Annotated in this window: 52 protein-coding genes and 1 pseudogene (2 of these 53 only partly in view); 34 read left to right on the top strand and 19 right to left on the bottom strand. The window is 68.3% G+C overall.

Features of this window, described 5'->3' with window-relative positions:
* Together K4G53_RS13410 and K4G53_RS13405 are read right to left on the bottom strand one after the other, a co-directional pair.
* Window positions 1–295 carry the 5' end (the start) of a phenylacetate--CoA ligase family protein gene (locus K4G53_RS13410; RefSeq protein WP_221386189.1) on the bottom strand. Its footprint begins 1,088 nt before the window's first position, so 295 of the gene's 1,383 nt are visible here — the first part of the coding sequence; the start codon lies at window positions 293–295; the stop codon falls past the left edge of the window.
* 10 nt (window positions 296–305) lie between these two features.
* The gene (locus tag K4G53_RS13405; protein WP_308287883.1) at window positions 306–2,741 is read right to left on the bottom strand and encodes a heavy metal translocating P-type ATPase; all 2,436 of its coding nucleotides are present in this window, start codon (window positions 2,739–2,741) and stop codon (window positions 306–308) included.
* A gap of 150 nt (window positions 2,742–2,891) precedes the next feature.
* Between K4G53_RS13405 and K4G53_RS13400 the strand changes: the two genes are divergently transcribed.
* The 4 genes from K4G53_RS13400 (at window position 2,892) to K4G53_RS13385 (ending at window position 5,897) form a co-directional block, all read left to right on the top strand.
* Window positions 2,892–3,347, top strand: a complete 456-nt coding sequence (locus K4G53_RS13400) for a hypothetical protein (protein WP_221386188.1) — start codon at window positions 2,892–2,894, stop codon at window positions 3,345–3,347.
* Window positions 3,348–3,479: 132 nt separating this feature from the next.
* Window positions 3,480–4,148 carry a DUF305 domain-containing protein gene (locus K4G53_RS13395; RefSeq protein ID WP_221386187.1) on the top strand — a complete coding sequence of 223 codons (669 nt, stop codon included), beginning with the start codon at window positions 3,480–3,482 and terminating at the stop codon, window positions 4,146–4,148.
* 83 nt (window positions 4,149–4,231) lie between these two features.
* Entirely contained in the window at window positions 4,232–5,104 is an 873-nt protein-coding gene (locus K4G53_RS13390) for a F510_1955 family glycosylhydrolase (protein WP_221386186.1), read from the top strand.
* Between the two features lie 70 nt (window positions 5,105–5,174).
* Window positions 5,175–5,897 carry a VIT family protein gene (locus tag K4G53_RS13385; protein WP_221386185.1) on the top strand — a complete coding sequence of 241 codons (723 nt, stop codon included), beginning with the start codon at window positions 5,175–5,177 and terminating at the stop codon, window positions 5,895–5,897.
* A 46-nt stretch (window positions 5,898–5,943) separates the two neighbouring features.
* Here the strand turns inward: K4G53_RS13385 and K4G53_RS13380 are convergent, their stop codons facing one another.
* On the bottom strand, window positions 5,944–6,774 hold the full coding sequence (locus K4G53_RS13380; RefSeq protein ID WP_260323596.1) for a carbon-nitrogen hydrolase family protein: 831 nt from the start codon (window positions 6,772–6,774) through the stop codon (window positions 5,944–5,946).
* 183 nt (window positions 6,775–6,957) lie between these two features.
* On the opposite strand from K4G53_RS13380, the gene K4G53_RS13375 reads away from it, so the two are divergent.
* The 6 genes from K4G53_RS13375 to K4G53_RS13350 all read left to right on the top strand — a co-directional run bounded on the left by K4G53_RS13375 (window position 6,958) and on the right by K4G53_RS13350 (window position 14,095).
* Window positions 6,958–7,872 (top strand): cytochrome c oxidase subunit II, encoded by a 915-nt coding sequence (locus K4G53_RS13375; RefSeq protein ID WP_374226167.1) that lies wholly within the window; start codon window positions 6,958–6,960, stop codon window positions 7,870–7,872.
* Window positions 7,872–9,626 carry a cytochrome c oxidase subunit I gene (gene ctaD, locus K4G53_RS13370; RefSeq protein ID WP_221386184.1) on the top strand — a complete coding sequence of 585 codons (1,755 nt, stop codon included), beginning with the start codon at window positions 7,872–7,874 and terminating at the stop codon, window positions 9,624–9,626. The genes K4G53_RS13375 and ctaD overlap by 1 nt, the downstream gene beginning before the upstream one ends.
* A gap of 239 nt (window positions 9,627–9,865) precedes the next feature.
* Window positions 9,866–10,921 carry an iron ABC transporter substrate-binding protein gene (locus K4G53_RS13365; RefSeq protein ID WP_221386183.1) on the top strand — a complete coding sequence of 352 codons (1,056 nt, stop codon included), beginning with the start codon at window positions 9,866–9,868 and terminating at the stop codon, window positions 10,919–10,921.
* Between the two features lie 4 nt (window positions 10,922–10,925).
* Window positions 10,926–12,515 carry an iron ABC transporter permease gene (locus tag K4G53_RS13360; protein WP_221386182.1) on the top strand — a complete coding sequence of 530 codons (1,590 nt, stop codon included), beginning with the start codon at window positions 10,926–10,928 and terminating at the stop codon, window positions 12,513–12,515.
* Entirely contained in the window at window positions 12,512–13,669 is a 1,158-nt protein-coding gene (locus K4G53_RS13355; RefSeq protein ID WP_221386181.1) for an ABC transporter ATP-binding protein, read from the top strand. Before K4G53_RS13360 ends, K4G53_RS13355 begins: the two co-directional genes overlap by 4 nt.
* Window positions 13,670–13,867: 198 nt before the next feature.
* Window positions 13,868–14,095: a hypothetical protein gene (locus tag K4G53_RS13350; protein ID WP_221386180.1), complete on the top strand. Its 228-nt coding sequence runs from the start codon at window positions 13,868–13,870 to the stop codon at window positions 14,093–14,095.
* 28 nt (window positions 14,096–14,123) lie between these two features.
* On the opposite strand, the gene nhaA is transcribed toward K4G53_RS13350, so the two are convergent.
* On the bottom strand, window positions 14,124–15,476 hold the full coding sequence (nhaA, locus tag K4G53_RS13345; protein WP_221386179.1) for a Na+/H+ antiporter NhaA: 1,353 nt from the start codon (window positions 15,474–15,476) through the stop codon (window positions 14,124–14,126).
* A 232-nt stretch (window positions 15,477–15,708) separates the two neighbouring features.
* Between nhaA and K4G53_RS13340 the strand changes: the two genes are divergently transcribed.
* The 3 genes from K4G53_RS13340 to K4G53_RS13330 are packed head-to-tail and all read left to right on the top strand — an operon-like array spanning window position 15,709 to window position 17,878.
* Window positions 15,709–16,482 (top strand): CHRD domain-containing protein, encoded by a 774-nt coding sequence (locus tag K4G53_RS13340; protein ID WP_221386178.1) that lies wholly within the window; start codon window positions 15,709–15,711, stop codon window positions 16,480–16,482.
* Window positions 16,483–16,499: 17 nt separating this feature from the next.
* Entirely contained in the window at window positions 16,500–17,204 is a 705-nt protein-coding gene (locus tag K4G53_RS13335; RefSeq protein ID WP_221386177.1) for a class F sortase, read from the top strand.
* A 50-nt stretch (window positions 17,205–17,254) separates the two neighbouring features.
* Entirely contained in the window at window positions 17,255–17,878 is a 624-nt protein-coding gene (locus K4G53_RS13330; protein ID WP_221386176.1) for a hypothetical protein, read from the top strand.
* Here K4G53_RS13330 and K4G53_RS13325 read toward each other — a convergent pair.
* Entirely contained in the window at window positions 17,875–18,549 is a 675-nt protein-coding gene (locus K4G53_RS13325) for a PAS and ANTAR domain-containing protein (protein ID WP_308287882.1), read from the bottom strand. The genes K4G53_RS13330 and K4G53_RS13325 overlap by 4 nt on opposite strands.
* Window positions 18,550–18,819: 270 nt before the next feature.
* On the opposite strand from K4G53_RS13325, the gene K4G53_RS13320 reads away from it, so the two are divergent.
* From K4G53_RS13320 to K4G53_RS13275, 10 genes and pseudogenes are all read left to right on the top strand, one after another.
* Entirely contained in the window at window positions 18,820–19,176 is a 357-nt protein-coding gene (locus tag K4G53_RS13320; protein ID WP_221386175.1) for a heavy-metal-associated domain-containing protein, read from the top strand.
* A gap of 86 nt (window positions 19,177–19,262) precedes the next feature.
* Window positions 19,263–21,405, top strand: a pseudogene (locus K4G53_RS13315) (heavy metal translocating P-type ATPase).
* A 49-nt stretch (window positions 21,406–21,454) separates the two neighbouring features.
* Complete coding sequence (locus K4G53_RS13310; RefSeq protein ID WP_221386174.1) at window positions 21,455–21,940, top strand: hypothetical protein; 486 nt, start codon at window positions 21,455–21,457, stop codon at window positions 21,938–21,940.
* Window positions 21,941–21,996: 56 nt separating this feature from the next.
* Entirely contained in the window at window positions 21,997–22,614 is a 618-nt protein-coding gene (locus K4G53_RS13305) for a DUF305 domain-containing protein (RefSeq protein WP_221386173.1), read from the top strand.
* A 114-nt stretch (window positions 22,615–22,728) separates the two neighbouring features.
* Window positions 22,729–23,388, top strand: a complete 660-nt coding sequence (locus tag K4G53_RS13300; protein ID WP_221386172.1) for a low molecular weight phosphatase family protein — start codon at window positions 22,729–22,731, stop codon at window positions 23,386–23,388.
* Window positions 23,389–23,522: 134 nt separating this feature from the next.
* Window positions 23,523–24,680 (top strand): LCP family protein, encoded by a 1,158-nt coding sequence (locus K4G53_RS13295; protein WP_221386171.1) that lies wholly within the window; start codon window positions 23,523–23,525, stop codon window positions 24,678–24,680.
* 31 nt (window positions 24,681–24,711) lie between these two features.
* Window positions 24,712–25,857 carry an LCP family protein gene (locus K4G53_RS13290; RefSeq protein ID WP_221386170.1) on the top strand — a complete coding sequence of 382 codons (1,146 nt, stop codon included), beginning with the start codon at window positions 24,712–24,714 and terminating at the stop codon, window positions 25,855–25,857.
* A gap of 98 nt (window positions 25,858–25,955) precedes the next feature.
* Entirely contained in the window at window positions 25,956–27,644 is a 1,689-nt protein-coding gene (locus K4G53_RS13285; RefSeq protein ID WP_221386169.1) for an alkaline phosphatase, read from the top strand.
* A gap of 84 nt (window positions 27,645–27,728) precedes the next feature.
* Window positions 27,729–28,535, top strand: a complete 807-nt coding sequence (locus K4G53_RS13280; RefSeq protein ID WP_221386168.1) for a histidine phosphatase family protein — start codon at window positions 27,729–27,731, stop codon at window positions 28,533–28,535.
* Complete coding sequence (locus tag K4G53_RS13275; RefSeq protein WP_308287881.1) at window positions 28,519–29,448, top strand: NAD(P)H-hydrate dehydratase; 930 nt, start codon at window positions 28,519–28,521, stop codon at window positions 29,446–29,448. The genes K4G53_RS13280 and K4G53_RS13275 overlap by 17 nt, the downstream gene beginning before the upstream one ends.
* Before the next feature lie 179 nt (window positions 29,449–29,627).
* On the opposite strand, the gene K4G53_RS13270 is transcribed toward K4G53_RS13275, so the two are convergent.
* The 4 genes from K4G53_RS13270 to K4G53_RS13255 all read right to left on the bottom strand — a co-directional run bounded on the left by K4G53_RS13270 (window position 29,628) and on the right by K4G53_RS13255 (window position 32,772).
* Window positions 29,628–30,050 carry an Hsp20/alpha crystallin family protein gene (locus tag K4G53_RS13270; protein WP_221386166.1) on the bottom strand — a complete coding sequence of 141 codons (423 nt, stop codon included), beginning with the start codon at window positions 30,048–30,050 and terminating at the stop codon, window positions 29,628–29,630.
* Between the two features lie 221 nt (window positions 30,051–30,271).
* Window positions 30,272–30,460 carry a hypothetical protein gene (locus tag K4G53_RS13265; protein ID WP_221386165.1) on the bottom strand — a complete coding sequence of 63 codons (189 nt, stop codon included), beginning with the start codon at window positions 30,458–30,460 and terminating at the stop codon, window positions 30,272–30,274.
* Between the two features lie 148 nt (window positions 30,461–30,608).
* Entirely contained in the window at window positions 30,609–32,222 is a 1,614-nt protein-coding gene (locus tag K4G53_RS13260; protein ID WP_221386164.1) for an FAD-dependent monooxygenase, read from the bottom strand.
* Window positions 32,223–32,265: 43 nt separating this feature from the next.
* Window positions 32,266–32,772, bottom strand: coding sequence for a hypothetical protein (locus tag K4G53_RS13255; RefSeq protein ID WP_260323595.1), 507 nt, complete (start codon window positions 32,770–32,772; stop codon window positions 32,266–32,268).
* Window positions 32,773–32,984: 212 nt separating this feature from the next.
* On the opposite strand from K4G53_RS13255, the gene K4G53_RS13250 reads away from it, so the two are divergent.
* Together K4G53_RS13250 and K4G53_RS13245 are read left to right on the top strand one after the other, a co-directional pair.
* Window positions 32,985–35,216: a S9 family peptidase gene (locus K4G53_RS13250; protein WP_221386163.1), complete on the top strand. Its 2,232-nt coding sequence runs from the start codon at window positions 32,985–32,987 to the stop codon at window positions 35,214–35,216.
* Between the two features lie 74 nt (window positions 35,217–35,290).
* Complete coding sequence (locus tag K4G53_RS13245) at window positions 35,291–37,843, top strand: AMP-binding protein (protein ID WP_221386162.1); 2,553 nt, start codon at window positions 35,291–35,293, stop codon at window positions 37,841–37,843.
* 14 nt (window positions 37,844–37,857) lie between these two features.
* Here the strand turns inward: K4G53_RS13245 and K4G53_RS13240 are convergent, their stop codons facing one another.
* On the bottom strand, window positions 37,858–38,310 hold the full coding sequence (locus tag K4G53_RS13240; RefSeq protein WP_308287880.1) for an SRPBCC family protein: 453 nt from the start codon (window positions 38,308–38,310) through the stop codon (window positions 37,858–37,860).
* 238 nt (window positions 38,311–38,548) lie between these two features.
* Here K4G53_RS13240 and K4G53_RS13235 point away from each other — a divergent pair, with 238 nt between their 5' ends.
* Both K4G53_RS13235 and K4G53_RS13230 read left to right on the top strand, forming a co-directional pair.
* The gene (locus tag K4G53_RS13235) at window positions 38,549–38,755 is read left to right on the top strand and encodes a DUF2945 domain-containing protein (protein WP_221386161.1); all 207 of its coding nucleotides are present in this window, start codon (window positions 38,549–38,551) and stop codon (window positions 38,753–38,755) included.
* A gap of 4 nt (window positions 38,756–38,759) precedes the next feature.
* A complete protein-coding gene (locus tag K4G53_RS13230) occupies window positions 38,760–39,956 on the top strand; it encodes an NAD(P)/FAD-dependent oxidoreductase (protein WP_221386160.1) in 1,197 nt (398 codons plus the stop codon).
* Window positions 39,957–39,968: 12 nt separating this feature from the next.
* Here the strand turns inward: K4G53_RS13230 and K4G53_RS13225 are convergent, their stop codons facing one another.
* Both K4G53_RS13225 and K4G53_RS13220 read right to left on the bottom strand, forming a co-directional pair.
* Window positions 39,969–41,123 (bottom strand): acetate kinase, encoded by a 1,155-nt coding sequence (locus K4G53_RS13225; protein ID WP_221386159.1) that lies wholly within the window; start codon window positions 41,121–41,123, stop codon window positions 39,969–39,971.
* Window positions 41,124–41,179: 56 nt separating this feature from the next.
* Window positions 41,180–41,536 (bottom strand): VOC family protein, encoded by a 357-nt coding sequence (locus K4G53_RS13220; protein WP_221386158.1) that lies wholly within the window; start codon window positions 41,534–41,536, stop codon window positions 41,180–41,182.
* A 95-nt stretch (window positions 41,537–41,631) separates the two neighbouring features.
* Here K4G53_RS13220 and K4G53_RS13215 point away from each other — a divergent pair, with 95 nt between their 5' ends.
* The gene (locus K4G53_RS13215; protein ID WP_221386157.1) at window positions 41,632–41,925 is read left to right on the top strand and encodes a hypothetical protein; all 294 of its coding nucleotides are present in this window, start codon (window positions 41,632–41,634) and stop codon (window positions 41,923–41,925) included.
* An 80-nt stretch (window positions 41,926–42,005) separates the two neighbouring features.
* Here K4G53_RS13215 and K4G53_RS13210 read toward each other — a convergent pair whose 3' ends face one another.
* The 4 genes from K4G53_RS13210 to K4G53_RS13195 form a co-directional block, all read right to left on the bottom strand.
* Window positions 42,006–43,193, bottom strand: a complete 1,188-nt coding sequence (locus K4G53_RS13210) for a fumarylacetoacetate hydrolase family protein (RefSeq protein ID WP_221386908.1) — start codon at window positions 43,191–43,193, stop codon at window positions 42,006–42,008.
* A 2-nt stretch (window positions 43,194–43,195) separates the two neighbouring features.
* Window positions 43,196–44,701: an aldehyde dehydrogenase (NADP(+)) gene (locus K4G53_RS13205; RefSeq protein WP_221386156.1), complete on the bottom strand. Its 1,506-nt coding sequence runs from the start codon at window positions 44,699–44,701 to the stop codon at window positions 43,196–43,198.
* On the bottom strand, window positions 44,698–46,044 hold the full coding sequence (locus K4G53_RS13200) for an L-fuconate dehydratase (RefSeq protein WP_221386155.1): 1,347 nt from the start codon (window positions 46,042–46,044) through the stop codon (window positions 44,698–44,700). The genes K4G53_RS13205 and K4G53_RS13200 overlap by 4 nt, the downstream gene beginning before the upstream one ends.
* A gap of 195 nt (window positions 46,045–46,239) precedes the next feature.
* Window positions 46,240–46,962: a GntR family transcriptional regulator gene (locus K4G53_RS13195; RefSeq protein ID WP_221386154.1), complete on the bottom strand. Its 723-nt coding sequence runs from the start codon at window positions 46,960–46,962 to the stop codon at window positions 46,240–46,242.
* A gap of 232 nt (window positions 46,963–47,194) precedes the next feature.
* Here K4G53_RS13195 and K4G53_RS13190 point away from each other — a divergent pair, with 232 nt between their 5' ends.
* Entirely contained in the window at window positions 47,195–48,526 is a 1,332-nt protein-coding gene (locus tag K4G53_RS13190; RefSeq protein ID WP_221386153.1) for an MFS transporter, read from the top strand.
* A 76-nt stretch (window positions 48,527–48,602) separates the two neighbouring features.
* Here the strand turns inward: K4G53_RS13190 and pta are convergent, their stop codons facing one another.
* The gene (gene pta / locus K4G53_RS13185; RefSeq protein ID WP_221386152.1) at window positions 48,603–50,717 is read right to left on the bottom strand and encodes a phosphate acetyltransferase; all 2,115 of its coding nucleotides are present in this window, start codon (window positions 50,715–50,717) and stop codon (window positions 48,603–48,605) included.
* 351 nt (window positions 50,718–51,068) lie between these two features.
* On the opposite strand from pta, the gene K4G53_RS13180 reads away from it, so the two are divergent.
* From K4G53_RS13180 to K4G53_RS13160, 5 genes are all read left to right on the top strand, one after another.
* Complete coding sequence (locus K4G53_RS13180) at window positions 51,069–51,527, top strand: hotdog fold thioesterase (RefSeq protein WP_221386151.1); 459 nt, start codon at window positions 51,069–51,071, stop codon at window positions 51,525–51,527.
* A 6-nt stretch (window positions 51,528–51,533) separates the two neighbouring features.
* Window positions 51,534–52,910: a phenylacetate--CoA ligase PaaK gene (paaK, locus tag K4G53_RS13175; RefSeq protein WP_221386150.1), complete on the top strand. Its 1,377-nt coding sequence runs from the start codon at window positions 51,534–51,536 to the stop codon at window positions 52,908–52,910.
* 58 nt (window positions 52,911–52,968) lie between these two features.
* Window positions 52,969–53,607, top strand: coding sequence for a TetR/AcrR family transcriptional regulator (locus tag K4G53_RS13170; RefSeq protein WP_221386149.1), 639 nt, complete (start codon window positions 52,969–52,971; stop codon window positions 53,605–53,607).
* A gap of 101 nt (window positions 53,608–53,708) precedes the next feature.
* Window positions 53,709–54,848, top strand: coding sequence for a S1C family serine protease (locus tag K4G53_RS13165; protein WP_221386148.1), 1,140 nt, complete (start codon window positions 53,709–53,711; stop codon window positions 54,846–54,848).
* 31 nt (window positions 54,849–54,879) lie between these two features.
* Window positions 54,880–55,182: a hypothetical protein gene (locus tag K4G53_RS13160; protein ID WP_221386147.1), complete on the top strand. Its 303-nt coding sequence runs from the start codon at window positions 54,880–54,882 to the stop codon at window positions 55,180–55,182.
* A 72-nt stretch (window positions 55,183–55,254) separates the two neighbouring features.
* Here the strand turns inward: K4G53_RS13160 and K4G53_RS13155 are convergent, their stop codons facing one another.
* Both K4G53_RS13155 and paaZ read right to left on the bottom strand, forming a co-directional pair.
* Window positions 55,255–55,662, bottom strand: coding sequence for a VOC family protein (locus K4G53_RS13155; protein WP_221386146.1), 408 nt, complete (start codon window positions 55,660–55,662; stop codon window positions 55,255–55,257).
* 138 nt (window positions 55,663–55,800) lie between these two features.
* Window positions 55,801–56,782, bottom strand: partial view of a phenylacetic acid degradation bifunctional protein PaaZ gene (paaZ, locus tag K4G53_RS13150; protein ID WP_221386145.1) — the 3' end only. Its footprint extends 1,130 nt past the window's final position; 982 of the gene's 2,112 nt are visible here — the last part of the coding sequence; its start codon lies beyond the right edge, outside the window; the stop codon is at window positions 55,801–55,803.

Here is a 56,782-nt window from a genome sequence, read left to right as displayed (position 1 = left end):
CGGTGAGGACGCGCAGGTGGTTTTCCAGCCCGGCGAGGTCCAGGTCCGGCGTCGTGATGGCTTCGTCGAAGTGCTCCATCAGGTCCGCCTTGGTTACGGGCGGCAGCTCGCGCAAGGGGGCATCGTGCAGGCCCGCGTGGTGGCGCCGGTAGAACTCCGAGCCGGCGTAGGCCGCCGCCCGCAGCCGGAGCAGGGCGCGCTCCTGGTGGGCGGCGATGCGGGCGGTGTCCCACCGGTCCCGCCGCCGCCACTGCGCCCGCAGGAACAGTACCTGCGGGATGAGGCGCGCGTCCATGGCGGGTGCCTCAGTGGTGACCGGCCGGCGCAGGCGAGAGCGGCCGGGCAGGGCGGGTTGTGGTGGCTTCGGGCGTGTCCGGACGGGGAAGCCGGAGGCGCTTGAGGAGCAGGGCGTTCACTGCCACCAGGAAGCTGGAGCCGGACATGGACAGGGCGGCGATCTCCGGGCTGAGGACCACTCCGGCGAAGGCGAAGACGCCGGCAGCGATGGGGAGGGCGATCGCGTTGTATCCCACGGCCCAGCCCAGGTTCTGCCGCATCTTGCGCAGGGTGCCTTTGCCGATCCGCAGCGCTGTGGGAACGTCCAGGGGATCCGAGCGCATCAGGACGACGTCGGCTGTTTCGATCGCGACGTCGGTCCCCGCGCCGATGGCAATGCCGAGATCGGCCTGGGCCAGGGCCGGGGCGTCATTGACACCGTCGCCCACCATCGCCACTTTCCTGCCGGTGTGTTGCAACTCGGCGATCTTCGCTGATTTGTCCCCGGGCAGGACCTCGGCGATGACGGTATCGATCCCGAGCTGCCCGGCGATGCGCCGGGCAGTGGCCTCATTGTCCCCGGTGAGCATGACAACCTCAATACCGCCCTCGTGCAGCGCAGCGACGGCCGGCGCGGCCGTGGGCCGGGCGGCATCGGCCAGGGCAATGACGCCGGCAGCCAGGCCGTCGACGGCGACGAGCACCGCCGTGCGGCCGGTGCCCGCCAGTTCGTCCCGCACAGCCGCGAGGCGGCCCAAATCGACTCCTTCGTTGGCCAGGAGCTTACGGTTGCCCACCAGCACCCGGTGCCCGTCCACCGTGGCGCCGGCCCCGTGCCCGGGAACGTTGCGGAAACCCTCGGCCGCCAGAACAGCGGCATCCCGTTCGCGGGCATGCTGGACGACGGCGGCGGCGAGCGGGTGCTCGGATTCCTGCTCCACTGCTGCAGCCAGCGCCAGCAGCCTGCCGCGGTCGATGCCTTCCTCGACGACGTCTGTCACCTCCGGCTCGCCCTTGGTCAGGGTGCCGGTCTTGTCCATCACCACGGTATCGATCCGTGCCGAGACTTCCAGGGCTGTGGCGTTCTTGAACAGAACTCCCCGTTTGGCCCCGAGGCCGGTGCCCACCATGATGGCCGTCGGCGTGGCCAGGCCAAGGGCGTCGGGGCAGGTGATCACCACGACGGTGATGGCGAACAGCAGTGCGGCCTGGACCCCCGCCCCCACCGCCAGCCACGCGGCGAATGTCACGGTGCCGCCAGCCAGGGCCACCATGACCAGCCAGAACGCTGCCCTGTCGGCCAGCCGCTGGCCCGGGGCCTTGGAATTCTGTGCTTCCTGGACGAGGGCCACGATCTGGGCGAGGGCCGTGTCGGCCCCGACCTTCGTGGCACGGACCCGCATGGTGCCGGTGGTGTTGATGGATGCCCCGATCACCTCCGAACCGGCGCTCTTGGTGACGGGGAGGCTTTCGCCTGTGACCATGGACTCGTCCACTTCGGACTGTCCGTCTTCGACCTGGCCGTCGACGGGGATTTTCGATCCGGGCCGGATGAGCAGGAGGTCCCCTGCCTGGACTTCGGAGGTGGGGACCTCCACAGTCTCCCCGTCACGGATGACCACGGCCACCGGCGGGGCGAGTTCAAGCAGGGTGCGGATGGCTTCGTTTGCGCCGCCGCGCGCACGCATCTCGAACCAGTGCCCCAGCAGCACGAAGGAAGCCAGGACGGTGGCGGCTTCGTAGAACACCTCGCCGCCGCCGGTGAGGGTGATCCAGACGCTGTAGAGCCAGCCGGTGCCGATGGCGATCGCCACCAGGACCATCATGTCCAGGGTGCGGGCGCGCAGTGCCCGGTAGGCGCCGTCGAAGAAGATCCATGCTGAGTAGAAGATGACCGGCAGGGACAGGATCAAGGCCATCACGTCGTCGCGCAGGCCGAACGGTGTGGGGGCCGTGAAGCCCAGCATGCTCCTGCCCATGGGCGACCAGAGCGTCACCCCGATGGACAGGACCGCTGCCACGATGAAGCGGTTGCGCATGTCCTTGACCATGCTGTCCATCGACATTCCGGCGTGGCCGCCGTGCCCCATCATGTCCTGTGCGCTGGGAGCCATCTGCTCGTGGGGGACGTGCGCCATCTGCTCGTGGCCAGCGTGGGCCATCTGCCCGTGCCGTACGGGGTGGTGTTCCGCCGGGTGCACGGGCATGTCCTGCATCGGGTAGCAGATGTGGTCCGGTACTGCTTCGCCCCGGCAGTGGTAGCCGCAGTCGCGTACCCACCCGGCGATTTCTTCGATGGACGTGACGGCGGGGTCGAAGCTAACTGTTGCGGTCTGGGCGACAGGATTTGCCTCGACGCCCTCGACTCCGGCCCGGCGCATCAGGACCTGTTCCACAACCGCTTTCGACGTGGCCCAGTGCAGGCCGCCAACCTCCACGACGGTGCGCCTTAACGTTGGTGGCACGGTTCCTCCTTCCGAGGTGTATTTTCGCTGCTCCCCGCCTGAAGCGTCAGGGTCTTTGGTCCGGCGGGCACAGGCAAAGCCCACCCGCGCCAAGGTGACCGATAGTCTTGGGACAGTGAAACAGCCGGCTTGCAGGAAAGGAGCGTGGTCATGGCCTTAGGTTCGCTGCCGTCGTCGTTCCTTCGCCGGCTCAGCCTGGTTCCGCTGCTCCTGGCCATCATCGGTGGCATCTTCGGAATGCATGTCCTGGCCGGGCACCACATCCAGCACGGATCGCTGGCGGCCGGTCCTGCCATCGAGGCAGCCCCGGCGCCCGCGGCAGCGTTGGATGCCCACGGAACCCACGCGCAGTCCGCCGCAGCCACGTCCGATAGCGCCGCACAACTGCCGGCCGGCGCCGCTTGCGTTTCCGGCGACTGCGCCACCATGGACGCAGCACCGGCCCTTTGCATACTCTCTGCCGCGGCCGGTTCGCTGGCCGCGCCGCCCCCGGGGACGTCCCCGCAGCCGCACTCTTTCCCCGCCGCAGCCGCGGCCACGGCGGGCGGCTACTCATATCTTCCCGGCACGCCAACGCCTGCCGAGCTGTGCATCAGCAGAACGTAAAACCTGCCCGGCCGTCCCTTCCCGCGGCACGAACCCACCCGGCGGACCATGCCGCCCCGCGCAGCACCCTGCCCTGACCAGTACAGACTCCCGCGGCGCACGCGCGCCCATCACGAAGAGGACACGTTTCCCATGAACAAGACCGCCCTCACGCTCTCCGCAGCCGCAGTGGCAGCAACCCTCGCCCTGGCCGGATGCAGTTCCCCGTCCGGCAACTCGTCCGGAGGCAACTCCATGTCCGGCATGGACCACAGCGGCACTGCCATGGCCACGGCCACCGCCTCCCCGACTGCCCCTGCCTCTGCCTCTGCCTCTGCCTCTGCCTCTGCCGACGTCAGCGCCCACAACGCGGCGGACACGATGTTCGCGCAGATGATGATCCCGCACCACCGCCAGGCCATCCAGATGAGCGACATCATGCTGAAGAAACAGGACCTGCCTGCCGACGTCGCTGAACTGGCCGGCGAGATCAAAGCCGCCCAAGGACCCGAGATCGAGACCATGGCCTCCTGGCTGAAGGGGTGGGGCGAGCCTACTGAAGCAGCCGCCGGCCACGACATGGCGTCCATGGAGGGCATGATGAGCGACGCCGACCTGGCAAAGCTCGACGCCGCCCAGGGCACCGAAGCGGCAAAGCTCTTCCTCGAGCAGATGATCGCCCACCACGAGGGCGCCGTGAAGATGGCCAGGGCCGAAAGCACCGACGGCAAGAACGCCTCCGCTGTAGCCCTCAGCCAGAAGATCGTGGAAGACCAGGAAGCTGAAATCAGCAAGATGAAGGCCTTGCTGCAGAACCTCTAGCCCGCAGCACACAAAGAGGTGCCGGCCCAGCCAGGGCCGGCTCCTGCCCTCCTCGTTTGTCCCACCGCCCCTGGAGCCCAGCCATGCCTTTCCCCTTCCCTCCCCGCAGGCCGCTGCCCGCCCTCGCCGCAGCGGCCGCCGTCATCCTCGCACTGGCCGGCTGCACCACCGCCGGCACGGGCGCCCCCGGGACCGCAACCGCCGCGCCCGGGCTGCCCAGCAGCCATGTCCATGCCCTTGACGTCAACCCGGAAACCGGCCAGGTCCTGCTGGCCACCCACGAGGGGCTCTTCGACGTCACCACCGAACCCGCCCGGAAGATTGGAGCGACGAACGATCTCATGGGCTTCACCGCCGGGCATGACCGGGGATTGTTCTTCGCCTCCGGTCATCCGGGAAAGGGCTCGCAGCTGCCCAACCCGTTGGGCCTGGTGGCCTCAAGCGACGGCGGAGCGACCTGGGAGCCCTTGTCCCGGCAGGGCGAGTCGGACTTCCACACCCTCACCACCACCAAGTCCGGAATCATCGCCTTCGACGGCACCCTCCGGACCAGCCCCGACGGCAAGACCTGGACCACCGTGGACGCCCCCTTCAAACCTGCCGTCCTCGCGGGCCACCCGGTCAGCAGCACCGTCCTGGCCACCACGCCTGCCGGAATCCAGCGCTCAACCGACGGCGGCGCCACCTGGGCGCTGCTCAGCGCCGGGCCTGTGATCCAGTTCGCCGGCTTTGCGAGTCCGGATGAAGCCGCCGGAATAGCACCCGACGGCACCGTCCACACGTCCACGGACGGCGGTGCCACCTGGACACCCACCGGGCGGATCGACGGCGAAGTCCAGGCCGTCTCCGTGGTGAAAGGTTCCACGGGCAAGCCGTGGATCTGGGCCGCCACCTCCGCGGGGATCTCCGTTTCCACCGACGGCGGGGCCACCTTCAAACCCCACAAACCCGCCTGAACCGGGCCCAAAGGGTTAGGGGATGCAACCCTTCGTGGCACCGGCGCCTGCCCGGTGGTTTACTGCCGACATGTCCGAAACCCTGAAGCAGAGCCACCTCGAACCCCACGACGGCAGCCTGGCCGCGCGGCTGAACTGGCTGCGGGCCGGCGTCCTGGGCGCGAACGACGGTATTGTCTCCGTTGCCGCAACCGTGGTAGGCGTTGCCGGCGTGACGAACGATCTGCCGCCCATCCTGGTGGCGGGCACCGCTGCGGTGGTGGGCGGCGCGGTCTCCATGGCCCTCGGCGAATATGTCTCCGTGAGCAGCCAGAGCGACAGCCAGCGGGCACTGATCGAAAAGGAACGCCAGGAACTGAGGGACGACCCCGAGGGCGAGCTGGCGGAACTGGCGGAAATCTACCAGGCGAAGGGGCTGAGCGAGGCTACAGCGCGGACGGTCGCGGAAGAACTGACCGCCAAGGACGCCCTCAAAGCCCACCTCTCCGCTGAGCTGAACATCGACGAAGCCGAGGTAGCCAGCCCGTGGCACGCGGCCTTCGCCTCCGCCGTCGCTTTCACAGTCGGCGCCGTGCTGCCGATGCTGGCCATCATCCTTCCGCCTGCCGAAGCCCGCATCCCGGTCACCTTCGCTGCGGTCGTGCTGGCCCTGGCCCTGACCGGAACCGTCAGTGCCCGGATTGGAGGAAGCTCCAAGCGCAAGGCAACACTGCGGCTGGTGCTCGGGGGCGCGCTGGCCATGGCCTTCACTTTCGCGGTGGGAAGCCTTTTGGGCACTACGGGCATAGCCTGACCGGGCGGCACATCCCTGGACGGGTAATCGCGGCTTCCTGCCCAAGCTAGCTAGCGCGCGGCTTCGGCTCCGGCAGCGGCACGACGGCGTAGCGGCGGTTTTCCAGAACCGGCACCCGGGCGCGTACCCGGCGCAGCCGTTCCCGGCTGGGTCGTGCCAGGATCAGTCCGCGCTCCTCGCCCGCATTGGCCACGACCACGCCCGCCGGGTCCACCGCGATGGAATAGCCCGTGGCCAGCGGCCCTGTCTGGTTGGCAGCCAGGACGTAGGCGGTGTTCTCAATGGCCCGGGCCTTCAGCAGGGTGGCCCAATGGTCCTCCTTGCCGGGCCCGCGGATCCACATGGCCGGCACCAGCAGTACCTCGGCCCCGGCGTCCACGGCGGCCCGGGCGCTTTCGGGGAAGCGGAGGTCGTAGCAGGTGAACGTGCCGAACCGCCACCCGCCGAGGGTGAAAACGAAGGGTTTGTCGGCGCGGCCAGGGGCAATGCCCTCGCTTTCGCGGTAGCCGAAGGCATCGTAGAGATGGACCTTGCGGTAGCAGCCCATGACCTCCCCGTGGCGGTCCAGTGCCACCAGGGTGTTGTACGGCAGGCCGTCCGGCCCCGGCTCGTACGTTCCCACCAGGACCGCGATACGGTGCTCCTTTGCCCAGCCGGAAATGCTCCGGATGAAGGGCCCGTCCAGGTCCTCGGCAATGGCTGCGATGGCCCCGGCGCCTTCGCTGGTGCCGTACAGGCTGGATTCGGGCAGGACCACCAGCTCCGCCCCAGCGGCCGCAGCCGCGGCTATTTGCCGGCCTGCCGCCGTCGTATTCTCCCTGACGTCAGTGCCTGCACTGAACTGTGCCGCCGCGATGGTGATGTCCGCTTCCACCATATCCGTCCTTCCCCTGCGGGCGCCCGGCCGGGACCTTCCCGGCCACAGAGAACCCCTTCCCCTTAGCATCCTCCGCGCGTATGGTGGGCCACACAACCCACCGGCCGCGGGCCGGCGGGCGGGCTCATGCAGTTGGGCTTCTGGAGCATGCCGGAGGGACCACTTGTGGGTACAAAACCGTTCATGAACCACAGCATGCGGCGCTTCGCGGCACTGGCCGCGGGGCTTGCCACCGTGCCCGCGCTGGCATCGTGCTCTGCCGAAGTGTCCCGCGGCTTCCTGCCGGGCAACCGTGAAACCACCAGCAACACGCCGCTGATCATGGACCTGTGGGTCAACTCGTGGATTGCCGCGCTGATCGTCGGGATCATCACCTGGGGGCTGATGCTCTGGGTGATCATCGCCTACCGGCGCCGGAAGGACACCGTGGGCTTCCCGCCCCAGATCAGCTACAACCTGCCACTGGAAGTCTTCTACTTGTCCATCCCGCTCATCGTGATCGGGGTCCTGTTCGTCTTCACGGACAGGGAGCAGCGCGCCATCGACGAGCGGTTCCCCAACCCCGACGTGGTGATCGATGTCTTCGGCAAGCAGTGGTCCTGGGACTTCAACTACGTCAAGGAGGACGTCCACGAGGACGCCGGGCAACAGGCCCACCTCACCGGCAACTGGGGAACCCCGGACCGGCTGCCCACCCTCTACCTCCCCGAGGGGAAGAAGGTTGAACTGCACCTGCAGACCCGCGACGTCCAGCATTCCTTCTGGGTGGTGGAGTTCCTGCAGAAGCGCGACATGTACCCGGGCCACGAACAGTTCAACCCCTACATCAGCATCACTCCCAACCGCACGGGCGAATACATGGGCAAATGCGCCGAGCTCTGCGGCGAATACCACTCCGAGATGCTCTTCAAGGTCCGGGTGGTCAGCCAGCAGGAGTACGACAGCCACATCGCCGATTTGAAGGCCCGCGGCAACACCGGCCCGCTGGGCGTTGACTACGTCAGGCGGCCGGAGTCGGCACCGGCCCCGGCAGGCCTGGCCCCGGCGGGCGTGGAACCGCAGGCCCTGGACATCCCACAGCAAAGGACGGCGCAGTAATGTCCACCACAAGTCAACGGCCGGGCGGGACCGCAGCAGCTGCCCCGCCACCTCCGGGCCGCCGCGCCAAGGGCGCCATTGTGGTCAACTGGATCACCTCCACCGACCACAAGACCATCGGGTACATGTACCTGATTTCGTCGTTCGTGTTCTTCTGCGCCGCGGGCGTCATGGCGCTGCTGATCCGTGCCGAGCTGTTCGAGCCCGGCATGCAGATCCTGCAGACCAAGGAACAGTACAACCAGCTGTTCACCATGCACGGCACCATGATGCTGCTGATGTTCGCCACCCCGCTGTTCGCCGGTTTCGCCAATGTGATCATGCCGCTGCAGATCGGCGCCCCGGACGTGGCGTTCCCGCGCCTGAACGCACTGGCGTTCTGGTTCTTCCTGTTCGGGTCGACCATCGCCGTCTCCGGCTTCATCACCCCGCAGGGCTCGGCGTCGTTCGGCTGGTTCGCCTACGCGCCGCTGTCCAACACCACGTTCACCCCGGGCGTCGGCGGTGACCTGTGGGTGTTCGGCCTGGCGCTGTCCGGCTTCGGCACCATCCTCGGCGCGGTCAACTTCATCACCACCATCATCTGCATGAGGGCTCCCGGGCTCACCATGTGGCGCATGCCGATCTTCACCTGGAACACCCTGGTCACCGCGATCCTGGTGATCATGGCATTCCCGCCGCTGGCCGCCGCACTGTTCGCGCTCGGCGCGGACCGGAAGTTCGGTGCCCATATCTTCGATCCCGCCAACGGCGGCGCCATCCTCTGGCAGCACCTGTTCTGGTTCTTCGGCCACCCCGAGGTGTACATCATCGCGTTGCCGTTCTTCGGCATCGTCTCCGAGGTTTTCCCGGTCTTCAGCCGCAAACCGATCTTCGGCTACAAGGGCCTGGTGTACGCCACCATCGCCATCGCCGCCCTTTCGATGACCGTGTGGGCGCACCACATGTACGTCACCGGCGCTGTATTCCTGCCGTTCTTTGCCTTCATGACCATGCTCATCGCGGTCCCCACGGGCGTGAAGTTCTTCAACTGGATCGGCACCATGTGGGGCGGATCCCTGACGTTCGAGACCCCGATGCTGTGGAGCATGGGGTTCCTCGCCACGTTCCTCTTCGGCGGGCTGACCGGCATCATCCTGGCCTCGCCACCCATGGACTTCCACGTCTCGGACTCCTACTTCGTGGTGGCGCACTTCCACTACGTGGTGTTCGGCACGGTGGTGTTCGCCATGTTCGCCGGGTTCTACTTCTGGTGGCCCAAGTTCACCGGGAAGATGCTCAACGAGCGCCTGGGCAAGATCCACTTCTGGATGCTGTTCCTGGGCTTCCATGCCACGTTCCTGATCCAGCACTGGCTGGGCGCCCTGGGCATGCCCCGGCGGTACGCGGACTACATGCCCGAGGACAACTTCACGGGCATGAACCAGTTCTCCACCCTGGGCTCCTACCTGTTGGGCGCGTCCCTGATCCCGTTCCTCTGGAACGTCTACATCACCTGGCGGACGGGCCGGAAGGTCACGGTGGACGATCCCTGGGGCTTCGGCGCCTCCCTCGAGTGGGCCACGTCCTGCCCGCCGCCGCGCCACAACTTCACCTCGCTCCCCCGGATCCGTTCGGAGCGCCCCGCCTTGGACCTGCACCACCCCGAACTGAGCATCCGCGAGCATCCACCGGTGCACGGCCCCACGGCGGACGTGCTGGGGGCAGCGGACATCGGCGAGAAGGACGTCCGGTCCCCGAACCCCAACGAGTAAGCAGGGAAGGTTCGACGGCGGCACTCACCCGGGTGCCGCCGTCGAACCTTCCGGCGCCGGAACCACCCGCAATTACGTCACGCAACGTTTTCGTAATTGATGTGAACCTCGTCACTTAAAACGCTTTCTGGCTTTATGCTTAGGTTTGCCTACCCTACAGTTTCCTGACAGGGGCTCCCTTCCCGGACGCCTCCCAGGACGCAGGTCCACGCAGACTTTTTCCCACGAAAGCAGCCTCAATGAAGATCCGCAACAACGCGCTGGCAGGCATCGCACTCGCCGCCACCGCAGCCCTCGGCCTGACCGCCTGCGGCGGCGGCACCCCCGCAGGTGGCAGCTCCTCTGCAGCGTCCGGCGGCTCCTCCGCCGGTGAGATCACGGTCTACAACGCCCAGCACGAGAGCCTCACCAAGGAATGGGTTGACGCCTTCACCGCGGAAACCGGCATCAAGGTGACCCTCCGTCAGGGCGACGACACCGAGATGTCCAACCAGATCGTCCAGGAAGGCCAGGCGTCCCCCGCCGACGTATTCCTCACCGAGAACTCCCCCGCCATGACGCAGGTGGAGAACGCCGGGCTGTTCGCGGACGTGGACAAGGACACCCTGGCCCAGGTCCCTTCCGAGTTCTCGCCGTCCACCGGCAAGTGGACGGGCATCGCCGCCCGCTCCACCGTCCTGGTGTACAACAAGACCAAGCTCACCGAGGACCAGCTGCCCAAGTCCATGCTTGACCTGGCCAAGCCGGAGTGGAAGGGCCGCTGGGCAGCCTCCCCCACCGGCGCCGACTTCCAGGCCATCGTCTCCGCGCTGCTGGAACTCAAGGGCGAGGCCGCCACCGAGGAATGGCTGAAGGCCATGAAGGACAACTCCAAGGCGTACAAGGGCAACAGCACGGCCATGAAGGCTGTCAACGCCGGTGAAGTGGATGCCGCGCTGATCTACCACTACTACTACTACGGCGACCAGGCCAAGACCGGCGAGAACTCCAACAACGTCACCCCGTACTACTTCAAGAACGAGGACCCGGGCGCGTTCCTGTCCGTCTCCGGCGGCGGCGTGCTGAAGTCCTCCAAGAACGCGGCGGCTGCCCAGCAGTTCCTGAAGTTCATCACCGGCAAGAAGGGCCAGGAAGTCCTGAAGAACGGAACGTCCTTCGAGTACGCCGTCGGCTCGGACGTCCCCGCCAACGACAAGCTGGTCCCCATCAAGGACCTGCAGGCTCCCAAGGTGGACGCCGCCAAGCTCAACTCCCAAAAGGTCAGCGACCTGATGACCCAGGCAGGACTCCTCTAAGTCAGTGACCACCGATCTATCGGCTCCGCCAAGGCAGGGCACGACGACGGCGGGCCGGGGCAAGCGCCCCCGCCCGCCTTTCGGCGTTTCCGCTGTGTCCATCCTGGCGGTGCTGATCGCCCTGTTCTCCCTCGTGCCCCTGGGGTACGTCGCCTATATGACGGTGGCAACCGGGTGGGACACCGCCGTCGCACTCATCCTCCGGCCCCGCGTGGGCGAACTGCTGCTGAACACCCTGCTGCTGATGGCAGCCACCATCCCGCTGTGCCTGCTGCTTGGCGTGGCGGGGGCGTGGCTGGTGGAGCGGACCAAGCTGCGCGGCCACCGGATCTGGGCGGTGCTGCTGGCGGCGCCGCTGGCCATCCCGGCGTTCGTCAACAGCTACGCCTGGGTCTCGGCGATACCGTCGCTGGGCGGCCTGGGCTCCGGGATCCTGATCTCCACGCTGTCCTACTTCCCGCTCGTGTACATCCCGGCCGCCGCCACGCTCAGCCGCCTGGACCCGGCCATCGAGCAGTCCTCCGCGGCCCTGGGGCTGGGCGCCTGGCGCTCGTTTTTCCGGGTGGTGCTCCCCCAGCTCCGGATCGCGATGACCGGTGGGGCCCTGCTGGTGGGGCTGCACCTGCTCGCCGAGTACGGCGCCTTCGCCATGATCCGGTTCGATACCTTCACCACCGCGATCATGACCCAGTACCGGTCCACCTTCAACGGCGCGGCAGGCAACATGCTGGCCAGCGTGCTGGTGTTCTTCTGCCTGCTCCTGCTGATGGCCGAGGTTCGCAGCCGCGGCACCGCACGCTACGCACGGATCGGCTCCGGCGCGCAGGCCAAGGCGCTGCGGCTGCCGCTGCACGCCTACCAGGTCCCCGCCCAGCTCTTCCTCCTCGCCCTGACAGCTCTCGCGTTCGGGCTCCCGCTGTACTACGTGCTGCGCTGGACCGCGGCCGGCGGGGCCGGCGCCTGGACCGCAGCCGAGTTCCTCCCCGCCCTCCTGGCCACGTTCTGGTACGGACTCGCCGGCGCGGCAGCCACTACTGTGGTGGCCTTCCCCATGGCATACCTCGCCGTCCGGCGCCCCGGCTGGTTCAGCAAGACCCTGGAACTGTCCAACTACGTCACCAGCTCCATGCCCGGCATCGTGGTGGCCCTCGCGTTCGTCACGGTCAGCATCCGCGTGGTCCCCGGAATCTACCAGACGGCGGGGGTCCTGGTGGCGGCGTACGTGCTGCTGTTCCTCCCCCGCGCCCTGGTGAACCTGCGGGCCGGCCTGGCGCAGGCCCCCAAGGAACTCGACGAGGCCGCGCAGGCGCTGGGCAAGCCCCCGCTTCTGGCGTTCATCCAGGTCACGCTGCGGCTCACCGCCCCCGCTGCCGCCGGCGGTGCCGCACTGGTGTTCCTGGCCATCGCGAACGAGCTCACCGCCACCTTGCTGCTGTCCCCCAACGGCACCAGGACCCTGGCTACCGAATTCTGGATCAAGAGCAGCGAGATCGACTATGTGGGTGCCGCACCCTACGCGCTGCTGATGATCCTGCTCTCGGCGCCCATGACCTACCTCCTCTTCCAACAGTCCAAGAAAGTAGCCGGACAGTGACAGCACCATCCACGCGCAGGCTGCCCGAGCCGCGGGTCGCCCCCTCCGTGGCAGCAACCACCAACAGCCACCTGCAGATCACGGACGTCACCAAGAACTTCGGGTCGCAGGCGGTCCTGAAGGGCGTCAACCTCTCCGTGGCCAAGGGCGGAACCACCGCGATCGTGGGCCCCTCCGGTTCGGGCAAGACCACGCTCCTGCGCCTGATCGCCGGCTTCGAGCACCCGGACACGGGAACCATTTCACTCAACGGAACCCTCGTGGCCGGAGACGGTGCCTGGCTTCCCGCGCACAAGCGGCAGATCGGCTACGTGGCCCAGGACGGCGCCCTGTTCCCGCACCTCACTGTGGGCCAGAACGTCGCCTTTGGCCTGAACCCGGCCAAGCTCGACGGCGGCCGGCGCGCCGTGGCAGCGCGGGTGGCAGAACTGCTCGAGATGGTGTCGCTGGACGCCTCGATGGCCAAGCGCCGCCCGCACCAGCTCTCCGGCGGCCAGCAGCAGCGCGTGGCCCTGGCCCGGGCGCTGGCGCGCGAGCCCGAGCTGATGCTGCTGGACGAGCCGTTCTCCGCACTGGACGCGGGGCTTCGCGTGGCAACCCGCCGCGCCGTGGCCAAGGTCCTGGCCGAACACGGAGTCACCACCATCCTGGTCACCCACGACCAGGCCGAGGCCCTGTCCTTCGCCGACCAGGTGGCCGTGATGCGGGGCGGCAAGCTGGCGCAGATCGGGAACCCGTTCGTGGTGTACACCCGCCCCGCGGACCGTGCCACCGCGGAGTTCCTGGGCGACGCCGTCATCCTGGACGCCTGGCTGGAAGGATCCCTGGCCACCTGCTCGCTGGGCGGCATCCCGGTCCGCCGGCCTCCGGCCCAGGGCCGCGTCCAGCTCATGCTGCGGCCCGAACAGATCCGCATCGCCGAGGACGGCCCCATCCGGGGCGTGGTGGTGGACACCGACTACTTCGGCCCCGAAACGACGGTGCGGCTGAAGCTGAACGTGCCCAAGGAAGTGGCCGAGCACGCCGACCACCGGTACCCCGGCGGCGGCGAGATCATCACCATCCGGCACTGGAACGCCTCCATAGCCCGGCCCGGAATGGAGCTGTGCCTGCGCGTGGTGGGCGAAGGCGTCGCGTTCCCGGTGGAGGACTGACCAGCTCCGCACGCCCCCCGCGGCCTGTCAGAAGCTTGTTCGCAGGCCCGAACCTTCAAGGCACCGATCCGCGAACAAACCTCTGACCGGTGCCGACGGTCACCGGCGACACAGAAAAAACACCACGCGGAAACACTCCGGCAACCTGTCCACGGCAAGCTGTGCTTACGGGGATACAACAGCAGGAGGCAGCCCATTATGGAGGCACAAGGAATACGTACGGCCCAGCTTCGCATCGGGGACCACATTGAAGCGTGGCACCGGGGCAAGCTCTTCCACCGCGGCCGGGTGACCGACGTCGTACCGGCCCTCGAACTCTTCTGGATCCTGGATGCCCGCACCGGCACGCGGAAGCTGCTGGACCCGGAGGCCCTGGAGATCCGGCACGTTGAGGACAACGCCACGCCGCCGTTGGCCACCGCCTGACCAGACCCCCGGAGTTTCCGGGGGAAGCTTAGGCGCGGCCCTGGTACACGTCCGGGATGCCGTCCTGGTCGGCGTCGACCTTTTCCAGCTCTTCGGCGATGCGGTACTGCCGGTTCCGGGTCCGCAATACCGCTGTTGCCAGCAGCGCGGCGATCAGTGAGGCGGCCAGGATTCCCACCTTGGCGTGGTCGTCGTGCAGGCTGCCGTGGCCGAAGCTGAGCTCTGCCACCAGCAGCGACACCGTGAAGCCGATGCCCGCCAGCAGTGCCACGCCAAACACGTCGATCCATTTGAAGGAACTGTCCAGGCTGGCCCTGGTGGCTTTGGTCAGGACCCACGTCGTGCCCATGATCCCGATCGGCTTGCCCACGACCAGGCCCAGGATGATGCCCAGCGCCACGGGGTCCGCCAGGGCCGAGCCCAGGCCTTCCCACCCGCCAACGGCCACCCCAGCGGAAAAGAACGCGAAGATGGGAACCGCCACGCCGGCGGAAATGGGGCGGAACCGGTGCTCGAAGATCTCGGCCAGCCCGGGGCCGCCCTCCGGTCCGCCGGACGCCTGCGACCGGATAACGGGAATGGCGAAGCCCAGGAGCACCCCGGCCACGGTAGCGTGGATGCCGGAGGCGTGGACCAGCGCCCAGGTCACGGCGCCCAGGGGCAGCAGGATCAGCCACGCGGCCGCGGCGTGCTGGCCGAAGAAGCGGCGGTACTTCTGCGCCAGGAAGGCATAGATGCCCAGCGGAATGAGCGCAAGGAGCAGCGGGGTGACCTGGATGTCGGTGGAGTAGAAGAACGCGATGATGGTGATGGCAATCAGGTCGTCCACCACGGCCAGCGTCAGCAGGAAGATCCGCAGGGCACTGGGCAGGTGCGATCCAATGATGGCCAGGACCGCCACGGCAAACGCGATGTCGGTTGCGGTGGGAATGGCCCAGCCGCGAAGTGTCTCAGGGCTGGCCAGATTGACGACGGCGTAGATCACCGCCGGGACCGCCACGCCTCCCACGGCGGCCGCCACCGGCACGATCGACTTGCTGATCTGCCGCAGGTCGCCGGCCACGAATTCGCGTTTGAGTTCCAGGCCCACCAGGAAGAAGAAGATCGCCAGCAGTCCGTCGGCCGCCCAGGCCCCGAGGCTCAGTTCCAGGTGCCAGGGCTCGTAGCCCACCTTGAAGTCGCGGAGGGCGAAGTAGCTGTCCGACGCCGGGGAGTTGGCCCAGATGAGGGCGGCCACTGCCGCGACAACCAGGAGGGCGCCGCCCACGGTTTCCTTGCGGAGGATCTCCCCGATCCGCAGCGCTTCGGCGTAGCTGCCGCGCGAGAAGACTGTGGAGCCCAAGAACTTGTTTCGGCTGGGAGGTGGCGGCGTGGAGTTCATGAAGGTGTCCTTAAATCCGGGTTCGGCAAAGCAATGCCGACCAGACTTCCCGGCGCACCTTCGCCTATTTTACGGGCGGCGCCGCCCCGTCCCAAACGCGTCTCCCCGGGGGCCTTTACAAATTTTGTGGGGCAGTTCACAAAAATACCCATCCGGCTGCATTGGTGGCATCGAATCATTAATGTCCCTCATCTGGGACATTACGTCACTCGCATGAGGAGAATGCTTTCCGATGAACAAGACACTTCGTTTCCTCGCGGTTCCCACCCTGGCTCTGGGCGCCCTGGCCCTCTCAGGCGGTCCCGCCTCCGCAGCCGACCACACCTACCAGTCCACCCTTTCCCAGATCAACGGCAGCTCGGCCTCGGGCACCGTCACCGTGGATGTCACCGGCAACCAGGCGCACGCCGTCCTGAAGGTCTCCGGCCTGGCTCCCACGTTCAACAACGCCCCCTATCCGCACGTCCAGCACATCCACGGCGGAGCCCAGGGCATGTGTCCTGCCCCTTCGGCCGACAAGGATGGCGACGGCGTGGTCTCCACCACCGAGGGCGCGCCCAGTTATGGCGGGATTGTGACCACCCTGTCCACCAGTGGCGATACCAGCCCCGCTGCGGGACTGGACCTCAAGCTTGCCGGCCAGGGCGCCAGTTACACCGTTGACCGCACCTTTGAACTTAACGCCGAGACCAAGGCCGCCCTCGAGGCCGGCACCGCTGTCGTCGTCGTCCATGGACTGGATCCTGCCACCCTGAGCCCGGCGGGACAGGCCGCCAAGTCCGATCTCGTTCCGAGCCTCCCACTCGCCGCCACCTCCCCTGCATTGTGCGGGACACTCAAGGCAGGCCAGATGAAGATGCCTGCCGGCGGCGCTGACACCGGCGTTGCCCAGCAGGCTAGCGGTACCGACTCCGGCGTCCTCGCTTTGGGCGGTGGCTTGGTCCTTGCAGCAGCCGCGGGCGGAGCCTACCTGGTTCGTCGCCGCGGTTCCGGTTCTGCAGCCTGAGTCCGGCTGACCCTGTTATGTCCTTCCTGAACTCCGGCAGCCGCAGGAGCCTTCGGGCCCCCGCGGCTGCCGGGCTTCTGCTCCTGCTCACCCTGGCTGGCTGCGGCACCACGCCTGGAACGTCCGACGCCGGCCCTGCGGCTGCCACTGCCACTGCCTCCTCCATCGCCCCAACGCCGTCCGCTTCCGCCGGCCACCCGCAGACACCCTCACCTTCCAGCCCGGCGGGGGCAACCGCACCAACCGCGGCCGAACCGCCGGTTTTGCCCCGGTCCGAACCGGCCGTCCTGGACATTCCAGTCATTGGCCTCCGTACGGAACTGCTGAGCCTTGGCCTGCGTGCCAACGGATCGTTGGAGGTTCCGGAGGATACCGGCAACGGTGCCCCCGCCAGCTGGTACAACGGCTCGCCGACTCCCGGGGAGCGCGGCCCCGCCGTGCTGCTGGGCCATGTGAACGCCCTCGGCGGCCACAAGGGGGTCTTCGCCGACCTCCGCACCCTCACACCCGGAGCCGAGGTCAAGGTGACGCGGGCGGACGGCAGTACGGCCACCTTCGTTGTTGAACGGGGAGCCGTTTACGGCAAGGACAACTTCCCCACCGTAGAGGTCTACGGCAACACGCCCGGTTCGGAATTGAGGCTGATCACCTGCGACGGCTATGACGCCGCCACCGGCCTCTTCGATGACAACTACGTTGTCTTCGCCAAGCTCAAAGCCTAATTGGACAGTAGACAACGGTCGCCTCACCGGGGCGGCCAGGACGGATGGCCATGAAGAACCGCGTTTTCCTGCTGGCGCCCCTGGCGCTGTCCCTGGCGCTCTCCGGTTGTGCGGCGGCGGCAGGATCAACCGGGGATGCCCCTCCGGCCGCGTCCCCTGCCGCCAGCGTGGAAACCCCGAATGCCGGGCATGCCGGGCACCACGGCACCAACCCGGCCTCCCCGCAGGCCGGTCCGGCAGCCCCGAGCGAAGCGGCGAAAATGGTGTGCGGGGACGAGCCAATGGACCGGTTGACCACCATCCTGTCCCTCAAGCAGAAACCGCACACCGTCAGCAACTGGGCCAACAGCACTTTCACCTGCACCTACCACCTGTCTGAGGGCGCACTGACAATTTCCGTACAGGAAGCTCCTGACCAGGCCAAGGCACGGACCTACTTTGATGCCATGCAGGCCCTCGCCACGGATGTCACGCCTATTAAGGGTCTGGCCAACCTGGGCTTTCCCGCCTACGAAACCGCAGCCGGCTCTGCCGTGTTCCAAAAGGACAACTTTGTGCTGCAGGTGGACGCGTCAGCACTTCCGGCCTCGGTCGGTCCCGATGCCCTCACCCGCAACGCCTTGGCCTACCAACTCTCCACCACCATCCTTGCCTGTTGGGTAGCGCACCATTAGCGCGTGCGGTGGCCTCCCGCGCCCGCCGCTTGTCCGTGCAGCTGGATGGCCCGCACGGCCCGGTCCAGATACCTGCGCGCCTCGGCGGAGTTGGCCAACTGCACAAGTTCTGCCGCCACCACCACCAGTTTGACGTTGCGGTGGCTGCTGGTGCTCACCAGCATTTGGAAGGCGTCTTCCGAGCCCAGTTTAAGTTGGCCCATGAGGATCCCGCGGGCCTGGTCGATGACGGTCCTGGTGGAAGTTGCACCGGCCACCGCCTCCCGGGCGGTCTGCTCGGTCTCGCGCTGCAGGGTCCGGGTGAGGTCCACCATCACGCCCTCGAGGACTGTCGCCTTCCGTTCCGCGTCCACCATGGCTTCGCCGGAGGTCAGGACCCGCCGGGTGCGCCCCCTGGCGTCGACGATCCGGTGGTACATGCAGAAGAAGCCGCCGGTCCGGGCCACCTGGGCCACGATCTCTTCACACTTGGACCGGTCCTCCGGGTGCTTGTGGGCGAACACAAGCTCCATGGTGGGGACAACCTCGCCGCGCCGGTATCCGTGGAGGCGGAACATCCCGTCCGACCAGTGGATTTTCCGTTCCATGAGATCGATGCGGAAGGTCCCCGCGTCGCACTCGTCGCCATTCAAGGCGCTCGAATAGGTGTACAGATCGCTCAGCTCCGCCACAGGTCCACCTCCCGTGCATCCACCTGCCCCCAGCGGGCCGGCGCTGTGCTCGCTCGTTCCAGTATGGCCTCCCTGGAAGGCCGAAGATAGGGCCGGAAGCCCCAAGCGGCAGGACCGTTACGACGCTTGAGACCCTTGACCTGCATACCCCTAGGGGGTATATTGTGCGGTGTTGTCAGTGAAGTGGTATGTCCCGGCTGGTGCCTAGCACCGCCTTCACAGCCGTTCAACCCCAGCGCCCATTGATCCTCATCAAGGAATGGAACTGACATGAACATCGGAAACCGCCCCCAGCTTCCCCTCACGTCCTCCGGCTGCAGCTGCTGCGGTCCGTCCGCTGCCGCCCACGCCGCTGCCGCCCACGGTTCCGGCACCGCCCTGGCGCCTGTGGCCGCCGGCGCACCCTCCGACGGCGGAACCTCCAGCCAGCGCAGCTTCGCCGTCGAGGGCATGACCTGCGGGCATTGCGTCCGGAGCGTGGAAGCTGCCGTCTCCGCCCTTGACGGCGTCACGTCGGCGTCCGTGGGCCTGGTGCCTGGCGGCCTTTCACGCCTCACCGTGGAGGGCCCTGCTCCCGACGCGGCAATCCGCGAAGCCGTCACCGCCGCCGGTTACGCCCTGGCCTGACCCGCATTCCACCGCGCCCGAGGGCGCGTCCAGCCGACATCCGCCCGAAACCGCCGGGCAACCACTGCCCTCTCCAAGGAGGAACCATGCAGGACCACCACGGCATGCACCATATGCCTGAGCATGAACACACCGACAGCCAGACACTGACCGAACCGCCGGCCTCCGCCCATGCACACGCGCACCACGGGGGACCTTCGCAGCATGCCCACCACACCGGCGACGACCACACCGTCCATACATGGCCAGCATGCCGGGCACAGCACCGCCATGTTCAAGAACAGGTTTTGGCTGACGCTGGCCCTCGCCGTCCCCGTGGTCTACTTCAGCCCCATGGTGGGCCACATCCTCGGCTACATGGCGCCGGACTTCCCGGGCTCGGCCTGGATCCCGCCTGTTCTGGGCACCGTGATTTTCCTCTATGGGGGCCAGCCGTTCCTGAAGGGCGGCCTGCAGGAACTCAAGGACCGCACGCCGGGAATGATGCTGCTGATCGGAATGGCGATCACGGTGGCCTTTGCCGCTTCCTGGGTCACGAGCCTGGGGATCGGTGGCTTCGACCTGGACTTCTGGTGGGAACTCGCCCTGCTGGTGGCCATCATGCTGCTGGGGCACTGGATCGAAATGCGTGCCCTCGGCTCGGCGCAGGGCGCACTGGATGCGCTGGCCGCGCTGCTGCCCGATGAGGCCGAACGCATCACGGACGGCGGAACCGAAACCGTGCCCGTTTCAGAACTCAACGCAGGCGACCTGGTCCTGGTCCGCTCCGGCGCCCGGATGCCGGCGGACGGCACCGTGGCGCAGGGGCAGGCGGAGTTCGACGAATCCATGATCACCGGCGAATCCAAGACCGTTCCCCGCGGCCCTGGCGACCCGGTAGTGGCCGGAACCGTGGCCACGGACAGCAGCGTCCGGGTGCGGGTCACGGCCGTGGGCGACGACACCGCCCTGGCAGGCATCCAGCGGCTGGTGGCCGAAGCGCAGGAATCCTCCTCCCGCGCCCAGGCCCTGGCCGACCGTGCCGCGGCGTTCCTGTTCTACTTCGCCGCCGGTGCCGGTGTCCTGACCTTCATCGCCTGGACGCTGATGGGCAGTGTCCCCGAGGCCGTCACCCGCACCGTCACCGTGCTGGTGATCGCCTGCCCGCACGCCCTGGGCCTGGCCATTCCGCTGGTCATCGCCATCTCCACCGAGCAGGCAGCCCGCGCCGGCGTGCTCATCAAGAACCGGATGGCCCTGGAGCGGATGCGCACCATCGACGTTGTCCTGTTCGACAAGACCGGCACGCTGACCACCGGCGAGCCTGAGCTCATGGACGTTGCCGTGGCCGACGGCGGAAATCCGGACGCGCTGCTGGCACTGGCCGCCGCCGTCGAATCGGACAGCGAGCACCCCGTGGCCCGGGCCATCGTCCGGGCCGCCCGCAGCCGGAACCTGGCCGTGCCCGCAGCTGCCGACTTCACCTCGCTGACCGGGCGTGGAGTCCAGGCCACCCTGGACGGACGCACGCTGCACGTGGGCGGGCCGGCGCTCCTGCGCGAGCTGGGCGCCGTCGAACCCGCCGAAGTGGCCGCTTCCACCCGCGCGTGGATGGACCGCGGGGCAGCCGTGCTGCACGTGCTCGACGGCGGCCGCGTCCTGGGTGCCGTCAGCCTGGAGGATTCGGTGCGGCCGGAGTCCCGGCAGGCAGTCGCGGCGCTGCAGAGCCGCGGGGTCAAGGTGGCCATGGTGACCGGCGACGCGCACCAGGTGGCGCAGGCCGTGGCGGCTGACCTGGGCATCGACGAGGTGTTCGCCGAAGTGCTGCCCGCGGACAAGGACAAGAAGGTGGCAGAGCTGCAGGGGCGCGGCCTGAAGGTGGCCATGGTGGGCGACGGCGTCAACGACTCCCCCGCACTGGCCCGCGCCGAGGTGGGCATCGCCATCGGAGCCGGGACGGACGTGGCCATGGAATCCGCCGGCGTGGTGCTGGCCGGAAACGATCCGCGCGCCGTGCTGTCCATGGTGGACCTGTCCCGGGCAAGCTACCGCAAGATGTGGCAGAACCTGGTGTGGGCCACCGGCTACAACATCCTCTCCGTGCCGCTGGCCGCGGGCGTCCTGGCCTTCGCCGGCGTGGTGCTCTCGCCCGCCGCCGGGGCGGTCCTGATGTCAGCGTCCACCATCGTGGTGGCGCTGAACGCCCAGCTCCTGCGGCGCCTGAAGCTGAACCCGTCCGGGGTACGTTAGAACAAGACCGCCGCCGCGGCCCGGCACTGCTACGGAAGGAGGGACCGCCATGAGCACGCCACCCCGCGCCCTGGTGTCCCTGCTCCGTGCTGCCTGGCTGCTCGCAGGCACCCTGGCGCTTATCGCCGGAATCCTGGGGATGCACGTCCTGACGTCCAGCCACGCCTCGCATGCGGCCGCTTCGGCAGGGCACGCGGCAGCCTCGGCGGGACACGTTCCGGCCTCGCCGGGGCACCTGGCCGGGGACACCGCCGCCGCACATTCTGCCCCCGGCCACACCGGCCACGGGCAGGCCGTGCCGGCCGCGGAAACCCCGGACCCTGCCCCCGCCGCGTGCGGCGACACATGCCCCGGCGTGCATGAATCGGGAGCCCCCTGCATCCCGTCTGCACCGAACAGCCCTGTCACCCTCTACCCGCCGCAGGCAGCCCCTGCCCCGGTTCCGGCCCAGCCCGGCCGCGGCAGCCCCGCGGCCGCCTATTCCTACTCGCCGCCGGGCCCCACGCCCTGCGAACTGTCCATCAGCCGGACGTAAACCGGACTGCGCCCCCACTACAGGCCCAGTCCCACCAACATCCCTGAAGGACAACCATGAACACCATCAAAACCATGTCCGTTGCCGCTGCCCTCGCCGCCTCGCTCGGCCTCGCCGGGTGCGCCGCCGGCTCCACTGCAAGCCCCATGCCCATGGACCACGGCAGCTCCGGCCCCATGACGAGCACAATGCCCAGCGCCATGCCCGGCGCCAGCGCGGACCACAACCAGGCCGACACCATGTTTGCCCAGATGATGATCCCGCACCACGCCCAGGCAGTGGAGATGAGCGGCATCATCCTGGCAAAGCCGGACATGCCCGCCGAGATCACCGCCCTGGCCACGAAGATCAAGGACGCCCAGGCCCCGGAGATCGAGCAGATGACCGGCTGGCTCCAGGGCTGGAACGCGCCCACCACGGGCGACCATTCCGGGCACGGCATGTCCGGCATGGTGGACGACGCCGGGATCGACAGGCTCAAGGCCGCCACCGGCACGGAGGCCGCGCGCCTGTTCCTGGAGCAGATGATCGGCCACCACGAAGGCGCCATCGACATGGCCCAGCAGGAAATCAGCGCCGGGAAGTTCCCCGACGCGCTCCAGCTCGGCCACGCGATCATTGAGGCCCAGCAGGCGGAAATCACCGAGATGAAGCAGCTGCTCGCAGGGCTCTGACCCGTCCACCACACATCCCTCCCACCTTCCACCGGGAAGGTGGGAGGGATGCGTGTTAAGTTGAAAAGCACGGGCCGGACGGCCCGGGCACCGGCTGGAAAGAGACAAATCCCCGTGGACACATCCGCACCAGTAAGAATCCTGACCGTCTGCACCGGCAACATCTGCCGGTCCCCCGTGGCCGAACGGCTGCTGCAGGCGGGACTCAACCAGGTGGTGCCGGGCGGCTTCGAGGTGTCCAGCGCCGGCACCCGCGCACTCGTGGGTGAGCCGATGCAGCCCATCTCGGCAGACATCGTACGGACCTTCGGCGGCGACCCCGATGGTTTCGCCGCCCGTCAGCTCACCCCCAGGATCCTGCGGGGCGTGGACCTGGTACTCACCATGACCTCGGGCCACCGCGGCGAGGTGCTGCAGCTGGATGCGTCCCTGCTCAAGCGGACCTTCACCATCCGCGAGTTCGCCCGCATGCTCGACGTCCTGGACGAACGGGGCACGGGCGCGTCCCGAACCGCCGCGGAAGACGCGTCCGACGACGGCGGCTGGCTGGCTGCCAACGCCGTGTTCTGGCGGGGCTTGCCGGCCCGCGCCGCCGGGGTGCGGCACCTTGCCCTTCCCCCGGACGCGGCCGACAACGACATCGTGGACCCCTACCGCCGGGCGCCGGAGGTCTACCGGCAGATGGAGGACCAGCTCGCGCCGGCGATCGTTTCGATCCTCCGCCACGCCCGCCTCAACGCGGCTGCCAGCCCCGACGCGGCCGCCCAGCCGTAAACGGAGCATCTGGCCGGGCGTCCGGAACCGGCGTCGACGCCTGCCAGATGCTGCGTCCCGCTGCGGGACAGACTGCGGGTTTTCTGTGGATTCCCCCGATGTAAGGCCATTGAAGCCGATGCTAATTTTCCGAAATGGGCATCCAGCTGAACCCTTCCCGCACAGACGCCAGCCGCGCCGCAGTACCGCCGGCGCGCCGCCGACACCCCCTGCGGACCGCCCTGCTGGTGCTCGCCGGCATAGTGGTCCTGGTAACCGCCGCGGCCGGGGCGTACCTGTTCAACCTGGGGCAGACGTTCGATTCCCAGGCCAGGATCATTGAAAGCCCGTTCCCGCCCGAGTCCAGCCGCCCGCAGCCAGGTTCACAGGCGCCGGCAGGCGAAGCAGCAGGGCAGCAGGCTCCCGACGCTCCAGGGAACGTGCCGGCGGCCGGACCCGCCGCAGCAGAGGGCACCGCCGGAGCAGCAGCCGGCGGCCTGAACATCCTGGTGATGGGCAGCGACAGCCGCGGGGCCACAGTGGATGAGGCGGTATCAGGCAGCAGCTCCAACCAGCGCGCCGACACCCTGATGCTGATCCACATTCCGGCGGACCGCTCCAACATCTTCGCCATCTCCCTGATGCGCGACCTGTGGGTCGATATTCCCGGGAACGGCCAGGCCAAAATCAACGCTGCACTCGCCTACGGGGGCGTGCCCCTGATGGTGCAGACGGTGGAATCCTTGTTCAACCAGCGCATCGACCACGTGGCCATGATCGACTTTGAAGGCTTCGTTGGCCTCACCGACGCCCTGGGCGGGGTGGAGGTGAACATCAAGCAGCCCTTCGTCTCCGCGCACGACGGCTTCAACTTCAAGCAGGGGCCCAAGGTGCTCGATGGCCGGCACGCGCTTGAGTTCGTCCGCGAGCGCTACGCCTTCAGGGACGGCGATTACCAGCGGGTGCGGAACCAGCAGGCGTTTGTGAAGGCGCTGTTCGCCAAGAACCTCAGCGCGGAGACCCTCCTCAACCCGGTGAAGGTGCACAACGTGGTCAGCTCCATGGCACCGTACATCAGCGTGGACAGGGGCCTGAACGCGGTCGCGCTGGCCGGCCTGGCCGTGGAACTGCGCAACGTGCGGGCCGGGGACATGGAGATGTTCACCCTTCCCACCCTGGGCGTGGGCACCTCCGTGGACGGCCAGTCGATCGTCCTGCCGAATTACGCGGCCATCAGGGACATCAGCGAGGCGCTGGCAGGTGACAGTTTGGATACGTATGTAGCCAGCAAAGGGTTGCCGGACGGACACTGATCGCACCTGTTCACAATGAGGTGGAGGCGTCATGAGCATCCCAGGCGGTCCTGATCCATCCGGGCCAGGCGGTCCCGGCAACGCCGGTCCCCCGCGTCCACAGTCCCACCGGCCCGCATGGATTGTTGCCCTGGGCCGTCGCCGCTGGATCGCCGCCCTGCTGGCGCTGGCACTCGTCGCGGCCGCCGGGATCGCGGTCTTCAGCCTGAACCGTGCGGGCCAGCAGGCGCAGCCCGCCGCCACCCAGACCTCCACTCCGTCACCCAGCGAAACACCGACGCCTACGCCCACGCCGTCCGAGACAACGCCGCCGGCCCCTCCCCCGCCGCCACCGCCCGCCCCGATTCCCGAGCTACCGGCCGCACCGATGAACATCCTGATCATCGGCAGCGACATCCGCGGCACTCCCGCGCGGGATGCAGCGGCCCACACGGCGGCCACCGGCGAGTCTTCGGACCAACGCTCCGATGCGTTGATGGTGGTCCACGTTCCCGCCGACCGGCACGCCCTCTACATCATCTCGATCATGCGCGACCTCTGGGTGGACGTGCCCGGCGTCGGCGGCTCCAAGATCAATGCGGCGCTCGAGTACGGCGGCATCGACCTCACGACCGCCACGGTGCAGCAGCTGCTGGGCATCACCATCGACCACACCCTGATGCTGGACTTCGGCGGGTTCAAGGCCATGGTGGATGGCCTGGGCGGCATCGACGTGGATGTCCCCTTCGCCTTCCAGTCCACCATCGAAACCGAACACGCCTTCACGCAGGGGGTCAACCACCTTGACGGGCAGGCAGCCCTGGAGTTCAGCCGCGAGCGCCATGCCTTCACCGACGGGGACTACCAGCGGGTAGTGAACCAGCGCATCATGGTCCGCGCCATCCTGGCCCGGTTCACCAGCAGCGGCGCCCTCACCGACGTGAACGCGGTCCGGTCGCTGGTGGACTTCGCGTCCTGCTGCCTCACCGTGGACAAGGGCTTCGACCCGGTCCAGGCAGCCATCCTCGCCTACAGCCTGCGGAACCTGGACGTGAACGCGATCGGCACCATGACGCTGCCCACGGCAGGAACGGGGATGGCGGCCGGCCAGTCGGTGGTGTTCCCCGATTACGGCGGCATCGCGGCGGTGGGGGCGGCCCTCCGGGAGGGCAGGATCGCGGACTTCGCGGTCCCGTAGGCGGTGCGCGCCGCGGGGCACCCCGTGTTCAGCATCGGCTCACCTTCAGTTCACCCGCGGGACAGGGTCCGTGCGTCCGCCGGCGGAAACCTGTGGGCATGACCAACAACTCCTCCGTTTCCCGCCGCACCGTCGTCAAAGGCTCCATCCTCGCCGCGGCCCTCGCCTCCGCCCCCTCCGCAGCGAACGCCGGCACGCCGTTGGGCCAGTCCACCGGCGTCGCCCTGGTCCGCAACCGGCTCACCCTGCCCAGCGGCATCGCCACCGGCGACGTCACCTCGGACACGGCGGTGCTGTGGTCCAGGGCGTCGGGCGCCGGCCGGATGACGGCGGTGCTGCGGGCAGTGGACGACGGCGGGGAGGTCCTGCGCGGGCGCGGCGCCTTCGAGCGGGTGCTGCGCGGGCCCCGGGCAACCCAGGCCTCCGACTTCACCGCCAAGATCCACGCCGGCAACCTGCCGTCCAACACCCGTTTCGCGCTGGAGATCAGCTTCGAGGACGAAGCCGGTGCTGCCGGCGAAACGGTTCGCGGCAGCTTCCGCACGGCACCGGACGCAGGATCGGTCAATGGCAAGGGCCGCACCGGTGACACCAGCAACGGCGGTGACGTCCCGGCGTCGTCCGGGCAAAGCTTTGTGTGGACCGGCGACACCGCGGGCCAGGGCTGGGGCATCAACGAGGAAATCGGGGGAATGCGCGGCTACCGGGCCATGCACCAGACCCGCCCCGACTTCTTCATCCACTCCGGCGACACCATCTACGCCGACGGCCCCATCCCCGAATCGGTGGTGGAGAAGGACGGCCGGGTGTGGCGGAACCTGGTCACGGAAGAGGTGTCCAAGGTGGCGGAAACGCTCACCGAGTTCCGCGGCCGGCACCGCTACAACTCCATGGACGCCAACATGCGGGCCATGTTCGCGGACGTTCCGGTGATCGCCCAATGGGACGACCACGAGACCCACAACAACTGGTACCCCGGCCAAATCATTGACGACTCCCGTTACACCGTACGGGACGTCAATACCCTCGCTGCCCGCGGCCGGCAGGCGTGGCAGGAGAACATGCCGATTGCGGACAGCTCGGCGATCTGGCGCCCGGGAACGTTCGACGACGCCGGCCAGTACCAGCCCGCGCGCATCTACCGGAAGATCAGCCGCGGCCCGCAGCTGGACATCTTCTGCCTGGACATGCGCACGTTCAAGTCCCCCAACACGGACGGCAAGGAACCCTACGCCACCAACATCCTGGGCCAGGAGCAGGTGGACTGGCTGATCCGCGAGGTGACGAAGTCCAAGGCGACGTGGAAGGTGATCGCCGCCGACCTCCCGCTGGGCATCGTGGTGCCGGACGGCCCGGTCAACCAGGAAAGCCTGTCCAACCGCGACGCGGGTGCCCCGCTGGGCCGCGAGCTGGAAATCGCCGGCGTACTGAGCGCCTTCAAACGCAACGGCGTGAAGAACACGGTGTGGCTCACCGCCGACGTCCACTACTGCGCCGCCCACCACTACTCCCCCGAGCGTGCCGCCTTCACCGACTTCGACCCGTTCTGGGAATTCGTCGCCGGGCCCATCAACGCAGGCTCCTTCGGCCCCAACGCCATGGACGGCACGTTCGGTCCGGAGGTGGTGTTCTCCAAGGCCGGGCGTTTCGCCGGCGAATCACCGCGCGACGGCAAAAACCAGTTCTTCGGGCATGTCCAGCTGGGCGGGGACAACAGCTTCACCGTCAGCCTCCGGAACGCCAACGGCGGCACCGTCTTTTCCAAGGTGCTCACGCCCGAGCGGTAGCCACGGCTGTTATTTTCCCCGCCTCCTGGGTACGCCGCTGGTAGTGTTCCTGCATTCGGCACGGCAATCGGACGGGGTGGTTTCTTGACGGGCGATTCTACGAACAGCGCTTCCTCCAAGGAGGACGGTCTGACCGGGGCCGTCCAGGAAGCCGGGGCGGTGGAGCTGCTCCTGATCCGGCACGGTGAGAGCGAAGGCAACGTGGCAGCCACCGAGGCGCGCGCCGCCGGGGTGGAGGTCATCGAGGTTCCCGCCCGGGACGCCGACGTGGACCTGTCCGGTACGGGCAAGGAGCAGGCCACGGCGCTGGGCAAGGCGCTGGCCCGCATCGCCGAGGAGTTCCGCCCGGACGCCGTCGTATCCTCCCCGTACGCCAGGGCCCGCCAGACGGCCGAAATCGCGGTGGACACCGCCGGGTGGCCGCTGAAGGTGCGCACGGACGAACGGCTGCGGGACCGTGAACTCGGCATCCTGGACCGGCTCACCCGGCTGGGCGTGGAAAACCGCTACCCGGGGGAGTCCGAACGGCGGGACTGGCTGGGCAAGTTCTACTACCGGCCTCCGGGCGGCGAGTCCTGGGTGGACGTTGCCCTGCGGCTGCGCTCGGTCCTGGCCGAACTGAACAGCCTGGGCATGGGCCACCGCGTCATGCTGGTGTGCCACGATGCCGTCATCATGCTCTTCAGGTACGTCCTGGAAGGCCTCAGCGAGCAGGAGCTGCTGGACCTGGCGGCCAGGGAGGCCATCCTCAACGCCTCGGTGACCCGGTTCGTCCGCCCGTCAGGCGCTGGCCCCTGGACGCTGGAGAGCTTCAACGTGGCGGACCACCTGACCGAGTTTGGCGCCACCGTGACCGAGCATGCCGGAGACACCCGTGTCCAGCCAAAGTGAGACGGCTGCGGCCACGTTGGTGACGCCGTCGCTCCTGCGTGACTGGCCGCTGCCCGCGCCCGGTGAGGACAAGTACTCGCGCGGATCGGTGCTGGTGGTCGGCGGTGCCCGCGCCACTCCCGGCGCAGCCCTGCTGGCGGGCGTGGCCGCCCTGCGCGCCGGCGCCGGGAAGCTGACCCTGGCCGTGGCCGAGTCGGTTGCCGTCCAGGTGGGCGTGGCGCTGCCCGAGTGCGGGGCGATCGGCCTGCCGGAGACGCCTGCAGGCTCAGTTACGGCCGAGCTGGAGCGGATCGGCTCCTACCTGGACCGGGCGGACGCCCTCCTGGTGGGCCCGGGGCTGGATGATGAGGACCTTGCCGCGGAGCTTCTGCAGGCGCTGCTCAAGCGGGAGGACGGCAAGCGGGAGGACACCGCAGGTGCCCGCCCGGATGGTCCCGCCGTCGTTCTCGATGCCTATGCGCTTGGCGCGCTGGCGGGCCTGGAGGACCAGCTGGACCCGTGGCGCGGACGCCTGATCCTTACCCCGAACCCGACGGAGGCCGGCATCCTCCTGGGCCGGGAGCCCGACGACCTGGAAGTGGACGTGGCCGCGATTGCGCGCCGGTATGACGCTGTGGTCAGCTGCCAGGGCTTGATCGCCCGGCCGCCCGGGGATGCGCCGGAGGAACCCGAACTGTGGAAGATCACCACCGGCTACGGCGGTCTGGGGACCTCGGGCAGCGGGGATGTCCTGGCCGGGGCCATCGCCGGGGTCCGGGCCCGCGGCACCAGCAGCGCACAGGCTGCCTGCTGGGGAACGCACCTGCACGCCGCGGCGGCTGACCGCCTGGCCAGCCGCCTGGGGCCGCTCGGCTTCCTCGCCCGCGAACTGTCCGACGAACTGCCGGCCCTGATGCTGGAACTCGGCTCCTAAGCGTCCGGCGGCACTGCGGCGGCACGGAGATGGCCCCCGGCCGAAGCCGGGGGCCACCAGGTCGGGAAGCTAAGGCCTCAGCTGCCGGTGCGCTGTCTGGCGCTGTGGCGTGCACAGAGTGGCGATTCGCCCCAAAAAGGCAGTCAACAGATCTACCCGCTTCCCGATTCTTTCCGGAACTAGGCGGCGATTTCCTGCTTTGCCCCCTTCGTCTCAATCTCGATCTTGCGCGGCTTCGCCTTTTCGGCGACGGGGATCCGCAGCGTCAGGACGCCGGCGTCGTAGCTGGCCTTCACATGCTCCGTGTCCAGCGTGTCGCCAAGAATCAGCTGGCGGCTGAAGACGCCGCGGGGCCGCTCGGAGGCGATCAGTTCGGTGTCCTTGCCGACGGGATCCGGGCGCTCGGCCCGCACCGTCAGCACGTTCCGTTCAACATCCAGGTCCACCGAGTCCACGGCGACGCCGGGCAGGTCGAAGGCAACCACAAAGTCGTTGCCTTCACGCCATGCATCCATCGGCATCGCCGCCGGGCGTGCAGCCGTGCCGAGGACCTGCTGGGCCAGCCTGTCCAGCTCGCGGAACGGATCGGTTCGCATCAACATGGCTTCCCTCCTCGTAAGAGTTGGTCCAACATCGTTTTCCACTCAGCCTGATCTGTATTGGCTGATATAGATTTTTTAGCACCAGAGAGGCAGGTCTTCAAGGGGTTCCGGGACCGGTTTCGGGAGATTTTTTCGCCGCAGTGCACGGAAAAGGGGGCCTTCCGCCCTGCTGCTGCAGGTGCGGAAGGCCCCCTTTCCAAGGGGTTTTCCTGCCCCGGAATTCAGTCCCTGGTGGGGTCCGGACGGAGCGGCGCGGGACCAGGATCCGGAATGGGCAACGGCCCGGGAGGCTGCGGTGCAGGGAACGGGTTGGGCGACGGCGGCCCCGGCTGGGTGGGGTCCGGGGAGGTGGGCTCCGGACCGGGCTCGGGCGGGAACGGCTCAGGTTCGTGCACTGGCGGGATGGTCATGCAACTTCCCCTCTCATGCTGGGCGGATGTGCCTTGAACTGAACAGGATACGCCTGCGGCCCCTCGGCAACTACCCTCCGGTTGCTCTATCAGCTTTGGTCGTTAAGACGGCGGTTTAGGGGCCAAAAGTGATAGAGCATCACGGCTGTCAGTCCCGGACAGCGCCTGCCAGCCGCAGCCAGGCGCGCAGCTGGCCAGGATCCACCTCGCCGCAGCGGAAGCCCACGTATCCGTCCGGACGGACCGCAACGATGCCCCGGCCGGGATGGCTGGTGAGCCGGTGGACGTGGACCAGCGGCCCGCGTTCCGCCGCGGCCGGCGCGGCCATCTCCTTGGCAAGGTCCGTGCCCAGGGCGTCCGGGCCGGCGTCGCGCTCCAGGAAGAGGTGGACCCCGGGCGCCGCGGTCAGCCCGTGCAGGCGGACCGGGCGGCCCTCTAGACTGGCCGGTGCGTCCGGCAGGCGGTCGCCGGGCCGCGGCCATCTGCCGTTCCGCGGTGCGGCGTCCAGCGACAGCGCGCTGTGCCGGTACCGGACGAAGGGCTGGGCCAGCAGCCTGATCCCCAGCGACGTGAGGCGCCGCCGGCGGAGCAGCACCGGCAGCAGCGGGGCAACAGCGGGCAGCAGGCCGCGGACCAGGCGGGCGGCGGGATGTGGCGAGGCTTCGAAGAAGAAGATGAGGTGCGTCAGGGCAAGCACGCGCCGTGCCGCGAGCCGCCGCTCCTGACCGTAGCTGGCGAGCAGTTCCGGAAGGGGGCCGCCGGCGGTCGAGGCGAAACCAAGCTTCCAGCCGAGGTTGAGCGCGTCGAGGATCCCGTTGTTCATGCCCTGTCCCCCGGCCGGAGAGTGGGCGTGCGCAGCGTCCCCGGCCAGGAAGATGCGGCCGGCGCCGAACGTGCCGGCCAGGCGGTGCTGGAGCGGGATCTTCGCCGACCAGCGCATGTCCCGGACGGTGGCTCCCAGCCCCGATTCCCGGACCAGCCGTGCCACGTCCGCGGGCGGTATGGCCGGGCCGGGCTGCCCGAAGCGGGCGTCCGGCGACGGTTCGGCCAGGCGGGTGGCCAGCAGGCGCCACGTGGCACCCTCGCCGAGTGCGAACAGGAACGCCAGCCCGGAGCGTCCGACGGCGGCGTGCAGCACACCGGGATCCAGGGCGCCGTCGAGCTCCAGGTCCGCCAGCACTGCCTCCACGGGATAGGGCCCGCCGCGCCACGGGACACCCAGGACGGAGCGGACGGTGCTGGACTGCCCGTCGCAGCCGGCCAGGAACCGGCTGCGGTGCAGTTCGGGGCCGCGCCCGTTCCTGTGCAGGCCGGCGCAGACGAGGCCTTCCGTTTCTTCCGGCGCCAAGCCCCGGAACTCCACCCCCCAGTCCACCGGCACGCCCCGGGCCTGGAGCTCCCGCCACAGGACATCCTCGACGTCGGCCTGCCGAACCAGGGTCAGGTGCGGAAAGGCTGTGTCCGGCAGGTCTGCGTGGCCCATCCGGGCGTCGACGACCCGCTGGCCCAGGTGGATGCGCGCCTCCGGCCCGGTGTCGGCCCTGGCCAGCAGTGCATCGGTGACACCCAGCGGGCGCAGTCCCTCAAGCGCACGGGCGTGCAGCATCATGGCCCGGGAAGGGCGGAACCGCTCCGTCCGCCGGTCCACCACGCGCACCGTCGCGCCGTGGGCATGGGCCTGGAGGGCTGTGGCGAGTCCCGCGGGTCCGGCACCGACCGCCAGGACGTCCGTGTCCGCCGTCGGACCTTCCGCTGCCACCATGACCCGCCGTTCCTCCGCTACCCGGCACCACTACCGAGCGCCGTTACGCCCGGCTGAGCAGCCGCCACCAGGAGTGGTCCGGTTCCGCTGTGGTGAGCATGCGCGCCGGATCCGCCAGCGCTTCATCCCGGTGCAGCCCGGGCAGCACTTTGTAGCTGATGGACCCGGGCACGCTGACCAGTTCCAGGACCCGCCACAGGGCAGCGGCGTAATCCTCCGCCTGCGCCGGACCATCCCACTCGTAGAGGCCGCGGTAGGCGCCGAACGTGTCATGGGCGCACCAGAGCTTGGAGACGAACCCCGGGAAGCCGACGAACAACGGAGTGTTCAGGATGCTTTCGGCCTCGAAGAGCCGGTGCGCCCTGCCCCGCACCAGCCGGAGCCTGAACGAAACAACCAGGACGCACGGCTCCCGGGGCGGTTGACGGAGGACGGCGGTCTCCCGGTAGACACGCGCGGTGCTTCCGTCCGCGAAGCGCAGCATCCTGCCCACCTGCCCCTTCGGCAGGTAGACCCGCCGGCGGGCGAGCAGTGCGCAGCTGGTTCCCATGCAACGGGCAACAGCACGCCATGCCTTGGTTCGTGGGTGCCGGACCTGGCTCGGGTGACATGGCATCTCCTTCCTGCCCCCGCCTGCAACTGTCCTTCCAGCCTGCCGGTACCAGCCAGCACACCCCAGAGTCTTTGGCCCCCTCCGCGCCTCCTCTCCCCCGTCAGCGAACGGCCTGCCTTGTGGCGGGGGCTGGTCTATATATTGAATCCATGACCTCCACTCCCCTGCAGGACGCCACCAACACCGCCATCCCGGCACCCCCGGTCGCCAAGAAGATCCCCACCGAACGGACCCACCACGGGGAAACGTACGTGGACAACTACGAGTGGCTCCGGGACAAGGAATCCGCCGAGGTCATCGAGCACCTGCGGGCCGAGAATGCGTACCAGGAAGCGGTCACCGCGCACCAGGAACCGCTGCGCGAGGCGATCTTCCAGGAGATCAAGGGCCGCACCCAGGAAACCGATCTTTCCGTCCCGCACCGCAAGGACGGCTGGTGGTACTTCAGCCGTTCCGCCGAAGGCAAGGAATACGGCATCCACTGCCGCGTCAAGGCCCTGGACACCGGCGACAAGGTGGCCGACTGGACACCGCCCGCGGTGGAGGCCGGCGTCGAAATCCCCGGCGAGGAAGTCCTGCTGGACGGCAACGTGGAAGCCGAGGGCAAGCCGTTCTTCTCCGTGGGCGGCACTGCCGTAACGATTGACGGCACCCTCTACGCCTACGCCGTGGACAATTCCGGCGACGAACGCTTCACCCTCCGGATCAAAGACCTGCGCACCGGCGAACTGCTGCCGGATGTCATCGAGAACATCTTCTACGGCGTTGCGTTCTCACCCGACGGCACCCGGATCTTCTACACGGTGGTGGACGACTCCTGGCGGCCGTACCAGGTGAAGGCACACGTGCTCGGCACGCCCGTGGCCGAGGACACGGTGATCTACCAGGAGGACGACGCCGCCATGTGGCTCGGCTTCGAGCTCTCCGCGGACCGGCGCCACCTGGTGCTGGGCATCGGGTGCTCGGAGTACAGCGAAACCCGACTGCTGCGCTTCGACGACCCCACCCAGACCCTGACCACGGTGATCTCCCGCAACGAGCGGGTCCTCTACGAAGCAGAGCCCTTCCTGCTCGAAGGCCCGGACGGGCAGAAGACAGAGAAAATCCTCCTCACGCACAACCGCGGCGCCATCAACTCCATGGTCTCCCTGGCGGACCCGGCCGAGCTGGAAAAGCCCCTGGCCGGGCAGTCCTGGCAGACCGTCGTCGAGCATTCCGACGAGGTCCGCGTCAACGGGGCGGGCGTCACCGCCACGCACCTCATCGTCTCCATCCGCAAGGACACCATCGAACGGGTCCAGGTAATGGGCCTGGCCGGGCTGGGGACGCCGGCGCAGCAGGCACCCGTGGAACCGGCCTTCGACGAGGAGCTGTACACGGCGGGCGTGGGCGGCTCGGACTACGACGCCCCCGTTATCCGCCTGGGCTACACGTCCTACTTCACGCCGTCGCGCATCTACGACTTCGTGCTCCCCACGCCGGAGCAGCCCGCCGGGGACCTGCTGCTGCGCAAGGAAAGCCCCGTCCTGGGCGGCTACGACGGCAGCGACTACGTGGCCACCCGCGAGTGGGCGACGGCGGGGGACGGCACCCGCATCCCGCTCTCAGTGCTGCGGCACAAGTCCGTCAAGCAGGATGCGACGGCGGCCGGGCTGGTCTACGGGTACGGCTCCTACGAGATGAGCATGGATCCCGGGTTCGGCATTGCGCGGCTGTCGCTGCTGGACCGGGGCGTGGTGTTCGTGATCGCGCACATCCGCGGCGGCGGCGAGCTGGGCCGGCACTGGTATGAGGACGGCAAGAAACTCACCAAGAAGAACACCTTCACCGACTTCATTGATGCCACGGACTGGCTGGCAAACTCCGGGTGGGTGGATCCGGCCCGGATCGCCGCCCTGGGCGGCTCCGCGGGCGGCCTGCTGATGGGCGCGGTGGCCAACATGGCCCCGGAAAAGTATGCGGCAATCGTGGCGCAGGTGCCGTTCGTGGACCCCCTCACCAGCATCCTCGATCCCGACCTGCCACTGTCCGCGCTGGAGTGGGAGGAATGGGGCAACCCGATCACGGACCCGCAGGCGTACGCCTACATGAAGTCCTACTCCCCCTACGAGAACGTCCGGGAGGTGGCCTACCCGAAAATCGCGGCGGTCACATCCTTCAATGACACCCGCGTCCTGTACGTGGAACCCGCCAAGTGGGTGCAGGAGCTGCGGAACAAGACCACCGGTTCCGAGCCCATCGTCATGAAGATCGAGATGGACGGCGGGCACGGCGGCGCGTCCGGACGGTACGTGCAGTGGCGGGAACGGGCGTGGGACTACGCGTTCATCGCCGATTCGCTGGGCGCCACCGCGCTCCTCCCCGGGGCGGGGCTGAAGTAGGACCCGTATTTCTCCAGCGACTTTCCTATAACGGCGATTTTTGTTAGGTAAGCCTTAACTAATAACATCGACGGATGACCACGCAGCTTGACCACGCGCGGGCATCTTTCGCCGCCGGCCTTGCCGGCTTTGGAGACAGCCCTGCCATCCACGCCGACGGGCTTACCCTGACCTACCGCGAGCTCGCCGGGCGTGTCGAAGACCTCGCCGCCAGGCTGGGCAGCGAACGCCGGCTGGTCGCCCTGGCGGCGTCGAACGACGTCGACTCGCTGGTGGCGTACCTTGCCGCGCTGGCGGGCGGGCACCCGCTGATCCTGCTTCCGGAAGACAAGCCCGCCGCCCTTGCGTCCCTCGTCGCCGCCTACGACCCGGACGTGCTGCTGCAGCCGGCCAGGGGCGGGCTGCAACTGGACGAACGCCGGCCCGGGACCCGGCACGAGCTGCACCCGGACCTGGCCCTGCTCCTGAGCACCTCCGGCTCCACGGGCTCGCCCAAGCTGGTGCGGCTCTCCCACGCGAACCTGCAGGCCAACGCCGAATCGATCGCCACCTACCTCAGAATCACCTCCGCAGACCGTGCGGCCACCACGCTGCCCATGTCCTACTGCTACGGGCTTTCGGTGATCAACAGCCATCTGCTGCGCGGAGCCAGCCTGGTCCTGACCGGCCTGTCCGTGGTTGATCCGTGCTTTTGGGAGCTGTTCCGGCACCGGCAGGCAACCTCGTTCGCGGCAGTGCCCTACACCTTCGAACTGCTGGAACGCGTCGGCTTCGCCGACATGGAGCTGCCGTCCCTGCGCTACGTCACCCAGGCCGGCGGCCGGCTCGATCCCGACCGTGTACGGCACTACGCAGACCTGGGACGCCGGCAGGGCTGGGACCTTTTCGTCATGTACGGGCAGACGGAAGCCACGGCGCGGATGGCCTACCTGCCGCCGCATCTCGCCGCGGACCATGCCGGCGCCATCGGCGTCCCGGTCCCCGGCGGGTCCTTCCGGATCGACCCCGTGGACGGGCTGGCCGACGGCGAACTCGTGTATACCGGACCCAACGTGATGCTGGGCTACGCCGAACACCCCCGCGATTTGGCGCTGGGCCGGACCGTGACGGAGCTGCGCACCGGCGACCTTGCGCGGGTGAACGACGCCGGGCTCTACGAACTCCTGGGACGGCGCAGCCGGTTCGTCAAGATCGTGGGACTCAGGGTCGATCTCGGCCAGGTGGAGCGCCTCCTGGCGGACATGGGGGTCACGGCGGCCAGCACGGGCAGCGACCGGAGCATCGTCGTCGCCATCGAAGGCCGGCACGACACCCAGCTGCTGGCGAAGGTCCTGGCACAGGGCCTGGGCCTGCCCCGCGCCGCCGTCGACCTCCACGCGGTGGACGAACTGCCACGCCTGGCGACGGGCAAGATCGACTACCCTGCCGTGGCGGCGCTGCCGGAGGCCCGGGATACCCACGCCCCGCGCGAACCCTCTGCCTCCGCGCCGGACAGCGTCCGCCGGATCTTCGAGGACACCCTGGAACGGACCGGCATCTCCGGCACGGACACCTTCGTCTCGCTCGGCGGCGACTCCCTCTCCTTCGTGGCGGCCTCGGTCCGGCTCGAGCAGTTGCTGGGGCACCTGCCGCCGGACTGGCACGTCACGGCGGTCCGCGACCTGGAGCCGAAAGCGCAGGCAACTCCGGACGCGAAGATTCCCCTCGGGCAACGGTTCCTCGCACCGATGGACACCAGCATCGTCCTGCGGGCGGTGGGCATCGTCTTCATCGTCAGCACCCATATCGGGCTGTTCGAGTGGCAGGGCATGGCGCACGTCCTGATAGCGGCCGCGGGCTTCAACTTCGCCCGCTTCCAACTGGCCGGCGAAGGTGCCGCCCGCCTGCGCCGCCAACTCACCAGCGTGGCGCGGATCGTGGTGCCCAGCATGGTGTTCATCGCGTTCGCGTTCCTGGTCACCGACCGCTACAGCCCTGTGAACATCGTGCTGCTGAACGCCATCCTCGGCCCCGAGAAGGTGACGACGCAGTGGCATTTCTGGTTCATCGAGGTCATCGTCTACATGCTCCTGGCCATGACCGCCCTGCTCGCCATCCCGTGGCTGCACCGCAGTGAGCGCCGGTTCCCGTTCCTTTACCCCCTGGCCCTGTTCGGCGCCGGACTGCTGACGCGCTTCGAACTGGTGGATCCGGACGTCCCGCACACCGTTCCCGCTTTCTGGCTCTTCGCCCTGGGCTGGGCGGTGGCGCGCGCCCGGAACCTTCCGCAGCGCTGCCTGGTCACAGCCTTGGCACTCCTCACTGTCCCGGGCTTCTTCGAGAACCCCAACCGGGACCTCACCGTGATCGCCGGCATCCTGCTGCTCACTTGGCTCCCAACCCTCCGCGTGCCGCGTGCCGCGAGCCGCCTGACCGTCCTGCTGGCCAGCGCGTCCATGCACATCTACCTGGTGCACTGGCTGGTCTATCCCCCGCTGGCCGGCGTGGGGCTGCCCCTGGCCGTGGGCGCATCGCTGGCGGCGGGGGTGGCGTACTGGGCGGCCTGCAACAAGGCCACGGCTGCACTGCACCGGCACCCGGCCCGGTTTGATGTTCGACGGCGGCGTCCTGCCGCCGTCGAACGCTGACCGTCGCCGGATGATCAGGGCTGCGGGTGCTCGGCCATCCATTCCGCCAGGGTCTCGAGATTGGCCCGGACGGTCCGGCCCTGCGCCCTCTCCACCAGCGGGTCGGCCAGCTTGCCAAAGATGCCGCCGAGGCCTGACGCAGCGTCAATCCGCTGCGTGACGCGCGTCCCGCCGTCGGCAGGTTCCAGCGTGAACGTCACTGCGAAGTCGAGCTTCCCTTCCACCGACCGGGACACCATGCGCCGGGGCGGATCGAATTCGGTGACCTCGACAGTCCAGTCGAAATGCCGCCCCATGACTTTGCTGGTTCCCCGGCCGCGGGTGCCCACTCCCGCGGGGCCGTCGCCCAGCTGCTCCGACGACGTAACCGAAGAATCGTAGACAGCGACATTGTTGAAGTTCGACAGGAAATCGAAGACCTCCTGCGGTGGCCGGGGAATGACGACGCTTTCTTCCACAACAGGCACAGCGTTCTCCTTTGAAAGGCACCTGATGCCGGCCGGGCGCGGCCGGCAGGGACAGCATGGACCTGGACGCAGCCGGTGTCAATGCCCGCCATCCCGTACTGCCACAGACCTGCCTCCGGTTCGGTCCCGCAGCTGCCAAAACAAGGTAGCCATGCTTACTATTGGCTCCGGGGCGCCCTGGGGTAACCGGGGGCGCAGAACAGCACACACCCACGTATCGCCCAGCTAAGGAGTCCAGATGTCATTGAGCAAGGGAACGCGCGTGGAGTGGAACACCTCCCAGGGCAAGACGCACGGGAAGATCGTGGAAAAGAAGACCAGCGACTTCGAGCTGGACGGCAACACCCACCGCGCCAGCGATGATGAACCGCAGTACGTGGTGGAGTCGGAGAAGACCGGCGCCCGCGCAGCGCACAAGGCATCGGCCCTGACCGAGAAGAAGTAGCGCCATGGCTGCCCGGCACGAGGTCCTCATCATCGGCGGCGGCAACGCCGGCATCTCCCTGGCCGCGCGGCTACACCGCTACGGCGTCAAGGACGTGGCAGTGATCGAGCCCAAGGACCACCATCTTTACCAGCCGCTGTTCTCGCATATCGCCGGCGGCCGCGCCCAGGCCGGGGAAGCCATCCGGACCCAGGAATCCGTCACGCCCAAAGGCGTCACCTGGATCCATGACGCCGCTGCCGACGTCGACCCGGAGGCCAACACCGTCACCCTCGCCTCAGGCGCCGTGGTGGGCTACGGGCAGTTGGTGGTGTGCCCGGGGCTGCAGTTCGACTGGGCGGCCGTGCCGGGACTGGCCGAGGCCGTGCACTCGCCCCACGGGGCATCGCACTACGAGTTCGACCTCGCCCCCAAGGCGTGGACGCTCCTGAGCAGCCTGACGGCCGGAACGGCGGTGTTCACGATGCCTGCCGGGCCCATCAAGTGCGGCGGGGCAAGCCAGAAGCCGATGTACCTGGCCTGTGACTACTGGCGGGAACAGGGGGTACTGGACAAGATCCGCGTGGTGATGGTCCAGCCGTATCCCACCGTGTTCGGCGTCCCGGAAGTGGACCGGGAGCTGGACCGCAAGATTGCCGAGTACGGGATCGAGCTGCGCACCAACAGCGAACTGGTGGCGGTGAACCCGGCCGAACGCAAGGCCACCATCCGTGACAACGCAGCCAACACCACCGAAGACCTGGCGTATGACGTGCTCAACGCCGTACCGCCGCAGTCGGCTCCGGACTGGCTGAAGTCCACCACCCTGCCAAATCCGGGGGATGCCGGCGGGTTCGTGGAGGTTGACCGGCAGACGCTCCGGCACCTCCGCTACCCCAATGTCTGGTCCCTCGGCGATGCCGCCGGCACCACGAATTCCAAGTCCGGGGGCTCGCTGCGCAAACAGGCCAAGGTCCTGGCGAAGAACCTCGTGGCGGCGCGGAAAGGCAAGCCGCTGAAAGCCAAGTACAACGGGTACTCGGTGTGCCCGTTCACGGTCTCGCGGGACACGGTGGTGTTCGCCGAGTTCGACGACCGCTACCGTCCCATGCCCACCATCCCCCGGGTCCCCACCTGGAACGAGAGCAAGCTGTCCTGGGTGGTGGACCGCGACCTGTTCCCCAGGATCTATTGGAACCTGATCCTCAAGGGCCGCGCGTAGGGAAAGGCAGGATCAACCGCGGACGACGGCGGCCGTCGCCTCAGCGATGGCGCGTTCCTCGTCCGTGGGGACCACCAGGACGGGGATCGCGGACGACGCCGTGGAAATCACCCGGGGTTCCTTGGACCGCCCGGTGTTGAGGCCGGCGTCGAGCTCTATGCCCAGCGCGCCCAGCCGCTCGGCCACCAGCGCGCGGAACTGGTGCGAGTTCTCACCGATGCCCGCGGTAAAGACCAGCGCCTTGGCCCCGCCAACGGCCACGTGGTACCCGCCGATGTACTTGGCGAGCCGGTAGGACGCCACCGCCAGCGCCACGGAGGCCCTGGCGTTGCCGCCCTCCGAGGCCTCCACCACGGAGCGCATGTCGTTGTTTCCGGCCAGGCCCTTCAGCCCGGATTCGCGGTTCAGCATGGAGTCGATGTCCTCGGGCGTCCACCCGGCCCGGCCCAGGAACACCAGGATGGAGGGGTCCAGGTCACCGGACCGGGTGCCCATCACCAGGCCTTCCAGCGGGGTGAAACCCATCGACGTGTCCACGGAGTGGCCGCCCTTGATGGCGGTCACCGAGGCGCCGTTGCCCAGATGGGCGATGACGCCGTCGAACTCCTCCACGGGGATGTCCAGCAGGGCCGCGGCCCGGCGCCCGACGTATTCGTGCGAGGTGCCGTGGAAGCCGTAACGGCGGATCCCGTGGTTGGTGTAGAGCTCGTCGGGGACGGCGTAGCGCCAGGCATGCTCGGGCAGCGTGCGGTGGAAGGCGGTGTCGAACACGGCCACCTGCGGCATCTGCGGCCACTTCTTCGTGATGGCCCGGATGCCCAGGACGTTGGCGGGGTTGTGCAGCGGCGCCAGCGGATTGAGCCGCTCGATGGCGCGCGTGATCTCATTGTCGATCAGCACGGGCTCGGCGAACCGTTCCCCGCCGTGCACCACGCGGTGGCCCACCGCTGCTAGCTCCTGGTCGCCCAGCTCCCGGTGGATGGCGGCATCCACCAGCTCCAGCGCCTCCGCGTGGTCCCGCGGGCCCTCGATCTCCCCGTCCCCGCCGCCGCCGTTGCCCATGCCGATCTTCTCGATCAGCCCTTCGGTGAGGACGGTTCCCTGGGCCACGTCGCGGACCTGGTACTTGAGCGAGGACGAGCCGGAATTGATGACGAGCACGAGCATGACGGGCCTCCCGGGGCTGGCTTCTGCAGTTCCACCCAGCCTATAGGCGGCGGCCGTCAGCGGTCGGTCAGCAGCAGGGTGTTGCCGTCCGGGTCCTTGACGGTAAAAAAGAGGCAGACGTCGGGCGAACCTTGGACAGGGCCGGCGGCGACCCCGCTGCCGGCCAGTTCCGCGCGGCACCGGGCAAGGTCTTCCACCCTGAAGTTGCACGTGGCCCAGGCGAGCCCCGGGCTGGTCTTGATGCCGCTGTCCGGCCCCATCAAGGTCACGGATGCCGTTCCCGCGCCGGAGAGGACTGCGGAGAAGGAATCCGCCTTCACGACGTCCAGGCCCAGCATCGCGCTGTACCACCCGGCAGACGCCACGGGGTTCCGGACGGGGATGAACGCTGTGGTGATAGCGGTTACAGGCATGCCAGTGATGCTAGCCCACCGGGGTCCTTGCGGATGGAGGTCCGCTGTGCGTATGGTCGGCGGGACACGCTGGACCAGGCCGAGAGGACAATTCCATGACGAACGAGCCCACTTCGATCGACGAGAACGACCCCACCAACACGGGATCCAGCAGCACCGCCCCGCTCAACGCGCAGCCGGACTCAGGCTCCGGCAAGCAGGATCCCACCGGCGTGGAGGGGGCCAACCCGGCCCTGGACGACACGGGAAACCTCAAGGCAGCCGAAACCGGCGAAGCCCCGGAGGCGCCGGAGAACCCGGAGGACCTGGACCTCACGCCGCAGGGCCTCTCCGATGAGCCCGCCAAACAGGAAGACAAGGAAAGCCTGGCAAAACCGGACAACAGCTAAGCCAGGCAGGCAAAGGGCGACGGCGGCACCCACCTCGGGTGCCGCCGTCGCCCTTTGCCGTCCACGGCCCGCGTTGAACCTCAGGCCCGCGCTTCCTGCCGCTGCTTCGCCAGGTAGTTGAACAGCTCGCGCAGGCCGAAGGACCAGGCGGGCAGCTCCTCGCACGGCCCCACCCGGTTGACCAGGGCGCCCAGGTGGCGGCTGCGGATGGTCACGACGTCGCCGTGCTTGTGCGTGAAACCCTGCCCCGGGACGTCCCGGTCCTGCGTGGGGGCGAACAGCGTCCCCGTGTACAGCGCGAACCCGTCCGGGTACTGGTGATGGCGGCCGTGCGTTGCCGCCACCAGCTCCTCGAAGGGCCGGCTGATCCGGGCCACGCTGTTCCGCCCTTCCAGCACGTACCCGTCCGGGCCTTCCACCCGCAGCAGGATCTCCTCGTCGCGCAGGGTCTCGAGGGTGAAGGACCCGTCGAAGAGCCGGATCAGCGGGCCGAGCGCGCTGGAGGCGTTGTTGTCCTTGGCCTTGCCCAGCAGCAGGGCGCTGCGGCCCTCCACGTCGCGGAGGTTGACGTCGTTGCCCAGCGTCGCCCCCACCACCTGGCCCCGGGACGTGGCGATGAGCACCAGTTCCGGCTCGGGGTTGTTCCACGAGGAGAAGGCCGGGATGCCGATGTCCGCGCCGAGCCCCACCGAGGACAGCACGGGCGCCTTGGTGAAGACCTCCGGGTCCGGGCCGATCCCCACCTCGAGGTACTGCGACCACAGGCCTTCGGCAATCAGGACCCGCTTGGCTTCCGCGGCCTCGGCCGAGCCCGGGCGCAGGTCCGCCAGGCTGCCGCCCAGGGCACGGCCCACGAGGTCGCGCACCTCGGCGGCCCGTGCGGCGTCGCCCGCGCAGCGTTCCTCGATGACCCGTTCCACCATGCTGTCCACAAAGGTCACCCCGCAGGCCTTGATGACCTGCAGGTCAACGGGGGCCAGCAGCCGCGCGCGGGTGCCGTCCCCTGCCAGGGAAGCGCTGACGACGTCGGCCGTCGCCCACCGCGGTTCGGCCAGGCTGGGATTGGCCAGGGCCGAGCGGACGGTGGCCGCGGGCTCCGGCAGTTCCAGCAGGTCCGCGACGGTCCCGGCGAGGCGGTGCAGGTCGAAGACGGAGTCCCCGCTGACGGCCACGACACGCGGGCCCCCGGTCTCCGTGTCCCAGACGCGGCCGATGAGCAGCGCCTGGCCGGCGTCCTCGGGCAGGACGGAACCTACGGCTTGGGACAGGCTCACTGCAGTCCCTCCTTCACTGCGCGGGCCGGGTGCTGCCAGATGCCGTCCACCCGTTGCGGTACGCGCCAGGGGTTGCTGTCCTGCAGGGGCTCGGGCAGCCGCGACGCAGGGAACTGCTGGAACGCCACGGGCCGCAGGAACCGGCGGATGGCAGCCGTTCCCACCGAGGTGGTGTTCGAGGTCGTGGCCGGGTACGGCCCGCCATGGTGCTGGGCGTAGCTGACGGTGACGCCGGTGGGCCAGCCGTTCCACAGGACCCGGCCGCTGATGTCCGCCAGCCGGGCAGCCAGGGCGGTGACGTCGTCGTCCGCTTCCGCCTGCAGCGTGGTGGTGAGCTGCCCCTCCAGCAGTTCCGCGAGCGCCGGCAGCTCTGCCTCGTCCGCGTACTCCACCACCAGGCTTGCCGGGCCGAACATCTCCTGCCGCAACAGGTCCGGGTTGCTGCGCACTGCCGCGGCCGTGGTGTGCAGGACGGTGGGGGCGGGCTCGTCCGCGAAGTCACCCTCCACGAGGACGTCCACGCCGCCGCTGCCGCGGAGCCGGGCGACGGCCTCCGTGTAGCCGGCGTGCAGGCGCGGGCTGAGCAGCCGGGCCGACGTGAAGCCGGCCAGCGCCGCCTCCAGCTCCCCGCGGATCCCCTTATCGTGGCCGGCGGGGACGAACAGCAGCCCGGGCTTGGTGCAGAACTGGCCCATGCCCAGCGTGAAGGAACCCGCGTAGCCGCTGATGATCTCCGCGCGCCGTGCCGCCCAGGCGCCCGGCGTGACGAACACCGCGTTGATGCCGCCCAGTTCGCCGAAGAAGGGGATGGGCTCGGGGCGTGCGGCGATGCGGTCCAGCAGCGCGCGGCCCCCAGCGGTGGAGCCGGTGAAGCCCACGGCCTTGACAAGGTGGTGGTCCACGAGGGCCTCGCCTGCCTGCCGGCCGGTCACCAGGGAGAACAGGCCCGACGGCGCGCCGGCACCTTCCAGCGCGTCCAGGACGGCACGGGCCGTCCTTGCAGCGAGTTCGCGGTGTGCATCGTGGGCCTTGTGCACCACGGCGCAGCCGGCCGCCAGTGCCGAGGCAGTGTCTCCGCCCATCACGCTGAAGGCGAAGGGGAAGTTGGAGGCGCCGAAGACCCCCACCACGCCCAGCGGTACGTTGTACCGGCGGAGGTCGGGGCGGGGCCCCATCCCCCATTCCGGGTCCGCGTGGTCGATGGTGGCGTCGAAGTGCTCGCCCAGGCGGATCTCGTCCGCGAAGAGCCGCAGCTGGAAGACTGTGCGCTTCAGCTCTCCTTCCAGCCGGGCTGCGGCAAGGTGGGTCTCCTTGACAGCCGTCTCCACGAGTCCCGCTGCGTCGTGCTCCAGCCCGGCGGCCACGGCCTCAAGCCAGCCGGCGCGGGTGCCGGGATCAGCGAGGCGGGCCTGTTCGAAGGCAACCTGCCCGGCTTCGACGGCTGCGTTCAGGTCCTCGGCGGTGCTTGGACCCGCCACGGCGGTTTCCGGCGCTGCGCTCATCGGCCGGCTCCGGCTGTGCTGAGGGATCCGCCCGTGACGGCGGCGCGGTTGCCCACTTCCTGCCAGCCGGTGCCGCCCGGGAACTCCCAGTGGCTGCGGGAGGCACTGAGCATCTCGGCGCCGGTGCCCGGCAGTTCCGGTGCGGCGTAGCGGCCATCGACGATGCGGACGGGTTCGGCGAAGTGCTCGTGCAGGTGGTCCACGAACTCGATCATCCTGTTGTCCTGGCTGCGGGCCACCACGGAGTAGTCGAAGAAGGAGAAGTGCTGGACCAGTTCGCACAGGCCCACGCCTCCAGCGTGCGGGCAGACGGGCACCCCGAACTTGGCGGCCAGGAGGAGGATGGCGATGTTCTCGTTGACGCCGGCCACCCGGGTGGAGTCAAGCTGCAGTACGTCGATGGAGCCGGCCTGCAGCAGCTGCTTGAAGATGATCCGGCTCTGCACGGCTTCACCGGTAGCCACGCGGACGGGGCTGACACCCTTGCGGATCTCGGCGTGGCCCAGGACGTCGTCGGTGCTGGTGGGTTCTTCGATCCAGTAGGGGTTGAACTCGGCCAGCTGGTTGACCCACTCCACGGCTTCGGACACTTCCCAGCGCTGGTTGGCATCGATCGCGATGGGGAGGCTGCCCACGGCTTCACGGGCCAGGGCCATGCGGCGGCGGTCGTCGTTGATGTCGCCGCCCACCTTGAGCTTGATCATGGAGAACCCGTCGGCGGCGGCTTCCTTGCTGAGCCGCACGAGCTTCTCGTCGCTGTAGCCGAGCCAGCCCGGGCTGGTGGTGTAGGCGGGGAAGCCGCCGGCCTTGAGCTCGGCGATGCGCTGCTCCTTGCCTTCCTGGCCGGCCCGGAGGATCTCCAGCGCTTCCTCGGGGCTGAGGGCGTCGCGGATGTGGGTGAAGTCCACCACGCTGACCAGTTCCTCCGGCGTCATCTCGCTGAGGAGCAGCCAGAGGGGCTTGTTCTCCCGGCGGGCCCGGATGTCCCAGAGAGCACTGACCAGGGCACCGCAGGCCATCTGCGTGACGCCCTTTTCGGGTCCGAGCCAGCGGAGCTGGGAATCGTGGATGAGGAGCCGGGACGCAGCGCCGAGGTCGGAGATCAGTTCGTCGATGTCGCGTCCCACCAGCAGGCGTGCGTAGGCATCGATGGCGGCGGTCAGGATCTCGTTGCCGCGGCCGCAGCTGAAGACGAAACCGTGGCCTTCGTCGCCCGCGTCGGTGCGGATCACCACGTAGGCGGCGGAGTAGTCGGGGTCAACATTGACCGCGTCTGAACCGTCAAGCTCCAGGGACGTGGGAAAGCGTACGTCCTGGGTCTTGATGGAGGTGATGGATGGCATGGGGGTTCTTCTTTCGTGAAAGGGCGTCATTCGAGATTCCTATATGAATTGCAACAATCATATAGGAACTGTGATGCACGTCAATCCTCCGGCTCCTCCGGAAGCGCCGGCACCCTGGCCGCACACCAAAAAGCCCCGGCGGCAGCGAACCGGTTCGGTTGCTGCGGCCGGGGCCGATGACATGTGCCTGGCACCCTAGGTGATGATGCGCTTCCGCGGCGGTCCACTGTCCGCCAGCGGCTCCAGTCCGCCCCCGAACGCCTGGGCGAACCTGTCGAAGGAGTTGTGGATATGGGTGGTCATGGCAGCCTCCGCCCCCTCCGGATCGCAGGCCGCGATGGCTTCCCGCACCGCAGTGTGTTCGGCCACGGTAATTGCCCCGTCCACGTCCGCCGGGTACAGCCGGAACGTGTGCAGGTGGCAGTGCGTTTGGGCGAACGCGTGGCGCACCACCGGGTTTCCGGAGGCCGCGAGGATGGTGTCATGGAAGCGCGTATCGTGTGCCACCAGGTCCTGCCGCAGGTCGCCGGCGGACTTCATGGCGTCCCTGAATCCGGCCAGCTCCTTCTCCAGTGCGGCCGCCGGGTTGGCCAACCGGTCGACGGCGGCGGCGCGGGCCGCCCAGGGCTCCACCAGGAGCCGGAATTCGAACAATGACCGCAGTTCAGGGAGGCCGAGCAGCGGCGTGGTGCTGTAGCCGCGGCCGGGGTTGTAGACCACCAGGTTGTCACCCTCGAGCCGCTGCAGCACCTCCCGCACAGGCGTCTGGGACACGCCCAGGCTGCGGGCCACGCCGTCGATGTTGATGCGCGTGCCCGGGGAAATTTCGCCTTCAAGGATGGCGGCGCGCATGGAGGCGTAGACGTCCGCGGACGCGGCCTTGCCTCGGGATGTGTCGGACGATGGACGTGGGGGCACGCGTGGACCTCTGGGTTCGAAAAACGGAAGGGACTTGCTGTGGGGAATCATAAGCCACCGCCGCTTCCGGAGCGGCTGCCGGACGGATTTTCGGGAAGGGCTTGATCCAGATCACAAAATCTATATGATTAACCAGATTCCTATATGATTTGGCGCCGTGATCTTCGGCGTTCTTCCCCTCCCCGCCGGTGCCCCAGGCACCCAAAGCCATGTATACGTCGAAGGAGACCGCATGACTGCGCTCGGCAACAACACCAATGCCGCCACCTCCACCGCAGCGCCGCGACTGATGACCCGCAAACGCTGGGTCATCATCTGGCTTGCCTTTCTAGGCCTCAGCATCAACTATCTCGACCGTTCCAGCCTGAGCGTCGCCCTGCCGTTCATGGGCAAGGACTTTGAACTCAGCGCCACACAACAGGGCCTGATCTTCGCCGCCTTCTTCTGGGCCTACGACTTCTTCCAGCTCGCCGCCGGCTGGTATGTGGACAAGGTCGGCCCGCGCCGGTCCTTCTCGCTGGCCGCCGTATGGTGGTCCATCTTCACGATGGTCACCGCAGCGGCATCGAACTTCTGGACCCTCTTCGCCGCCCGCTTCCTCCTGGGCGTCGGCGAGAGCCCCGCACCCAGCACCGCCGCCAAGGTGGTGGCGACGTGGTTCCCCGTCCGGGAGCGTGCCTTCGCCACCAGCATCTGGGACTCCGGATCCCGGGTCGGCGCGGTGATTGCCCTGCCGATTGTCACCCTGATCGTCGCGTTCACCTCCTGGCACGCGGTCTTCATCATCATCGGCATCCTCGGAATCATCTGGGCGGCCGTGTGGTGGAAGTACTACCGCAGCCCGGAAGAGCACGCCGGCGCCAACGAGGCAGAGGTCAGCTACATCCAGGAAGGCGGCGCCCGAGGCGCGGCAAGCGATGACGAAGGCGCAGCCAAGCTTCCATGGCGCGCCCTGTTCAAGTACCGCACCATCCTCAGCATGATGTTCGGCTTCTTCTGCCTGAACAGCGCCATCTACTTCTTCATCACCTTCTTCCCGAGCTACCTGGTGAAGGAACGCGGTTTCGACCTCCTCAAGCTGGGCTTCTTCGGCGCCATCCCCGGCATCTGTGCCGTCCTGTTCGGCTGGCTCGGCGGCTACCTGGCGGACCGTGCAGTCCGCGCCGGCGCGCCGGTGAGCAAGGTCCGCAAGACCGCCATTGCCGGCGGCCTGGCGGGCGGTTCGGTGATCATGTTCGCCGCGCTCGTTCCCGAAGCCTGGATGGCCCTGGCCCTGCTCTCGGTTGCCTACTCAAGCCTGACCGTTGCCGCCACCGGCATCTGGTCGCTGCCGGCCGACGTCGCCCCCAGCTCCCGCCACGTTGGCTCCATCGGCGGTCTGCAGAACTTCGCCTCAAACCTCGCCGGCATCTTCACCCCCATCCTGATCGGCGTGCTGGTTGACCAGACCGGTTCCTTCGTGGCACCCCTTGCCGTGATCGGCGCCATCTCCCTCATCGGCGCTGCGAACTACCTGTTCGTCATCGGCAAGATCGAGCCCCTGAAGGTCAAGGCAGCCGCCTGACCCTCAAGCACCCCGAAAACACGGACGACGCCGGCACTTGCGAAAGTGCCGGCGTCGTCCTTTGCAGGTTGCGGCCTTAGACGCCCGGGGCGTGCGCCGGGCCCTGGTCCGGCGCCGGAACCTGCGCCTGCGCCTGGATCGCCGTAATGGCCACCGTGTTCACGATGTCCTCCACCGTGCAGCCGCGCGAGAGGTCGTTCACGGGCTTCCGCAGCCCCTGCAGGACCGGACCGACGGCGACCGCGCCGGAGCTCTGCTGGACCGCCTTGTACGTGTTGTTGCCCGTGTTCAGGTCCGGGAAGATAAAGACCGTGGCCTGCCCCGCCACCGATGACCCCGGCATCTTCGACGCCGCGATGGAGGCGTCTACGGCGGCGTCGTACTGGATGGGCCCCTCCACGGCGAGGTCCGGGCGCCGCTCGCGCACCAGTTCGGTGGCCTGCCGCACCTCGTCCACCGCCTTCCCGGCACCGGAGCCGCCCGTGGAGTAGGACAGCATGGCCACCCGGGGCTCCACCCCGAACTGCGCGGCGGTCTCGGCAGACGCCAGCGCGATGTCCGCCAACTGCTCCACGTTCGGGTCCGGGTTCACGGCGCAGTCGCCGTAGACCAGCACCCGGTCCGGCATGAGCATCAGGAACACCGAGGACACGATCTTCACACCGGGCCGGGTCTTGACGAACTCGAGGGCCGGCCGGATGGTGTGGGCCGTGGTGTGCGCGGCGCCGGACACCATCCCGTCCACCACGCCAAGCTGCACCATCATGGTGCCGAAGTAGCTCACGTCCTGCATGATCTCCAGGGCCTTGGACACGTCCACCCCCTTGTGCGCCCGAAGCTCGGCGTACTTCTCCGCGAACGTCTGCCGCAGGTCCGAGGTCGCCGGGTCCACGATGTTGATACCCGTGAGGTCGATGCCGCTGGCCGCCGCGAGCTCGCGGACGTCAGATTCGGGGCCGAGGACCGTGAGGTCGCAGACATCGCGGCGGTGCAGTATTTCGGCCGCCCGCAGGATGCGCACATCCGTCCCCTCGGGCAGCACCACGTGCCGGCGCTGGGCCCTGGCCCGCTCGATGAGGTCATGAAGGAAGCGCAGCGGCGTCATCCGCTCGGGCCGGGGCAGGTGCAGCCGCTCCACCAGCTCGGTCTCGTCCACCCGGCGCGACCACAGCCCCAGGGCGGACGCCACTTTGCGCCGGTGCCCGGACCAGATCTCGCTGCGGACCTCTGAGACGCGCTTTGCGGTGGTGTAGGTATCGTCATGCGCGGCGAACACCGGGAACGGGGCCTGGGCCAGCAGCGGATAGATGTTGGCGTCCGGCGCCAGGCCGCCGGTGAGCACCAGGGCCGAGGGAACGGGAAATTCCGGCGAGAACGACGACGCCAGGCAGGCCACCATCACGTCAGCCCGGTCGCCCGGCACGATCACCAGGGCGCCCTCGTCCAGCACGTTGAGGAAGTTGCCCACGTTCATGGCGGCCACCTTGATGTCCTTGACGTCGCGCTCCATGTCCGCCCGGCCCGCGATCTGCCGGACACCAAGCGCCGCGGCCACCTCGCCGGTGGTGGGCCGGGCGATGTCCTCCAGCTCGGGGAAGATGTACACGGGCCGGTTCGAGGCGCCGGGCTTGAGGGCCGCGGCGATCCCGTCCAGGTCTTCCGGGTCTGCGCGGTTCACCATGATGGCCAGCAGCGAGCACCGTTCGGCAGCAAGCTCCTTGCGCGCAACTTCGACGGCGGCGGCGGCCTCGGCCACGGTGCGCCCCTTTGCCCCCACCACGGCCACCACCGGCGTGGCGAGGTTGTTGGCCAGGCGTGCGTTGAGGTCGAATTCGACGGCGGCGTCCTGGCCCGTCAGGTCCGTCCCCTCCACGATCACCACGTCGCAGTGCCGGGCGATCTCCGCGTAGATTTCCACGCAGCGCGCGTCGATTTCGGCCCGGTTGCCTTCGGCCAGCAGGGTGCGGACCTCCTCGAAGGTCAGGCCGCCGCGGCAGAGCCGGTCCTCCAGCCCGAACCGCGATTTCATAAGGGCCACCATGGGATCGTCGAAGGCCGTGCGGCCGGTGACCACCGGTTTGAAGAAGCCGATCCTGTCCGCGTGCCGGTGCAGGGTGTCCGCCAATCCCAATGCCACCAGGGACTTGCCTGATCCGGGAGTGGTTGCGCTGACGTAGATGCCCTTGGCCATGGTCCGCCCTTTGCTTGTTGCTGGTGCCGGTTGCGTTCCATCCTTGCACTTCCGTCCACGCCGGATGCCATTCCACCCGGCATCGGCTGGTCCGTAGCTGCCGTTTTGAGCACCCCAAGGACGACTACGCGGGCCCACGCCGGCCGGGTTCCATGTGCCTTCCAGCCCAGTTGCTTTTCCGCCCACCGAGCGGCGCGCCGCGGACGACGGCGTGTCCCCGCCTTCGGTCCCTCGAACCGGCCGAGTAAGCGGGCAGGAAGGCACACATCAAGTCCTCCTCCCCTTGACACCGGACCCCCTGATGGGATTACCTAATGAACATTCGGTAAATAAAGCTGGAGGCAATGACGCATGGCTGAAGCAACAATCTCCGGGGCCACCCACCCCATCCTGGAAAACGACTACGCCTCCGAATGGATGGGAATCGAGGTCCTCGCCCTCAGCGACGGCCACGCCACCATCCGCATGACCCTCCGGCAGGAAATGCTCAACGGATTCGGCATGGCCCACGGCGGAATGATCTTCGCCTTCGCGGACTCCGCCTTCGCCCTGGCGTGCAACCCCGCCACCCCGGCACCCGGCGAGGAAAACAACATCACCGTGGCAGCCGGCGTCGACATCAATTTCCTCAAGCCCGCCTACCGCGGCCAGGTGGTCACCGCCATCGCCAACCGGCGCTCAACGGTGGGCCGCAGCGGCCTGTACGACATCCAGATCTTCGCCGCCGACCCCACCCAGCAGCCCGCCGCCACCCCGGGCGAACTCATTGCCGAGTTCCGCGGACGCAGCCGCACCATCTCCAAGAAGTAGGAACCCATGACCCTGCATGCCCCCGAAACCCCCGCCACCACCGCTCCCGCCTCAACGGACAGCACGGCCACCGACGCCGTCCTGGACCGCGAGGAGACCATCTCCCGCGACGAGCTCGAAGCCCTCCAGCTCAAGCGGCTGCAGGACACGGTGGCGTACGCCTACGACCGCGTGCCGCTGTACAAGCGCAAGTTCGACGAGGCCGGCATCCACCCCAGCGACCTGCGCCAACTCGAGGACCTGGGCAACTTCCCGTTCACCACCAAGGACGACCTGCGCGCAGAATACCCGTTCGGCATGTTCGCCGTCCCGCAGAGCGAGGTGGCCCGCATCCACGCCAGCTCGGGCACCACGGGCCGGCCCACCGTCGTCGGCTACACCAAGCAGGACCTGGCGGACTGGGCCAAGCTCGTGGCCCGCAGCTTCCGCGCCTCCGGCATCCGCCCCGGCATGAAGGTCCACAACGCCTACGGCTACGGCCTCTTCACCGGCGGCCTGGGCGCGCACGCCGGCGCCGAAGCCCTGGGCTGCACCGTCATTCCCATGTCCGGCGGCCAGACCGAACGCCAGATCCAGCTGATCCAGGACTTCCAGCCGGACGCCATCCTGGCCACCCCCACCTACCTGCTGACCATCGCCGACGCCATGGCGCACATGGGCATCGACCCCGCCTCCACGTCGCTGAAGTTCGCCGTGCTCGGCGCGGAACCGTGGACCCAGGAGATGCGGCACGAGCTCGAGGTCATGATGAACATCAAGGCCTGCGACATCTACGGCCTGTCCGAGGTCATGGGCCCCGGCGTGGCCGGCGAAGCCGTGGAAACCCAGGACGGCAGCCACATCTGGGAGGACCACTTCCGCCCCGAGATCATCGACCCCTTCAACCCCGCCCCGGGCAAGGAAAACGTCCTGCGCGACGGCGAACACGGCGAGCTGGTCTTCACCTCACTCACCAAGGAAGCCCTGCCGATCATCCGCTACCGCACCAAGGACCTCACCCGGCTCCTGCCCGGCACGGCCCGCCCCGCGCACCGCCGGATGGGCCGCATCACCGGCCGCAGCGACGACATGATCATCCTGCGCGGCGTGAACCTGTTCCCGTCCCAGATCGAGGAAATCGCCCTGCGGATCCCCGAACTGAGCCCGCACTTCCAGCTCGAACTCACCCGGCCCGAAGGCCAGCGGATGGACCAGCTGACCGTCCGGATCGAGCGCCGGGACGCCGTCACTGTTGAGCAGAGCACGACGGCGGGACGCACCCTGAAGGAGCAGATCAAGATCCACGTGGGTTCTTCGTGCACGGTGGACGTGGTGGAACCCGGCTCGCTGGAGCGGTCCAACGGCAAGCTGCGCCGGATCTACGACCTGCGGCCGAAGGGATAGCCGCGGCGGCACCGCACGCGTCCCGGACCTACCGACCGTTCATGAGAAACTAGCCTCTATGCCCAGCCCCACTGAAACCACCAGCACCAACGGCACAGCCGTCAACGGCACAGCCAAGCGGGGCCGGCCCGGCTACGACCAGCAGTCCGTGCTGCGGATCGCTGTGGACGTCTTCAACCGGCACGGCTATGACGCCACCTCAATGGGCATCCTGGCCGAGAACCTGGGCATCTCCAAGTCCGCCATCTACCACCACGTGCCGTCCAAGGGCGATCTGCTCAAGCTCGCCCTGGACCATGCCCTGGGCGGACTGGAGGCCATCCTGGAGCAGCCCGAGGCTACCTCCGGCGCGGCGGACGCCCGCCTGGAGTTTGTGCTGCGCGAGACGGTGGCCGTGCTGGTGGACCGGCTGCCGTTCGTCACGCTGCTCCTGCGGCTGCGTGGCAACACGGAGATCGAGCGGGATGCGCTGGAACGCCGGCGCGCGTTCGACCACAAGGTGGCCGGCCTGATTTCCGCGGCCCGGGACGAGGGCTCGCTGCGCCAGGACATCGACCCCCGGACCGTCTCCCGGCTCCTCTTCGGCATGATCAACTCGATCGTCGAGTGGTACCGGCCGGGCGGCTCCCTGTCCCCCAAGCGCCTGGCTGACGACGTGATCACTATGGCGTTCGACGGCCTTCACGCGGACGCATAGGCATCCCGCAGCCCTCCCGGCACCAATAATAAGCGTGCTTGGTATTTTCCCCGCTCCCCGGCTACGGTGGTAGAAAGCCACCGTCCGCAGGGAGGTTCCAGATGCCACTGGCCACCAGTCCAGCACGCCCTACCCGGCACCGGACCGCCACCGGAGCAGCGCTGCTGGCTGCCGCCGTCGCGCTTTCCGCCTGCACCGGCTCGCCCGCTCCCCCGGCTCCCACCGGGTCCTCCACGGGCCAACCATCGGCCTCCGCCGGCTCCGCACCCGCTCCCTCCACCGCCGGGTCCACCTCCGGGGCGTCCCCGGCAACCGGCACGGATGCGGGCACTGCGGCAGGCAACCTGCCGCAGCTCGTCGAAAACCTCTCGCCCTCCGTGGTCACCATCTTCACCGAGGGCGGACTGGGCAGCGGCGTGGTGTACTCCGCGGACGGGCTGATCCTCACCAACGAACACGTCATCCGCGGTGCCACCAATGTTGAGGTGGGGTTCGCCGACGGCCAGCGGGTGGAAGGGACGGTCAAGGCCAGCGACGCCGTGACGGACCTGGCGCTGGTGCAGGCGAAACGTACCGGCCTGCCGAAGCCCACTTACCAAAGCAACCTGCCCAAGGTGGGCGAGGGCGCCCTGGTCCTGGGCTCCCCCCTTGGCTTCGAGAACACCGCCACGGCCGGCATCATCTCCGGCCTGCACCGCTCCATCCCCGGATCGGCCTCCAACAGCCTGTCCCTGGTGGACCTGATCCAAACCGACGCGCCGATCAGCCCGGGGAACTCCGGCGGCGCCGTCATCAATATGCGCGGCGAGGTGATCGGCATCAGCGAGGCCTATATCCCGCCGTCGTCCGGCGCTGTTTCCCTGGGCTTCGCCATTCCCGCGGCCACTGCCGTTGACGTCGCCGAGGAGCTGCTGGCCACCGGCAGCGCCAAGCACGCCTACCTGGGCCTGACCCCCGGCGAGCTGACGGCGCAGATCGCCGAGCAGCTGGGCGTCGAGGAAGGGGCCGGCGTCGTGGTGCTCGCCGCCGACGCAGACGGACCGGCGGGGCGCGCAGGAATCCGTCCGGGCGACGTCCTGGAGTCCATGGAGGGGGCGAAACTCACCACTCCCGAGCAACTCCTGGCGGAACTGCGCAAGCGCAACCCCGGCGATACCGTGGGGTTGAAGGTCAAGCGCGGCGACCAGAGCCTGGATGTCAAGGTTGACCTCACCGACCGGCCCGCCGGAACCAACCGATAGTCCAACCACCACCCGATAGGAAGGTAAGAACATGAGCCGCAAGGAAGAACCCGACGCAGGCTTCATCGTCCCGGATCCGTCCAAGATCCGCGAGGACATCCCCGGCGATGCCGGCGACGAAGCAAACGTGATCCGCTTCAGCGAGGAGCAGGCCCTGATCGAGGAACAGTCGCACGGTATCCGGCCCGAAACCTACAGCGTTCCCTCAGGAGGGCCCACCATGGACGAGGCCCGCGGGAACATGGACCTCTCCGACCGCAGCGAGTCCGGCGGCGGCACCGGCCCGGAGGATGACAGCAGCGACGACAGCCTGCACGGCGGCGCCGAAAGCTGAGCGGAGCCGTACGGCACAGACAGCAGCAGGGGCATCCCGATCCGACCGGGGCGCCCCTGCTGTCCTGTGCAGCTAGAGCTGGTACTCGAGCCTGCCGCCGAGGTTTTCATGGACGCACAGGATATTGTGCTCGGTGTCCATGAACCAGGCGCACTTCTCCGAGTCCGTGGTGCAGATGTGGTTCTCCGTCTTCAGGGTGGGCAGGTTGTAGTCCTGGAACCTGACACCCCGGGCTTCCATGTCCCGGACGGTCGCCTCGATGTCCGTGACCTCGAAACTCAGGGCGGTGTGCTCTGAGTGCTTCCCGTCGGATACCGTCATCAACTCCAGCAACGGGCCGCCGTCGATACCGAGCAGTTCGTTGCCGTCGTCCGTCACTCCGCGGTGCGGCAACCCGAGCTTCTCGGTGTAGAAACGGCGGGCGCGTTCCGCGTCATCGACCGGCAGGATGGTTATGGCCGAGTTCATTGTCAGATGCATGGCGCACCTCCTTGTGAGCAGAATCTTACGCCCGCGAAACCCAAAAGGTACCCGCCCTTCTTCCCCCGATGCTCTATCACTTTTGGTCCCTAAAACCGGGGTTTAGGGACCAAAAGTGATAGAGCAACTGGAGGGTTGTTACTTCTCGACGAGGGTGAGGACGTCGTAGGTGGCCACGATGTCGTCGTCCTGGTTGGTGAGGACGGCGTCCCAGGCCACCTCGCCGTATTCGTCGGTTTCGCGCGGGGTGATCTTCTTGGCCGTCAGCGTCACCCGGATGGAGTCGCCCGCTGCCACGGGTGTGATGAAGCGCAGGTTCTCCAGGCCGTAGTTGGCCAGGACGGGGCCCGGGGCCGGCTCCACGAACAGGCCGGCACCCCAGGACAGCAGCAGGTAGCCGTGCGCCACGATGCCCGGGAAGAAGGGGTTGGCTTCCGCGGCTTCTTGGTTGGTGTGGGCGTAGAACGTGTCCCCGGTGGAGTTGGCGAACGCAGTGATGTCCTCCAGGGTGACCTGCCGGAGGTCGGAGCGGACGGCGTCGCCGATCCGGAGGGTGGACAGGTGCTTCCGGAACGGATGCGTTCCCTCGGTCTCGAGCGTGAAGTTCCGGTCCGCTCCGGCATGCCAGACGCCGGTGACGGCAGTGAGCATGTTGGGCGAGCCCTGGATGGCGGTGCGCTGCATGTGGTGGAGGACGGAACGGATGCCGCCAAGCTCCTCGCCGCCGCCGGCGCGGCCGGGTCCGCCGTGGACCAGGTGCGGCACGGGCGAACCGTGGCCGGTGGACGAGCGGGCATCCTCACGGTTCAGCATCAGGACGCGGCCGTGGTGTGCGGCGATGCCGGTGACCAGTTCCCGAGCCACGTCGGGATCGTTGGTGCACACGGACGCCACCAGCGACCCGCCACCGCGGGCGGCGAGGCGGACGGCGTCGGGGAGGTCCTGGTAGCCAACCACGGAGGATACGGGCCCGAACGCTTCCAGCGAGTGGATGGCTTCGGCCTCCGGGTTGTCCCAGTTCAGGACCACGGGGGCCATGAACGCGCCGCCCTCCACTACCCCCGTGGTTCCGTCGGCGGAGGTGACCGACGGCGATTCGAGGGTTCCGTACGCAAGCTCA

The organism is Arthrobacter sp. MAHUQ-56 (assembly GCF_019710585.1).
Taxonomy (GTDB): domain Bacteria; phylum Actinomycetota; class Actinomycetes; order Actinomycetales; family Micrococcaceae; genus Arthrobacter.
The sequence above is the reverse complement of the archived record's forward strand: the minus strand, read 5'-3'. Positions and strand labels throughout refer to the sequence as shown.

Bases quoted from the DNA above. Each gene is read 5' to 3' on its own strand.
- K4G53_RS13330 (WP_221386176.1), top strand. From the start codon at position 17,255: ATGAAGAACCGCGTTTTCCTGCTGGCGCCCCTGGCGCTGTCCCTGGCG.
- K4G53_RS13260 (WP_221386164.1), bottom strand. From the start codon at position 32,222: ATGGTGGCAGCGGAAGGTCCGACGGCGGACACGGACGTCCTGGCGGTC.
- K4G53_RS13200 (WP_221386155.1), bottom strand. From the start codon at position 46,044: ATGCCATCCATCACCTCCATCAAGACCCAGGACGTACGCTTTCCCACG.
- K4G53_RS13190 (WP_221386153.1), top strand. From the start codon at position 47,195: ATGACTGCGCTCGGCAACAACACCAATGCCGCCACCTCCACCGCAGCG.
- K4G53_RS13180 (WP_221386151.1), top strand. From the start codon at position 51,069: ATGGCTGAAGCAACAATCTCCGGGGCCACCCACCCCATCCTGGAAAAC.
- nhaA (WP_221386179.1), bottom strand. From the start codon at position 15,476: ATGAACTCCACGCCGCCACCTCCCAGCCGAAACAAGTTCTTGGGCTCC.
- K4G53_RS13265 (WP_221386165.1), bottom strand. From the start codon at position 30,460: ATGACCATCCCGCCAGTGCACGAACCTGAGCCGTTCCCGCCCGAGCCC.
- K4G53_RS13230 (WP_221386160.1), top strand. From the start codon at position 38,760: ATGGCTGCCCGGCACGAGGTCCTCATCATCGGCGGCGGCAACGCCGGC.
- K4G53_RS13165 (WP_221386148.1), top strand. From the start codon at position 53,709: ATGCCACTGGCCACCAGTCCAGCACGCCCTACCCGGCACCGGACCGCC.
- K4G53_RS13395 (WP_221386187.1), top strand. From the start codon at position 3,480: ATGAACAAGACCGCCCTCACGCTCTCCGCAGCCGCAGTGGCAGCAACC.
- K4G53_RS13400 (WP_221386188.1), top strand. From the start codon at position 2,892: ATGGCCTTAGGTTCGCTGCCGTCGTCGTTCCTTCGCCGGCTCAGCCTG.
- K4G53_RS13245 (WP_221386162.1), top strand. From the start codon at position 35,291: ATGACCACGCAGCTTGACCACGCGCGGGCATCTTTCGCCGCCGGCCTT.
- K4G53_RS13290 (WP_221386170.1), top strand. From the start codon at position 24,712: ATGAGCATCCCAGGCGGTCCTGATCCATCCGGGCCAGGCGGTCCCGGC.
- K4G53_RS13380 (WP_260323596.1), bottom strand. From the start codon at position 6,774: ATGGTGGAAGCGGACATCACCATCGCGGCGGCACAGTTCAGTGCAGGC.
- K4G53_RS13155 (WP_221386146.1), bottom strand. From the start codon at position 55,662: ATGCATCTGACAATGAACTCGGCCATAACCATCCTGCCGGTCGATGAC.
- K4G53_RS13220 (WP_221386158.1), bottom strand. From the start codon at position 41,536: ATGCCTGTAACCGCTATCACCACAGCGTTCATCCCCGTCCGGAACCCC.
- K4G53_RS13250 (WP_221386163.1), top strand. From the start codon at position 32,985: ATGACCTCCACTCCCCTGCAGGACGCCACCAACACCGCCATCCCGGCA.
- K4G53_RS13305 (WP_221386173.1), top strand. From the start codon at position 21,997: ATGAACACCATCAAAACCATGTCCGTTGCCGCTGCCCTCGCCGCCTCG.
- K4G53_RS13215 (WP_221386157.1), top strand. From the start codon at position 41,632: ATGACGAACGAGCCCACTTCGATCGACGAGAACGACCCCACCAACACG.
- K4G53_RS13390 (WP_221386186.1), top strand. From the start codon at position 4,232: ATGCCTTTCCCCTTCCCTCCCCGCAGGCCGCTGCCCGCCCTCGCCGCA.
- K4G53_RS13160 (WP_221386147.1), top strand. From the start codon at position 54,880: ATGAGCCGCAAGGAAGAACCCGACGCAGGCTTCATCGTCCCGGATCCG.
- K4G53_RS13170 (WP_221386149.1), top strand. From the start codon at position 52,969: ATGCCCAGCCCCACTGAAACCACCAGCACCAACGGCACAGCCGTCAAC.
- K4G53_RS13385 (WP_221386185.1), top strand. From the start codon at position 5,175: ATGTCCGAAACCCTGAAGCAGAGCCACCTCGAACCCCACGACGGCAGC.
- K4G53_RS13350 (WP_221386180.1), top strand. From the start codon at position 13,868: ATGGAGGCACAAGGAATACGTACGGCCCAGCTTCGCATCGGGGACCAC.
- K4G53_RS13255 (WP_260323595.1), bottom strand. From the start codon at position 32,772: ATGGGAACCAGCTGCGCACTGCTCGCCCGCCGGCGGGTCTACCTGCCG.
- K4G53_RS13335 (WP_221386177.1), top strand. From the start codon at position 16,500: ATGTCCTTCCTGAACTCCGGCAGCCGCAGGAGCCTTCGGGCCCCCGCG.
- paaK (WP_221386150.1), top strand. From the start codon at position 51,534: ATGACCCTGCATGCCCCCGAAACCCCCGCCACCACCGCTCCCGCCTCA.
- K4G53_RS13375 (WP_374226167.1), top strand. From the start codon at position 6,958: ATGAACCACAGCATGCGGCGCTTCGCGGCACTGGCCGCGGGGCTTGCC.
- K4G53_RS13365 (WP_221386183.1), top strand. From the start codon at position 9,866: ATGAAGATCCGCAACAACGCGCTGGCAGGCATCGCACTCGCCGCCACC.
- K4G53_RS13340 (WP_221386178.1), top strand. From the start codon at position 15,709: ATGAACAAGACACTTCGTTTCCTCGCGGTTCCCACCCTGGCTCTGGGC.
- pta (WP_221386152.1), bottom strand. From the start codon at position 50,717: ATGGCCAAGGGCATCTACGTCAGCGCAACCACTCCCGGATCAGGCAAG.
- K4G53_RS13205 (WP_221386156.1), bottom strand. From the start codon at position 44,701: ATGAGCGCAGCGCCGGAAACCGCCGTGGCGGGTCCAAGCACCGCCGAG.
- K4G53_RS13235 (WP_221386161.1), top strand. From the start codon at position 38,549: ATGTCATTGAGCAAGGGAACGCGCGTGGAGTGGAACACCTCCCAGGGC.
- K4G53_RS13320 (WP_221386175.1), top strand. From the start codon at position 18,820: ATGAACATCGGAAACCGCCCCCAGCTTCCCCTCACGTCCTCCGGCTGC.
- K4G53_RS13295 (WP_221386171.1), top strand. From the start codon at position 23,523: ATGGGCATCCAGCTGAACCCTTCCCGCACAGACGCCAGCCGCGCCGCA.
- ctaD (WP_221386184.1), top strand. From the start codon at position 7,872: ATGTCCACCACAAGTCAACGGCCGGGCGGGACCGCAGCAGCTGCCCCG.
- K4G53_RS13285 (WP_221386169.1), top strand. From the start codon at position 25,956: ATGACCAACAACTCCTCCGTTTCCCGCCGCACCGTCGTCAAAGGCTCC.
- K4G53_RS13310 (WP_221386174.1), top strand. From the start codon at position 21,455: ATGAGCACGCCACCCCGCGCCCTGGTGTCCCTGCTCCGTGCTGCCTGG.
- K4G53_RS13225 (WP_221386159.1), bottom strand. From the start codon at position 41,123: ATGCTCGTGCTCGTCATCAATTCCGGCTCGTCCTCGCTCAAGTACCAG.
- K4G53_RS13270 (WP_221386166.1), bottom strand. From the start codon at position 30,050: ATGTTGATGCGAACCGATCCGTTCCGCGAGCTGGACAGGCTGGCCCAG.